Origin of the sequence: Celeribacter sp., from assembly GCF_048266405.1 — a bacterium.
GTDB lineage: Bacteria > Pseudomonadota > Alphaproteobacteria > Rhodobacterales > Rhodobacteraceae > Celeribacter.
On record NZ_JBLWZO010000013.1, the window covers coordinates 1 to 57671 of the forward strand.

The 57671-nt window shown below is 54.0% G+C and carries 50 protein-coding genes; 32 read left to right on the plus strand and 18 right to left on the minus strand.

Features of this window, described 5'->3' with window-relative positions; all coding sequences use genetic code 11:
• The 14 genes from ACN0TS_RS16165 to ACN0TS_RS16230 all read left to right on the plus strand — a co-directional run.
• Positions 1 to 441: helix-turn-helix transcriptional regulator (locus tag ACN0TS_RS16165; RefSeq protein WP_417260401.1), on the plus strand; the 441-nt coding region annotated here is incomplete at its 5' end.
• A gap of 437 nt (positions 442 to 878) precedes the next feature.
• Positions 879 to 1286: a hypothetical protein gene (locus ACN0TS_RS16170; protein ID WP_417260402.1), complete on the plus strand. Its 408-nt coding sequence runs from the start codon at positions 879 to 881 to the stop codon at positions 1284 to 1286.
• Positions 1287 to 1345: 59 nt separating this feature from the next.
• Positions 1346 to 1702, plus strand: coding sequence for a hypothetical protein (locus tag ACN0TS_RS16175; protein WP_211274840.1), 357 nt, complete (start codon positions 1346 to 1348; stop codon positions 1700 to 1702).
• Positions 1703 to 2383: 681 nt separating this feature from the next.
• Entirely contained in the window at positions 2384 to 2515 is a 132-nt protein-coding gene (locus tag ACN0TS_RS16180) for a hypothetical protein (protein WP_281251311.1), read from the plus strand.
• Positions 2516 to 2722: 207 nt separating this feature from the next.
• On the plus strand, positions 2723 to 11287 hold the full coding sequence (locus ACN0TS_RS16185; RefSeq protein ID WP_417260403.1) for a GH36-type glycosyl hydrolase domain-containing protein: 8565 nt from the start codon (positions 2723 to 2725) through the stop codon (positions 11285 to 11287).
• A 419-nt stretch (positions 11288 to 11706) separates the two neighbouring features.
• The gene (locus ACN0TS_RS16190; protein ID WP_417260404.1) at positions 11707 to 12063 is read left to right on the plus strand and encodes a hypothetical protein; all 357 of its coding nucleotides are present in this window, start codon (positions 11707 to 11709) and stop codon (positions 12061 to 12063) included.
• Complete coding sequence (locus ACN0TS_RS16195; RefSeq protein ID WP_007092567.1) at positions 12060 to 12296, plus strand: helix-turn-helix transcriptional regulator; 237 nt, start codon at positions 12060 to 12062, stop codon at positions 12294 to 12296. The genes ACN0TS_RS16190 and ACN0TS_RS16195 overlap by 4 nt, the downstream gene beginning before the upstream one ends.
• Complete coding sequence (locus ACN0TS_RS16200; RefSeq protein WP_417260405.1) at positions 12283 to 13026, plus strand: conjugal transfer protein TraL; 744 nt, start codon at positions 12283 to 12285, stop codon at positions 13024 to 13026. Before ACN0TS_RS16195 ends, ACN0TS_RS16200 begins: the two co-directional genes overlap by 14 nt.
• On the plus strand, positions 13026 to 13466 hold the full coding sequence (locus ACN0TS_RS16205; RefSeq protein WP_062952323.1) for a hypothetical protein: 441 nt from the start codon (positions 13026 to 13028) through the stop codon (positions 13464 to 13466). Before ACN0TS_RS16200 ends, ACN0TS_RS16205 begins: the two co-directional genes overlap by 1 nt.
• A gap of 18 nt (positions 13467 to 13484) precedes the next feature.
• The gene (locus tag ACN0TS_RS16210; RefSeq protein WP_417260406.1) at positions 13485 to 13799 is read left to right on the plus strand and encodes a TrbC/VirB2 family protein; all 315 of its coding nucleotides are present in this window, start codon (positions 13485 to 13487) and stop codon (positions 13797 to 13799) included.
• A complete protein-coding gene (locus ACN0TS_RS16215) occupies positions 13796 to 14095 on the plus strand; it encodes a hypothetical protein (protein WP_417260407.1) in 300 nt (99 codons plus the stop codon). Before ACN0TS_RS16210 ends, ACN0TS_RS16215 begins: the two co-directional genes overlap by 4 nt.
• Complete coding sequence (locus ACN0TS_RS16220) at positions 14092 to 16482, plus strand: VirB4 family type IV secretion system protein (protein WP_417260408.1); 2391 nt, start codon at positions 14092 to 14094, stop codon at positions 16480 to 16482. The genes ACN0TS_RS16215 and ACN0TS_RS16220 overlap by 4 nt, the downstream gene beginning before the upstream one ends.
• A complete protein-coding gene (locus ACN0TS_RS16225; protein WP_417260409.1) occupies positions 16464 to 16649 on the plus strand; it encodes a hypothetical protein in 186 nt (61 codons plus the stop codon). The genes ACN0TS_RS16220 and ACN0TS_RS16225 overlap by 19 nt, the downstream gene beginning before the upstream one ends.
• Positions 16646 to 17497, plus strand: coding sequence for a hypothetical protein (locus ACN0TS_RS16230; RefSeq protein ID WP_417260410.1), 852 nt, complete (start codon positions 16646 to 16648; stop codon positions 17495 to 17497). Before ACN0TS_RS16225 ends, ACN0TS_RS16230 begins: the two co-directional genes overlap by 4 nt.
• A gap of 11 nt (positions 17498 to 17508) precedes the next feature.
• Here ACN0TS_RS16230 and ACN0TS_RS16235 read toward each other — a convergent pair whose 3' ends face one another.
• Positions 17509 to 17928 (minus strand): hypothetical protein, encoded by a 420-nt coding sequence (locus tag ACN0TS_RS16235; protein WP_417260411.1) that lies wholly within the window; start codon positions 17926 to 17928, stop codon positions 17509 to 17511.
• A gap of 12 nt (positions 17929 to 17940) precedes the next feature.
• Entirely contained in the window at positions 17941 to 18420 is a 480-nt protein-coding gene (locus ACN0TS_RS16240; protein ID WP_417260412.1) for a hypothetical protein, read from the minus strand.
• On the opposite strand from ACN0TS_RS16240, the gene ACN0TS_RS16245 reads away from it, so the two are divergent.
• The 16 genes from ACN0TS_RS16245 (at position 18404) to ACN0TS_RS16320 (ending at position 33663) form a co-directional block, all read left to right on the plus strand.
• Complete coding sequence (locus ACN0TS_RS16245) at positions 18404 to 19567, plus strand: hypothetical protein (RefSeq protein ID WP_417260413.1); 1164 nt, start codon at positions 18404 to 18406, stop codon at positions 19565 to 19567. The two genes, ACN0TS_RS16240 and ACN0TS_RS16245, sit on opposite strands and share 17 nt — an antisense overlap.
• The gene (locus tag ACN0TS_RS16250; protein ID WP_417260414.1) at positions 19564 to 19857 is read left to right on the plus strand and encodes a hypothetical protein; all 294 of its coding nucleotides are present in this window, start codon (positions 19564 to 19566) and stop codon (positions 19855 to 19857) included. The genes ACN0TS_RS16245 and ACN0TS_RS16250 overlap by 4 nt, the downstream gene beginning before the upstream one ends.
• Positions 19848 to 20033 carry a hypothetical protein gene (locus ACN0TS_RS16255; protein ID WP_417260415.1) on the plus strand — a complete coding sequence of 62 codons (186 nt, stop codon included), beginning with the start codon at positions 19848 to 19850 and terminating at the stop codon, positions 20031 to 20033. Before ACN0TS_RS16250 ends, ACN0TS_RS16255 begins: the two co-directional genes overlap by 10 nt.
• Positions 20021 to 20749 (plus strand): type IV secretion system protein, encoded by a 729-nt coding sequence (locus tag ACN0TS_RS16260; RefSeq protein ID WP_417260416.1) that lies wholly within the window; start codon positions 20021 to 20023, stop codon positions 20747 to 20749. Before ACN0TS_RS16255 ends, ACN0TS_RS16260 begins: the two co-directional genes overlap by 13 nt.
• Positions 20746 to 21828 carry a TrbG/VirB9 family P-type conjugative transfer protein gene (locus ACN0TS_RS16265; RefSeq protein ID WP_417260417.1) on the plus strand — a complete coding sequence of 361 codons (1083 nt, stop codon included), beginning with the start codon at positions 20746 to 20748 and terminating at the stop codon, positions 21826 to 21828. Before ACN0TS_RS16260 ends, ACN0TS_RS16265 begins: the two co-directional genes overlap by 4 nt.
• Positions 21825 to 22916: a TrbI/VirB10 family protein gene (locus tag ACN0TS_RS16270; RefSeq protein ID WP_417260418.1), complete on the plus strand. Its 1092-nt coding sequence runs from the start codon at positions 21825 to 21827 to the stop codon at positions 22914 to 22916. Before ACN0TS_RS16265 ends, ACN0TS_RS16270 begins: the two co-directional genes overlap by 4 nt.
• Before the next feature lie 4 nt (positions 22917 to 22920).
• The gene (locus ACN0TS_RS16275) at positions 22921 to 25113 is read left to right on the plus strand and encodes a hypothetical protein (protein WP_417260419.1); all 2193 of its coding nucleotides are present in this window, start codon (positions 22921 to 22923) and stop codon (positions 25111 to 25113) included.
• Positions 25113 to 26069 carry an ATPase, T2SS/T4P/T4SS family gene (locus ACN0TS_RS16280; protein ID WP_417260420.1) on the plus strand — a complete coding sequence of 319 codons (957 nt, stop codon included), beginning with the start codon at positions 25113 to 25115 and terminating at the stop codon, positions 26067 to 26069. The genes ACN0TS_RS16275 and ACN0TS_RS16280 overlap by 1 nt, the downstream gene beginning before the upstream one ends.
• The gene (locus ACN0TS_RS16285; protein ID WP_417260421.1) at positions 26066 to 27859 is read left to right on the plus strand and encodes a type IV secretory system conjugative DNA transfer family protein; all 1794 of its coding nucleotides are present in this window, start codon (positions 26066 to 26068) and stop codon (positions 27857 to 27859) included. The genes ACN0TS_RS16280 and ACN0TS_RS16285 overlap by 4 nt, the downstream gene beginning before the upstream one ends.
• Positions 27856 to 28104 carry a hypothetical protein gene (locus ACN0TS_RS16290; RefSeq protein WP_417260422.1) on the plus strand — a complete coding sequence of 83 codons (249 nt, stop codon included), beginning with the start codon at positions 27856 to 27858 and terminating at the stop codon, positions 28102 to 28104. The genes ACN0TS_RS16285 and ACN0TS_RS16290 overlap by 4 nt, the downstream gene beginning before the upstream one ends.
• Positions 28097 to 30256: a zincin-like metallopeptidase domain-containing protein gene (locus ACN0TS_RS16295; protein WP_417260423.1), complete on the plus strand. Its 2160-nt coding sequence runs from the start codon at positions 28097 to 28099 to the stop codon at positions 30254 to 30256. Before ACN0TS_RS16290 ends, ACN0TS_RS16295 begins: the two co-directional genes overlap by 8 nt.
• A gap of 75 nt (positions 30257 to 30331) precedes the next feature.
• Positions 30332 to 30622, plus strand: a complete 291-nt coding sequence (locus tag ACN0TS_RS16300; RefSeq protein WP_417260424.1) for a hypothetical protein — start codon at positions 30332 to 30334, stop codon at positions 30620 to 30622.
• A complete protein-coding gene (locus ACN0TS_RS16305; RefSeq protein ID WP_417260425.1) occupies positions 30609 to 31595 on the plus strand; it encodes a hypothetical protein in 987 nt (328 codons plus the stop codon). Before ACN0TS_RS16300 ends, ACN0TS_RS16305 begins: the two co-directional genes overlap by 14 nt.
• A gap of 11 nt (positions 31596 to 31606) precedes the next feature.
• Positions 31607 to 31981 carry a plasmid mobilization protein gene (locus ACN0TS_RS16310; protein WP_417260426.1) on the plus strand — a complete coding sequence of 125 codons (375 nt, stop codon included), beginning with the start codon at positions 31607 to 31609 and terminating at the stop codon, positions 31979 to 31981.
• The gene (traI, locus tag ACN0TS_RS16315) at positions 31978 to 33108 is read left to right on the plus strand and encodes a TraI/MobA(P) family conjugative relaxase (protein ID WP_417260427.1); all 1131 of its coding nucleotides are present in this window, start codon (positions 31978 to 31980) and stop codon (positions 33106 to 33108) included. Before ACN0TS_RS16310 ends, traI begins: the two co-directional genes overlap by 4 nt.
• Positions 33109 to 33288: 180 nt before the next feature.
• Positions 33289 to 33663 (plus strand): hypothetical protein, encoded by a 375-nt coding sequence (locus ACN0TS_RS16320; protein ID WP_417260428.1) that lies wholly within the window; start codon positions 33289 to 33291, stop codon positions 33661 to 33663.
• A gap of 121 nt (positions 33664 to 33784) precedes the next feature.
• Here ACN0TS_RS16320 and ACN0TS_RS16325 read toward each other — a convergent pair whose 3' ends face one another.
• From ACN0TS_RS16325 to ACN0TS_RS16360, 8 genes are all read right to left on the minus strand, one after another.
• On the minus strand, positions 33785 to 34501 hold the full coding sequence (locus ACN0TS_RS16325; RefSeq protein WP_417260429.1) for a hypothetical protein: 717 nt from the start codon (positions 34499 to 34501) through the stop codon (positions 33785 to 33787).
• Positions 34456 to 37590, minus strand: coding sequence for an HsdM family class I SAM-dependent methyltransferase (locus tag ACN0TS_RS16330; RefSeq protein ID WP_417260430.1), 3135 nt, complete (start codon positions 37588 to 37590; stop codon positions 34456 to 34458). The genes ACN0TS_RS16325 and ACN0TS_RS16330 overlap by 46 nt, the downstream gene beginning before the upstream one ends.
• Positions 37587 to 37883, minus strand: a complete 297-nt coding sequence (locus ACN0TS_RS16335) for a hypothetical protein (protein ID WP_417260431.1) — start codon at positions 37881 to 37883, stop codon at positions 37587 to 37589. The genes ACN0TS_RS16330 and ACN0TS_RS16335 overlap by 4 nt, the downstream gene beginning before the upstream one ends.
• Before the next feature lie 330 nt (positions 37884 to 38213).
• Positions 38214 to 39056: a hypothetical protein gene (locus tag ACN0TS_RS16340; RefSeq protein WP_417260432.1), complete on the minus strand. Its 843-nt coding sequence runs from the start codon at positions 39054 to 39056 to the stop codon at positions 38214 to 38216.
• Positions 39057 to 40610, minus strand: a complete 1554-nt coding sequence (locus ACN0TS_RS16345; protein ID WP_417260433.1) for an ATP-dependent nuclease — start codon at positions 40608 to 40610, stop codon at positions 39057 to 39059.
• 99 nt (positions 40611 to 40709) lie between these two features.
• Positions 40710 to 43928: a type I restriction endonuclease subunit R gene (locus ACN0TS_RS16350; RefSeq protein WP_417260434.1), complete on the minus strand. Its 3219-nt coding sequence runs from the start codon at positions 43926 to 43928 to the stop codon at positions 40710 to 40712.
• 3 nt (positions 43929 to 43931) lie between these two features.
• Positions 43932 to 45158 carry a restriction endonuclease subunit S gene (locus ACN0TS_RS16355; protein ID WP_417260435.1) on the minus strand — a complete coding sequence of 409 codons (1227 nt, stop codon included), beginning with the start codon at positions 45156 to 45158 and terminating at the stop codon, positions 43932 to 43934.
• A complete protein-coding gene (locus ACN0TS_RS16360) occupies positions 45155 to 47161 on the minus strand; it encodes an N-6 DNA methylase (protein ID WP_417260436.1) in 2007 nt (668 codons plus the stop codon). The genes ACN0TS_RS16355 and ACN0TS_RS16360 overlap by 4 nt, the downstream gene beginning before the upstream one ends.
• 510 nt (positions 47162 to 47671) lie before the next feature.
• Between ACN0TS_RS16360 and ACN0TS_RS16365 the strand changes: the two genes are divergently transcribed.
• On the plus strand, positions 47672 to 49288 hold the full coding sequence (locus ACN0TS_RS16365) for a recombinase family protein (RefSeq protein WP_417260437.1): 1617 nt from the start codon (positions 47672 to 47674) through the stop codon (positions 49286 to 49288).
• A 153-nt stretch (positions 49289 to 49441) separates the two neighbouring features.
• Here the strand turns inward: ACN0TS_RS16365 and ACN0TS_RS16370 are convergent, their stop codons facing one another.
• The 5 genes from ACN0TS_RS16370 to ACN0TS_RS16390 form a co-directional block, all read right to left on the minus strand.
• Complete coding sequence (locus ACN0TS_RS16370; RefSeq protein ID WP_417260438.1) at positions 49442 to 50620, minus strand: hypothetical protein; 1179 nt, start codon at positions 50618 to 50620, stop codon at positions 49442 to 49444.
• Positions 50617 to 50982 carry a hypothetical protein gene (locus ACN0TS_RS16375; RefSeq protein ID WP_417260439.1) on the minus strand — a complete coding sequence of 122 codons (366 nt, stop codon included), beginning with the start codon at positions 50980 to 50982 and terminating at the stop codon, positions 50617 to 50619. The genes ACN0TS_RS16370 and ACN0TS_RS16375 overlap by 4 nt, the downstream gene beginning before the upstream one ends.
• A gap of 290 nt (positions 50983 to 51272) precedes the next feature.
• Positions 51273 to 51365, minus strand: a complete 93-nt coding sequence (locus ACN0TS_RS16380; RefSeq protein WP_417260440.1) for a DUF4172 domain-containing protein — start codon at positions 51363 to 51365, stop codon at positions 51273 to 51275.
• Between the two features lie 384 nt (positions 51366 to 51749).
• The gene (locus ACN0TS_RS16385) at positions 51750 to 52745 is read right to left on the minus strand and encodes an aldo/keto reductase (protein ID WP_417260441.1); all 996 of its coding nucleotides are present in this window, start codon (positions 52743 to 52745) and stop codon (positions 51750 to 51752) included.
• Between the two features lie 66 nt (positions 52746 to 52811).
• Positions 52812 to 54221 (minus strand): MFS transporter, encoded by a 1410-nt coding sequence (locus ACN0TS_RS16390; RefSeq protein WP_417260442.1) that lies wholly within the window; start codon positions 54219 to 54221, stop codon positions 52812 to 52814.
• Positions 54222 to 54417: 196 nt separating this feature from the next.
• Between ACN0TS_RS16390 and ACN0TS_RS16395 the strand changes: the two genes are divergently transcribed.
• Positions 54418 to 55311, plus strand: a complete 894-nt coding sequence (locus ACN0TS_RS16395) for a LysR family transcriptional regulator (RefSeq protein WP_417260443.1) — start codon at positions 54418 to 54420, stop codon at positions 55309 to 55311.
• Here ACN0TS_RS16395 and ACN0TS_RS16400 read toward each other — a convergent pair.
• The 3 genes from ACN0TS_RS16400 to ACN0TS_RS16410 form a co-directional block, all read right to left on the minus strand.
• Positions 55276 to 55986 (minus strand): DUF4405 domain-containing protein, encoded by a 711-nt coding sequence (locus ACN0TS_RS16400; RefSeq protein ID WP_417260444.1) that lies wholly within the window; start codon positions 55984 to 55986, stop codon positions 55276 to 55278. The two genes, ACN0TS_RS16395 and ACN0TS_RS16400, sit on opposite strands and share 36 nt — an antisense overlap.
• An 18-nt stretch (positions 55987 to 56004) precedes the next feature.
• Complete coding sequence (locus ACN0TS_RS16405) at positions 56005 to 56490, minus strand: cytochrome P460 family protein (RefSeq protein ID WP_417260445.1); 486 nt, start codon at positions 56488 to 56490, stop codon at positions 56005 to 56007.
• Positions 56491 to 56553: 63 nt separating this feature from the next.
• Positions 56554 to 57648 (minus strand): alpha/beta hydrolase, encoded by a 1095-nt coding sequence (locus ACN0TS_RS16410; protein WP_417260446.1) that lies wholly within the window; start codon positions 57646 to 57648, stop codon positions 56554 to 56556.
• Positions 57649 to 57671 lie beyond the last annotated feature (23 nt).

Sequence of the window (57671 nt, forward strand, 5' to 3'; positions counted from 1 at the left end):
CTTGATAATACCTTTCTTTTTGATAGTCTGCGTGACCTGATGCTGGTCAATGTCTTGATGCAACTTCCCAATTCCTTTTCCGACCTTCTGCAACATCAAACAGTATCCGGCGCAATTCCTTATTATGTTAAACGCGCCCGTGATTATGTTCACGAACATGCTGATACTTCGATCACCCTGCAAAAACTTGTCAGCCATGCCGGGTGCAGTTATCGGACACTGCAGGTCGGTTTCAATGAAGCCTATAGCATGTCGCCAATGGCCTATCTGAAGTCGGTGCGACTGGCACGGGCTCACCTCGACCTTATGAATGCAGGCCCGGATGGTACAGTTTCCGAAATTGCGGCAAAATGGGGTTTCATTCATATGGGCCGCTTTTCCCATGCCTATGCAAAGCGCTTTAGTGTTTTACCTTCTGAAACCTTGCGCCGCAGCCTCTGACAGATCCACGTGCCTTATCCCCAAACGCAACGGTTATCCATAAAGACGAGCTGATAACCAATATGTTTAAATATCCTGCAATGATGCAGTCTGCGCGCGGTCTAACGCCCGCACTCAACCTTCAGACTAAAATTGCTTCACTGGAGCAATTTCTTGCAAAAAACGAGGCACGATTGGAAGCAATGTCTTCGGCAGGCCGCCAAATCGAGCGCGAACTTAGGCTAAGCTTCGTCGGGCCCGACAAGAGGAAATTACTGCCGAGATTATTAAATTGGGCACCGGAATAACATCCGAAAATCATAAGAAAAAATATGATTTCTGTTCATTTTCGCCCATTTCATCTATGGTAACAACCATGTGCTTCATTTAACCAGCCTAACAGTACATTGGATTAGTCAATCTGGCTGAACCACACCTAGCTGGTTAAGGATATTGCCTTGGCATATGTTCCAACACCACTTGGCCTAGACACCAAATATGATCAATTCCTGCAAACACTGGTCGGCAACGATCAAACAGGAACCCGCGTTACGGTGCTTTCGATGCTTGCAAGGCTTGGCGTCGACCCATGGCAAGAAGCATCTGATCTGGCAGCTCTCCCCAAAGGTTCTGCTTGGCAACGGTTAGACGCGCTGATGGCACGCTTCACCGATGTCCCTTCTTTGATTACCGAACGCGCTGACGTTACAACACGCCTCATTGCATTTTTGCCGCACGGCACCCTATACGACAATACCAAAACGACCGGCAATCGAACGCCAAAAGCATTCGACACACGCATTTATTTCATTGTCGCAATCGCAGTTTTTATTGTGCAAGTAAGCATTCTGATATTCAGAGACTAGAATGCGCTTCACACAATAACTCGTAAATTGTGTGCGACATCCTGCCGGAAGGGCTTTTGATGACCGATACAGACAACCTATGGGTACTGGAAAAAAAATTCTGGACAGAAGGTGCGGACGGTGTTCACCATTTGACCGCAAAAGGAGCACTTGCTGTTCTTCCATATCCCGCCGGAATTCTTGTTGATGAAGCCATTTGGCGTGATAATGCCGTCGCACAAAGATGGCGAACGGTTGCATTCACCGAACCTGTCATAACCCTCAAAGGCGATGTCGCTGTTCTTGCTTATCACGTGTCGGCAGAACGGGCCGAGGTGCCAATTTACGAAGCGCTCTGTACCTCCACCTATTTACGTGACGAAGACGAATGGTTCCGGCTGTCGCATCAACAAACACCGACTGCAGAACAAGACTGAAAGCAGCACGGAACACTCTTTTCGGCCTAACCGGATGAACTTCAACATCATAAAAATCTGCACAGTCAAACTGGTCGCTCCGTCGTAGCAACAGCTATTTTTAAGGACAAAATATTCAAAAATGGGGACCTAAATCCCCTTGCAAGCGACAATTCGCTGTTAAGTCGATTTTTATGATAATTTTTCTCTTTCCGATTGAGTTCGTGACGCTTATAAATTGAATGGATCAGAGGTACGAAAAGCAGTTGTTATGCATGCAATTCATATACCCTGAGATTGATCGAATAAAAAATCCTCACATTTGCGGCATAACACAATCAGATCCCCTTTTCTGACCTGTCCATAGCTCGACCTCCACGCGATCTCGACCTTCAGAGTCCTCCCGGCATAGCTCCCTGATCGCAAAGTCAGCCAATCGGCCATTATTGCCGAACGTAAAGCCCGAAACATAGCCATCCCACTTGTGAAATGGCCACAGAACCGGGTTGCCATATACCTACCTAAAAAAAATCCGACACCTAATGTCGATCAACTCTGCTCCACACATTCTTCGGAACTCTTCGTCATGTGCATTACCAGCGCCTGCGTGCGTATCGGAACCGATAACTCGCGGCCATAACTTTTGCCGAACATCAACGTTTGGCGACAATTTCACAGCTTCAAACATCTCAGGAGAACGACATGGCAAAAGGCAACAACCGCCGCGGCAGAGAAGAAAAGAAACCGAAGCAGAAAAAGACTGCGCCCGCGCCGATCCTGTCACTCAACAAGGGCCTGACCATCGCGAAAAAACCGAAGGCCAAAAAAACCTAACCCGGATTCCAGATACGGATCTTTCAAACCGAAATGAGAAGCACAGCGAACGCCCCAAGGCCCATACAGGGCAGATCGTTGTCCATCCCGTAGCTATAAACTGTAGCGCGAATATTTTCGCATTCATCGTTCTGTATGCGGGATATTTCATTCTATGGCGCGTATTTAGCCAATTATTGCCCTGGAGGCTTCTTAATGAGCGGCCGATTGCCTAGATGGTTACCGCTCCGCCGTGGCGACACAGCCCCTTGGAATGACATTAATCCCGTACGGGCCGAGCTTTTCGGGCTGGAACGGCTGGAACAGCATGCGAGTAGTCTTGCACGGGAACAGAAAGTCTCTGCATCTCCACCGCATGTTGCCTCGCTTCAGCAACGACTGGAAGACAATGCAATCGCCTTGCTGGCCACCCGCAGAGCCTGCAGCCTTGAACTTACCGCAGGTCACCCGATTGTACCTGCGGCTCAGTGGTTTCTGGACAATTACCACCAGGTGGACGCTCAAATTCGCGAATGCCGCACTGATCTGCCCCCCAGCTACTATCGGATACTACCAAAACTCGCCGAAGGACCATTTCGCGGCTATCCAAGGGTATTCGGACTGGTCTGGGCTTATGTCGCACATACTGACAGCCATCTAGACGGGCCAGCACTATCACGGTATTTGCGCGCATATCAACGGGTCCAGCCTCTTACCATCGGCGAACTCTGGGCCGTGCCGATTACGCTTCGCCTCGTCCTTCTGGAAAATCTCCGGCGTCTGGCTGATCAGATCGCCTTCGGGCATCAACATCGCCACGACGCTGACCTGTTGGCCGACCGAATTCTGGGCATCGACAGCGTGCAGCCCGTCCAGCTTACCGACGTCGATGCTTGCCCTAATGGCGACCTCCTGCCTGAAGTCTTTGCCGCACAATTGGCCAAACGACTGCGCGACTGCGATCCGCTTACCACACCAGCCATTGCATGGCTCGAAAAACGGCTAGCGACGCAGGGCACCAAAGTCGATCTGGTGGTACAACATGCCCAGGAACGACAAGGGGCATCCAACGTTACTGTGCGCAACGTCATCACCAGCCTGCGCACAATTTCCGAGATGGACTGGCAGGATCTGTTCGAAGGCGTCAGCCTTGTCGATGCAAAACTACGGGAACATCCCGGATTTGCCGACATGGATTTCGCAAGCCGCAATCTCTACCGCACGGCCATCGAGGATCTTTCCCGCCACAGCGACAACAGCGAAACCAAGGTAGCAGAGCAGGTGCTGGCGGCTGCAAAGGCAGCACCGGGGACGGCCGATACACGACTTGCCGATACGGAAACTTTGCGCCGCAGCGATCCCGGCTGGCATCTGCTAGCCGAGGGCCGAACAGCCTTTAACCGCCAGATTGGCTATCGGCAAACGGGATGGCATCGGATAGGTTTCCGCCCCGGGCTCTCCGGTTATATCTGCAGTCTCATCGGTGTCACCCTTGGACTGCTTGCGATCGGCCTCTGGGCGCTAGGCATTCTGGCTGGACCGAACACAACCGGACCATCACTGGCCCTGTGGGCCCTGTGGGCCCTTTGGACCTTTGCCGCCCTGATCCCGGCCAGCGCCATTGCACAGCTTCTGGTCGACCGGCTGGTCGGCTGGACCGTACCCGCAGCAGCGCTGCCGGGACTTTCGCTTGACGGCGGGATTCCGGCGACGCTCCGCACACTTGTGGTCGTACCGACCCTTCTGACCAATTCCCGCGATGACATGCAGGAGCAGGTCGAGGGGCTGGAAATGCATTTTCTCTCCGGCGCGCAGGGAGATATTACCTTCGCGCTTCTAACCGACGGGCTGGACGCACCGCAACAGGACATGCCGGAAGATGCTGCACTTCTGGCACTTATCACCGAGCGGATGCTTGAATTGAACCAACGCTACGGTCCGGGGCCCTCTGGTGTTCGCTTTTTGCACCTGCACCGCCAGCGCCGCTATAATCCGGTCGAGATGATCTGGATGGGGTGGGAGCGCAAGCGCGGCAAGCTGCACGAGTTGAACCGCCTGCTGCGCGGCGCCACAGACACCGATTACCGTGGGCCCGATGGCAGCACTCCCGTCGTGCCCTCTGGCGTACGCTATGTGCTGACGCTGGATTCCGACACACGGATGCCGCGCGACACAGCTCTGCGACTGATCGGCAAGATGGCCCACCCGCTGAACCGGCCAGTGATTGACCCCGATCTGCGTCGGGTAAGTGCGGGCCACGCAATTCTGCAACCGCGGGTCACCCCGTCCCTGCCTGCAGGCCGAACCGGTACGGCCTTTTTGCGCGCCACATCCGGGCCAGGCGGGATGGACCCCTATGCCGCCGCCGCGTCGGACATCTATCAGGACCTCTTCGGCGAGGGTTCCTTCACCGGCAAGGGCATCTATGATCTCGACGCTTTTGAAACGGTAATGACCGGACGCGTACCCGAAAACACCTTGCTGAGTCACGATCTGCTTGAGGGAATCTTCGCGCGGGCGGGGCTGGCCTCGGACGTGGAACTGGTCGAGGCTTTCCCTGATCGGCAGGACCTTGCCGCTCGACGCGTGCACCGATGGTGCCGGGGCGACTGGCAACTTCTGCCCTGGCTCGGCCCGAACGGCGGGCTGAGTACGCTGGGACGGGTCAAGGTACTCGACACTCTACGGCGCTCGCTGCTGGCACCTGCGACCCTGGCGATGCTGATCTTGGGCTGGCTGTTTCCCGGTCTGGCTGCTGCGTTGGCGACGGCGCTGGCTCTGGTAGTCCTGATGCTTCCTGCGTTCCTTCATGCGGCGATCTCCGCCGTACCGCACCGCACAGGTCTGCACCTTCGAACGCATCTGCGCCTAATGCGCGAGGATCTGGCGCTAGCACTTCTGCAAATGGGGCTTGCTGCGGCATTTCTGGCCGACGCCGCATGGCGATCACTAGACGCCATCACCCGTACGCTCTGGCGACTGGGGATATCCCGACGACACCTGCTGGAATGGACCACGGCCGCCTCCGCCGCCGCCGCGCCGCGCCCCGACCTACGCGGTTTTGCCCGTGCCATGGTGCCCGGTACTGCTCTGGGACTAACAGCAGCCGGGCTGGTCGGCATGGCTGCTCCTACCGCGCTACCTCTGATCCTGGCTTTTGCCGGGGTCTGGCTTGCTGCCCCATTCATAGCCTTCCGCGTCAGTCAGCCGCCCAAAGCTCAGCCAGATGCTGCGCTGACCTCGCAGGATGCGCAGACCTTGCGCCTGATCGCCCGCCGGACATGGTGCTATTTCGAAACCTTCGTCACCGCCGAGGACAGCAACTTACCACCTGACAACTTTCAGGAAGAACCGAGCCCAACAGTTGCTCACCGGACCTCCCCCACCAATATCGGGCTCTATCTTCTCGCGACGGCCACGGCTCGGGATTTCGGCTGGATTGGGCGCCGGCAGGCCGCCGAACGGATTGCAGCGACCCTTACCACGATGGAGGCGTTACCGCGTCTCAACGGGCATTTCTACAATTGGTATGACACGCGGGACGGCCGGGTTCTCGACCCGCCCTATATCTCATCAGTGGACAGTGGTAATCTGGCGGGTCATCTGATCGCGCTGGCAAATACCTGCGACGAGTGGGCTGAAGTCCCCGCACCCGACCTGCAGCGCAGGGCACACGGAATGATCGATCTTCTGGATCTGGCAGAGATTGACGCCGCCAAGTCCCAAACCCCAACGGATCCATCCCTGACCGCAACAATCGCGGAGCTACGCAAAGGCCTGAAGCAGGCAAAGATCGACTGGCACGATCTGCAACGCCTTGCCGCCAAGGTCGAAAGCCCCGCCTGGGCCGGTAGCCTGGCAAACGGAATTGGCCCCTCGTGGATGTCCTTGCTGCGCGACGGTCTGGTCAAGGCGATCGTCGACGCCACCGTAACCGAAATCGAATGTGCAGAACTGACCGGACATCTGCGCCAACTTGGGAGAACCGCGCGCCAACTGGCCATAGATATGGATTTCACGTTCCTTTTGGATCCCGAGCGCAAGCTGCTCTCGATCGGCTATTCGGTCCACGAAAACACCCTTGATCCATCCTGCTATGACCTTCTGGCCTCCGAGGCTCGTCTGGCCAGCCTCTTCGCCATTGCCAAGCAGGACGTGCCTTTGCGCCACTGGTTCCGGTTGGGCCGCGCCGCGACGGCGATCCCCGGCGGCACAGCGCTGGTTTCCTGGGCCGGATCAATGTTCGAATATCTAATGCCCGAACTGGTGATGCGCGAACCCGAGGGCGGCCAACTCGGCCGCACCTGCCGTTTGGTCGTCGCACGTCAGATCGCCTATGGTCGAGCGCAAGGCGTACCCTGGGGCATCTCTGAATCCGGCTTCAACGCGCGAGATGTCGAATTCACCTACCAGTATTCGACATTCGGCGTACCGGGGCTCGGGCTGAAGCGCGGCCTTGCCGGCGATCTGGTGATCGCCCCCTATGCAACCGGGCTTGCGACGATGCTCGACCCGGGTGCCGCGCGACGCAATTACGACGCGTTGGAGGCCTTAGGCGGGCTTGGCGTCTACGGATTCTACGAGGCGCTGGACTTCACACCCGAACGGGTATTGCCGGGACAACGCGTTTCAGTGGTGCAAAGCTATATGGCGCATCATCAGGGTATGACCATCGTCGCCATCGCCAATGCGCTCAGTGACGGGCTGATGCGCCGAAGGTTCCACCGCGAACCAATGATCCATGCCAGTGAATTGCTACTGCACGAACGCCTGCCCCGCGACATCGCCCGCGCTCTGCCCCCCCTTGAGGAGCCCTCAGCGCCACGTACCCTCCCTTCGGACGCAGAGCGCGGTCGCCGGATCGAAGGCTGCCCGAGCGGACCGCCAGTCAGCCATCTGATGTCGAACGGACGTTACGCGGTGATGCTGACAGCAACCGGGGGTGGTTACAGCCGCTGGGGCGACATCGCCCTGACCCGCTGGCGTGAAGATGCCACGCGCGACAATCAGGGCGCCTTTCTGCATCTGCGCAACCTTTCGGAAGGGACAGAGCAGAGCTTTGGCCCCTGTGGCCCTGACACGAAAAATACCCAGCAAGATGTACAATTCTTCGAGGACCACACGACATTCACCGCCCGGACCGGCCAGCTCGACACGGTACTAGACATCCTCGTCTCGGGCGAGGCGGATGCCGAGGTGCGCCGCCTGTCGGTTACCAACTCTGGACGTAAAGCCTGCGAGATGGAGGTCAGTTCCTATGTTGAACTGACGCTCGCCACACCCGCCTCCGAAGCAGCACATCCCGCCTTTTCGCAGATGTTCGTACAGACAGAATTCCTTCCCGAATACGGCGCACTAATTGCCTGGCGGCGTCGGCGCAACCCGAAAGAGCCCGAGATCTGGGCCGCGCAGTTCACCATCGTCGAAGGCGAGACGACTGCCCCCCTGCAATATGACAGCGATCGAGCCACTGCGCTTGGTCGTGACCACGCACAAGTGGAACCGTACGCCACAAGTGACCCTGCCCCACTGGCGGGGCATACAGGCACCGTGCTTGATCCCGTTTTCGCTTTACGCAACCGGCTGCGTATCGCACCGGGGCGCACCGCACGTGTGATGATCTGGATGGTGGCCGCCGACAGCCGCGAGGCACTGATCGATCTGATTGATCGTCACCATGATCGCAATGCCTATGACCGTGCTCGCACGCTGGCCTGGACACGGGCCCAGGTACAATTGCGTCACCTCGGCATCTCGCCGAGCGAAGCTGCCGATTTTCAACGCCTTGCCGCCCCGATCCTCTATCACGACGCCCGTTTTCGTCCCCCCGCCGAGGTGCTTGCACAAGGCGCGGGACGTCAATCAGGACTCTGGCCTCTGGCAATATCGGGTGATCTGCCGATTGTATTACTGCGTATTGACGACCCAGCTGATATCGGACAAGTTCGTAGCTTGCTTCAGGCACATGAATATTGGCGCAACAAACAGCTCACCGTCGATCTGGTCATCCTGAATGAACACCCGGCGTCCTATGTCCAAGACCTGCAGATAGCGATTGATACCGCCCTTCGCCGTAGCCAATCACGGCCAGGCAGTGGCGAACACATGGCACACGGATCGGCGTTCGCGCTACGCGCTGATCTGATTTCGCCCGAGGCACGTGCGCAGCTTCTGTCCGCCGCAAGGGTAGTTTTGCTGGCACGGCGTGGTGACATCAGTGGCCAACTTGGTACATTACTCCATGATCCTGAACTCGTCTTTACAGCGGTCACAGCTCCGAATACACGCCCAATCCGTCTCAATGCAACAATCCCCCAAGCCAGTGGAGAGGGGCTCGAGTTCTTTAACGGCACAGGCGGTTTTGACCTGAACGGACGGGAATATGTAATCCAGCTTGGTCCGAACGACACAACCCCCGCGCCCTGGATCAATGTCATCGCAAATCCCGGCTTTGGCTTTCAGGTTTCGGCAAGCGGCAGTGGCTTCACCTGGTCCGAAAACAGCAGAGACAACCAATTAACACCATGGTCCAACGATGCCGTAGTCGACCCGTCCGGCGAGGCTTTTTACATCCGCGACGACACGAGCGGCGTATTGATCTCGCCGACAGCACGCCCGCTTTCTGCAACCGGGAACAGGCAGGATCGTGAGGGCGGGCTGCATGTCGTGCGCCACGGTTTTGGCTATAGCCGGTTCACCCATCAGGCCGACAACATCGCCTGTGACATGGTGCAATTTGTTCCGCGTGATGCACCGGTCCGAATATCTATATTGCGCCTGAGCAATACCGGAACAAAACCACGTCAGCTTAGCGTTGCGGCCTATAGCGAACCAGTCATGGGTGTCTCGCGCGCAGCCTCGGCCCCCTTCCTTATAACGTCTCGCGATAATGAGACGGGTGCACTTCTGGTGCGCAACCCTTGGAACACCGCCTTTCCAGGCCGTGTCATGTTTGCCGACCTCTTCTCCCCTGACAGCAACACCGAAAGCTGGACAGGCGACCGCACAGAGTTTCTCGGATCAGGCGGCAGCCCGGCCGCGCCCGCAGGCCTGCGCCATCACGTGACACTGTCGGGCAGGCTTGGTGCCGGGCTTGATCCCTGTCTGGCTCTGATGAAAACTGTGACATTGGCCCCCGGCGAAAGCGTGGAGTTTATACATCTGCTTGGACAATGCTCCGACGCGACAGCAGCTGTTGCGCTCGTGAAAGAGATGCGCTCTACCGATCCGCACGCAGCGTTGGCAAAGGTTCAGGGGTATTGGCAAGAAACCCTGGGGGATCTTCAAATCGAGACGCCAGACCGCGCCATGGACATCATGGTCAACGGCTGGCTGCCGTATCAAACACTTTCCTGCCGGATCGAGGCCCGCGCTGCCTTCTATCAGGCAAGCGGTGCATATGGTTTCCGCGACCAATTACAAGACAATATGGCCTTAACCCTGACCCAACCTGCGCGCACCCGTGCACATTTGCTACGCGCCGCCGCGCGTCAATTCCCCGAAGGAGACGTTCAACATTGGTGGCTCCCCCATTCCGGCCAAGGAGTGCGCACCCGTATTTCGGATGACTGTGTCTGGCTCGGGCACGCAGTTGCCACCTATGTCACTGCCACAGGTGACACGGCAGTACTGGACGAAAAAATCAGTTTCCTCGACGGGCATAGCCTTCACGAGGACGAACATGATGCTTTCTTCCTGCCCGATGATGCGGGCCATGGTGCCTCGTTGTTTGATCACTGCGCGCTGGGGCTGGATCGTGCCTTGAGGCTAACCGGTCAACATGGCCTGCCGCTAATTGGCACTGGCGACTGGAATGACGGCATGAACCGCGTGGGTGCCGAAGGACAAGGCGAAAGCGTTTGGCTCGGCTGGTTGCTGTTGCAAACGCTGCTGGCTTTTGCATCGCTGGCCGAACCACGCAATGGCGCCATTGCACATCGTTGGCGCGAACAGGCCGAGAAACTGCGCCAGTCCATCGAAGCCAATGCCTGGGATGGTGCATGGTACAAACGCGCAACCTTTGACGATGGCACATGGCTGGGCACAGCTGCGTCCCCTGCCTGCGCCATAGACTCTATCGTGCAAAGCTGGTCGGTGCTATCGGGGCAGGCCGATCCCGCGCGTGCCAAACAAGCGATGGAAGCGTTCGACCAATATCTTGTCCGCCATAACGACGGTCTGTCGCTGCTTTTCGACCCGGCTTTCGGAACAGGTCCGGTACCCGAGGCGCATGACCCAGGTTATATTGCTGGATATCCGCCAGGCTTGCGCGAGAACGGCGGGCAATACAGCCATGCTGCCATGTGGGCAATTCTCGCCTGGGCCCGACTGGGCGATGGTGACCACGCAGCCGAGTTGTTTGCTCTGCTCAACCCGATCAACCATGCACGCACACCGAAGGCAACTCAGCGCTACAAGACCGAACCCTATGTTGTGGCTGCCGATGTCTATTCCGTCGCCCCTCATGTTGGACGCGGCGGCTGGAGCTGGTACACCGGCTCTGCCGCCTGGATGCACCGCGCCGCGATTGAGGGTATCCTTGGCATAACTCGTGAGGGCAACCGCCTGCGTATCGCCCCTAACATCCCAAAAGACTGGCCGGGCTTTTCCGCCCGACTGAAGGTGGCCGATACTGTATGCAACATTCACGTAGAGCAAACAGACATAGCTATAACTCGGCTTGACGGAGAAGTCATCGCCGCCGCGCCACGGGTCTATCTGCCGCTTGACGGCGTCCCGCACGATCTGTTTCTTGCTCTCAACCGTGACCAAGCAAAAACGCCTGCCAAATGATAAGACCCCGTCTGAAACATACGAACTTAGTCATCGTCTTCGTAGAGCATGAACTCAGCGTAACACGATCAATAGCTTCATTTACTTAAATACAGGCATTCTCAAGCGTCCACGGCTTAGAGCACAGCCGCTGCCATTCCCTTGCTAAAATCAAACATTGATCATCGACGGCCGGAAGGACGGTTGCACCGGCGCCACAAACAGCATTCACCTGTTCTCTTTCATCCGTTTAGCTTCCAAATAAAAAAACACCTCAGCTGATTTCTCAGCTAAGGCGTTGATATTATTGGTTGCGGGGGCATACCTGATTGCCCAATTCTTTTCCCCGAGAAACATCAGTTTTGGTGCCTTCGGTAGAGAATTGAGACCATACATTTCCGATCCTTGTCAAGTCGTTAACGACGCGATGGGGGTCTATAATGCCAGCCGAATGGGGTCAGGCAAAAATCGAAATTCTCGCTCTGCAGGATGAAATCCTTGCAGAAATCGAGAAGGGTATTTCCGCCCGCCAAATCTTTGACAATTTATCCGCCGCCAAGCGGATCACCATTTCACGCCGGTCGTTTTATCGCCGCGTGAAACTGCTTCGTGCTGAGCGCTCTGCGCCCAAGACCACGGCAAGAACACAGCTTCAGTCCAGCCAAGTCAGCAATCCGGCACGGCGACCAAACAACACTCCAATCTCAAGCACATTGCCAACGCTCAAAGCCGAAGAACAGGCCGAGTTTAATCGCCTATGGGATGCACCCTCCGATGATGGAGAGGACACCCAATGAGCGCTTGGCAATCTGACTATCTCACCCTCCATACCCGGCTGCGGCAAGCGCGCCAGTCCAAACGTCTCACTCAAGCAGGTGCAGGCGAGCGCATTGGCGTGTGCGAACGCACCTATCGCGATTTTGAAGCAGGCCGAACCGATCTGCCTGCCGCCCATGTCTTTCGCCTCGCCCATGTGCTGGGCATCAAAATTATCATTTCAGATGGAGTTATCGCCGATGGCGTTGATTAATCTCACCCTTCAGGGCAAGGGCGGGGTCGGCAAGTCGTTTGTCGCCAGCCTTCTCGCGCAGCATTACCTCAAACGTGACACCCCGCTTCATTGCTATGACACAGATCCGGTAAACCAGACTTTTGCCGGATACAAAGCTTTCCCGGTCGAGACCATTCGCCTTGGCGAACGTCCCGACGAGATCAACCCACGCTATTTCGATGCGCTGATCGAACAGATCATGACCGGCCCGGAAGACGGCGTTGTCGTGATTGATAACGGGGCCAGCACCTTCTTGCCGCTGCTTGGCTATATGGTCGAAGCGCAGGCGCTGCAGATGCTCGCCGATGCCGGTCATGAAGTTCGCCTCCATACGGTGCTGACAGGCGGCCAGGCGCTTAACGACACCATGCAAGGTCTGCATCAGGTGTTGCAGAGTGTTCCTGATATTCCCGTCGTCGTTTGGCTCAATGAGTATTTCGGGCGGATCGAACGCAAGAATGCATCCGGCGAGATCGAGAGCTTCGAGCAGTCCGGGCTTTACAAGAAAAACAAGAACCGCATTCACGCGCTGGTTCGTCTGCCCGAGGTTCGCAAAGAAACCTTTGGCCATGACATCGAACAGATGATGCGTGCCCGCCTGACCTTTGATGAAGCAGGCAGCCACGCAGACTTTCCCTTGATGTCGCGCCAACGCCTGATGATGACCTGGCGCAGCATTGGATCCGCCATGGAACAGGCGGTGCTGTAATGGCCAGTGTTCTTGATGAGGCTCCCCCGCCGCCCCTGACCATGGACAGCATCGAAGAGCTGCGCACGCATTTGTGGAAAGTTCATCAGGTCACCGTCGAGGACGGTGATCCGGTGCTGATGATCTACACCATCCACAAGGTCGTGCTCGACGAGCATCGTCGCCTGATTGATCAGCATAACCGGACCTTGTCCGGGATCATCCAGGCACAGGCAGAAACTTTTACCAATGATGTCACCGCCGCCATCGAGGACTTCAAGAATGAAGCTCTGACAGATGCCGTGCGCGAACGTCTGTCGGCCATGCAGGAAGCTGCCCGTCTTGCCGATACGGCACAGGACCGCTTTCGCAAGATGGTCAAGCTGATCTCCATCCTCACCGCCCTCAATCTGGTCGCCGTCGTCTTCACGCTGGGCGTCCTCACCGTTTTGACGATTTGACGACAAGGAAAACACACCATGGATAAACGTAACCTTCTCAAAATTGTCGCCATCGCAGGCCTCGCCACACTGGCCATGACCGAACCGGCCTTTGCTCAAAGTACTGCCGGTGGGAACTGGTGGGATCCGGTTGTTTCCTTCCTCGAACTGCTGGCCGAAGGCTTTGGCAAGATCTTTGCCATCGCACTGGGTCTTGGTCTTGTCGTTTACGGCGGCTGGGCGGCCTTTACCGGTCGGCTTGATCCGCAACGCGGCATCATGATGGTGATTGGCGGCATTCTGGTCACCGCAGGACCGGCCATTGCTTCGGGTCTTCTGGGGGTTCTCAAATGAAAGCTGCCAGTGCTGTTCTTATCCAGGCCCAGCGCCAAATGACCCTAATCGGCCTGCCCGTCAGTTTGCTTCTCGTCGCAGGGCTTGCCGGTGTGCTGGGTTTTGTTCTCCCGGTCGTGTTCGACTTTCCGGTTTTGGTTATTCCAGGCGGTCTTCTCGGATTTATCGTCGCATGGATCTATCTTGTCAAACATCAGCAGATCAATCCGAACCATGACCGCGAGTTGCTGGTTGCCCCAATGTTCTGGGGCAGCCGCAAGGGTGCGCGCCTCCTGACCACAGGAGGGCGCAAATGATCTGGACCGATGTGATCACGACGGGCCTTGTGAGCGGGATGGCTGGCGGCTTGGTCGTTCCAGCAGGCCGCCGCCTGTTGCTGGGCGACATTACCCAAGACTGGCTCCAAGACGAATTGGAACTCGACGGGATCGATCCTGTTGATGGCGTCACCGTCCGTGGCAAGGATGAATCGCTTTCGCGTGTTTGGCACCTGCAGGGCACAAGCTATGACGCAAGGATTGAGACCGAGCAGCAGAGCTTGTTGCTAGGCCGTCAATCGCTTCTGCAGGAGCTTGGCAAACGCAACATCGCTGTCCGCCTGTTTGCGATTAAACGCCGACGCGAGATTGCCGCAGATGCCACATGGCCAAACACTGTGCTGGATGAGATCGGCAGGGCTGAAGCTCAGCAATATAAATCAAGCTATTTCATCGACTGGTATCTGATGGCAACAACACAGGCCATGCAGCCCTTGCTGGATGCCGAAGAGAAGATCCCGGCCATTCTTTCCGAATACCGCCCGGAGTTGCTTGCCCGTTCTAACGACGATCAACCCTGTCTTCTGACCGGGTTCCTCAATGGGTTGGTCAGTGGCGAATATCGCCGCGATCTTCCGGCGATCAGCCGCAATCTGTCGGCCAACCTGCCTGCTTCCGACCTTCACTGCAACAAGGTGAATGGCGCCATCACCACTCAGGTTCCGGCACAGCAGTTTCAGAAAGTCATCACGGTTACCCTGTGGCCAGAAACAGTGTCTGGTCATCTGATCGGCGAGATCCTTGCCCTGCAGGGTGATATCGAGATTTGCCAGATCTGTGATCCATGGGGCAGTGATCAGGCGATGCTGGTCAACAAGCGCCGTATGGCAGGTGAGTCAAACTCGTGGTTTGGAAATCCGGCAGCTGCGGCAGAAGTCTCGACCCTGCTCGATCTTTTGGCCGAAGGCAAAACAGCCCTCTTTGCCACCCAGTTCCAGATCATTCCGCGTGCTGCAACCGAAGATAAACTCAACACCCTGATCCGCGAGATCACAGAGATTCTTGGCAACAAACGGATCGGCTATGCGGTGCAAACACGCGGCGCACCGGTTTGCTGGTTTAACCGTTTGCCTGTCGTCTCCAAACGCAAGATCAGATTGCCGGGCAGTCAGTTTATGGCCCCGCTTGATCTGCGCGATCAGAACATCGCGGCCCTTTGGGCTTTACCGCATTCAGCCACCGGCCTGTTGGCCAGCCAGTTTGGCCCGGCACCCGTGCGCTGGTTCAAAACCCCGACAGGCCAATCCTATGCGTTTCAGTTTCAGGTCGTGAACAAGCCCTTCTCGCTGGGCAACTTCCTTGTCTTTGCTCCGTCGGGTGTCGGTAAATCCACCCTGATCATGCATCTGATGGGTGGGCTGGCAAAGTTCGACAATATCCGCTCCTACATCTTTGATTCCAAGGAAGGCACGCGCTTCATGGTCGAAGCCATGGGCGGCCTTTATCAGGCCTATGATGGATTGTCGCTTAACCCGCTGGATGTCGGAGACGATAGCCCAAAGAACCGTGAACGTGTCTATGCGATCCTCAAATCTCTGGCCGGGATTGATCTGGAAGACGGAGACATTGATGCGCTGAACCATGCCGTCGATCTTGCGTTTCAGATTGAACCGCCACACCGCACGCTCAATGCAATCTATCCCTTTGCCTTTGCCCGCCGTTCAACACTCCGGCGTGCCTTTGCGCAGTGGGTTTCTGACGACAAGGGAAACACCGGACTTCGCAGCCATATCTTCAATGCCCCCCATGACAGCCTCGGCGGGTTACTGAACCAATCACACATGGTTGGGATCAATATGAACGAGGCGCTGGCCGATCCAGCGCTGGGTGCGCCTGTGGTTGGCCATATATCTGAGGCGATCAGTAAATCGGTTGCCGGGCGCAATGGTGGCTTTGTCATCTTCATTGATGAAGCCGCCAAACTTCTTTCCAACCCCGGCTTCCGGGATCTCGGGGCTGAGATGTACCGCGAATACCGCAAGCTTGGTGGTGCGGTCGGCATGGCGTTTCAGGATCCGGCAGGTCTTGGCAAAACCGGGGCGGCGGAAGCCATCATCGAGAACACCGCGACGATGATTTTCTTCCCGAACTCCAAGGTGACGGAAGAAAGCCTCAAGCCGTTCAATCTCAATGAAGAACAAAAGCTGTTTGTCCAGGGCCGTACCCGTTCGCGCAAAAAGAATGATCGGCGGGTTCTGATTATCAAGCGCGATGAAGCCAGCGGCTTTGAGGAAAGTGCCATTCTTGATGTCGATCTGACACCGCTTGGTGATGCCGTCCGTTTCTATCGTTCTGGCCCGGATGCCAACAACGATCTGGCCACCATCCAAACCAAATGGGGGGATGCATGGCAGAGCCATCTGTAACCCGTACCAATCACCCGGACATGATGAAAGTGCCTTTGGCCTCTATCACCGTTGCCAGTCTCATTGGTGTCATCGGCCTGATTGGCATGTTGAACTGGCCAATCACCACCAGCGCGATCCTGATCCTTTTACTTGTCGCCATTCTCCGTGCAGGAGGTGCGTCATGAACAGGCGTCTGCGTTCAGTAGCTCTGGCCTTCGGGATTGTTCTGGCAACACCTGCCATTGCCTATGCCACCTATCCGGTGATCGATGTGTCGGCCATCGCCAAACTGGGCGAGCAGCTGAGCAAAATGCAAAAGCAGATCGATCAGCTTAAAGAACATACCGAATGGCTGACCAAACTCAGTGCCCAGGCACAGGGCACGATTGATGCTATCGGCGCAATGGGTCAGATCACCCTGCCGATCCTCAACATGCAAAAACTCACCAGCCGGATCATGCGCGACATTCAGTGTCTGACACCGGATCTGTCGGGTCTGATGCCGGGCCTCAATCTTGATGATCTTGATTTCTTCAGCATCTGCGAAGGGCGCAGCATTTACCGTAAATCGCTTTGGTTCGATCCGAACGATCCTTCGACCTGGACGTTTCCGGAGGGCAGCGAATTTGAAGGAACCAATAGTGGCTCTGGTTCAGGCAGCGGTGTCTGGTCGGATCCGGATCACCCGGTCAACAAGGCCAAATGGCAAGCACAACAACAAGCCCGTGCGATGGTCGAAGCCCGGCGCGAAGAGCTGACCAAAGATGCTGTCACCACGGGGCTCGCACAGAGCGACCTGATCGTTCAAAGCACAGAGGAAATCCAGCAGGCCATTGAAGAGCTTGAAGCCGCCACCAATGGTGCGGCGGATATGAAGCGGCTTTTGATGGCGCTTGCCAAATGGATGGCAATGTCAAACCGCCAGCAGGTTCAACAACAGCAGCTTACGGCGCAACTGGTCAAGATCCAGTCGACGATGTTGTTGCAATACCTGCCGCCCCAGCAACGTGATGGTGGGGAGGAAGCGGAATGATCGTCAAGAAATTACAAATCCCCGCCCATATACCAGGGATAGTGTCCAAACGTCTTTTTGATCTTTCGTGCCCGCTTTATGCGTATTGGGTCTCCATCGAAAAGTATCGCCTCGGTAGCGCGGGAACCCGTTATTGGACCATCATTTTTCTGGTCAGTATCTGCATTGTTTTTCTTAAATTTTGGGGCTCCTGTGTTCTCAGGATTTTTATCCTTACCGCTCCTAAGTTTTCCGAAGACGCCGAGCAAAAGAAATACGAGAAATATGGCCGGAACAAAGGGGTAGAGATACCCGATGTAAGTACCTCCAACAAAAATCGATATTGCAATAAATATCCGCAGGGGAGTCTTTTTGTTCCATGCGTCCGCCATCCCAACACTGAGAAAAAGCAACCCGGTGATGCAGACGATGTAAAGGACGAATTCAAGCATCGTATTCACTCTCTACTGTTTTGCTTCGGAAAGTATGGCGTTGTCGCGTCTGATGTCATTCTCTGTGCGCCAATCAGGAAGATCGCGGCACGAGTGCGTGAAAACGTTTCGCTGTTCCATCGTCCAGCAAGACCCACCCGATTTCCAATCGTTCCAGGCGAACGCTTTGTCCTTGTTGGTAACGGCGCGATAGACGTGCTTCCAGACTTGATAGACCCGGTCCAAGTCATGCCCGCGTTTAATCAGATCGCCTTCCGGATGACTTGCCAAACGCTGCAGCACTTCATCTCGCGAGCCAGAGAAAAGCGCTTTGTTAGCTTCATATACCGGCATCACGAGATCCCATTCAGCGACCGCTTCTGCGCGGTCGTAACTCTCCCAAAGAGATACCGCGTAACTCCAGTCCAGATAGTCAGATTTCTGGGCATAAATTTGCGCGTTTGCGGTTCCCCAAAAAATCAAAAGGAAAGCGGCAATGAATGAAGATGACATCACCTGCATGACCTGCGACGTGGTGACGGAGTATGTCGATCTGGCAAACAGCTTCACCCAAAACCTGAGCAGTGTGCTGCTCGACCCCATGTGGTTCATCTATCTCTCCGTCGTTAGTCTGTGGATCGTCATTCATGGCGGCAAGATGATCATGGGAAAGGGCGATCTGATTGGATTCGCTCATGAATTCGCGTTCATCACTATAGCCGGTCTGCTGCTCGGCGGGCAAGGGCCCACTCTCGTAAATTCCATCTATCAGATGGCTTTATCAACGATGGGTAGTGCTGCCGGAGTGGTGCTGTCTGCCGGAATGGAAGGTGGCATCGCAAGCGCCAAAATCCCAAGCGAAGCATCATCGCTGGGTGGCATGGCCCAACTGGTTTATGTCGCCGAACGCGGCTTAATGGTTGTCTTGCGGATTGCCTTTGAGATTTGGGCGTCAATCTCGCTGGGCAACCTTATGGCCGGTGTATACGGCGTGCTGCTGGCCCTGCCCTATATCATCCTGATCATTGTCTATTTCAGCCAGGTCGTTGTTAGCATCTTCCGCGTGATGATGTTTTCAGCCCTCTCCCCGATCCTGATGCTCGCCCTCGGGTTTGGCTGGGGACGCGGGATGGCGATTACCGGTGTTCGTACCGTCTTCGCCGCCTTCATGGTGTTGTTTGGTTCAACACTGGCTTTGGCATTGTGCCTCTATGGTGCGGCCTCGCTTGATATCCAGAACACCGAAAACGTTCGTGAGATCACATCCATCGATAATCCCGGTCTGTGGGTCGCCATTGTTCTTGGCTGGATGGGCACGGCCTTTATGGCCGAGGCAACCGGCATGGCCAACTCGATTGCCGGATCTCAGCTGACCAATCAGGCGGCTGCGGTCATTACCGCAGGCATGACCGCAACCGGTCTTACTGTTCTGAACCACGCCAAACAGTTCGCACCTTCTGGCCTTAAGGCTGCGGGGAATACTCTTGCTGCAGGCGCAAAAGGGTTTGGAATGGGACAAGCTGCTGCGGGCGACCCCGCTGGCGCATTGAATGCGGCCAAAGGTCAATTTGGTCGGTTCGGTTCAGCCTTTGATGCCCATCGTCAAAGCGTCATGGAACGCCTTAAAACCCCGACCTTTGATCGGGGGGACAAGTCATGAGTCGCCTCAAACAGTTCCTGCGTGATGCCCTGCGGATCATCCTCGCCTTCCCCCTAGTCGCGCTCTGGCTGCTCATTCTGACCGGCATGATTTCGCCGGAAAGCCTGATTGTCTTTGTCATGGCGCTTCGAGAAGTCGATGCCGCCCAGCTTGCCGGTCTGATGCGCAGTGCCGTCCATATTTGGATCGCACTTTCCATCGTCCTTGCCCTTGCCCGACTTGCATTCGGGCTTGGTGCCTCTTCCCCCCAAACCGCTACCAATCAGAAAGGATCGCAGCCATGCGCCTGATCCAACCACGTCTCATTCCCATGCTTTGCCTTGTCGTTCTTCTGTCGGGCTGTGTCACCGCTTCAAAGGATCGCGAGATCCCCAAAGACGGAACCGGCACCGATGAAATGAAACTCAGCCCGTGCGTTTGCGATCCCGTCGAATTCAACGGCGAGGGTTTCTCATGGCTTGGTTAGGACGTATCGGCAAGCGCGATCACGAGCGCACGTCGATCTCGGCTCCGGTATCCCCTCATGCGCAGACGGTCGCAGCAGATCCTTACAGCTTTCAGGCAAGCCATCGCCGGTTGGCCTGGATGCTGCGGCTGTCTGCCGGAACCAACATCGTGCTGGGGGCCGGGGTTGTCGTTTTAGCGCAAACCATTTCCCATCTCGTACCGCTCAAGGAAACCGAGATTGCCCTGGTTCGGACCTATGGCCCGGATGAGCGCACCTATGTCGTTGAACCGATCAGCAAGAAAGTTGGTGGCTTTGAGGTTTTCCTTGAAGCCCAGGCAAAGCGCTTTGTCCTGATCACCAACGAGATCGATCCGGTCACACAGGAAGAACGCCAGCGCGAAGCATCGCGGTTATCCGATGCCCGCTTCTGGGAACGTTTTAAACGCGAACGGATCGATAGCGGCCTGATCACCGAGGCCCTTGAAAAAGGCATCGAACGCGAAGTGCGGATCGTCTCCATCGATCCCATCGCCACCCTGTCATCGGACCATAAATACGCAGTCGATTTTATCCAGATCGATCACCGTCGCGGCAAAGAGATCTCGCGCAAAGCCTTGCGCGCTTACCTGACGCTGGCCACCCGCCAGCAGAACGTCTCCGAAGCCGACAAATACACAAATCCCTTTGGCGTCACCGTGCTCGACATGGTGCTGAGAGAAAGAGGTGCGTCATGAAACGCCTGAGTAATCTTGTTTTCCATCTTGTTCTGGGCAGCCTGATTTTGGCTGTCCTCGTGCTTGGCTATCAACGCGCCAATGCGCAAACAGCAGCCCGCCCACCAATGCCCGGTCAATCGCAGCAACCGTTTTCTGATTCGTCTGCCTCACCACAACACTCCGCCCCGGCCATGCCCGTACCTGACAGCGTGGTCGATCAGGCACGCGATCAGAATGAAGGCTATTTCTCGGCCATGCGCCGACCGCGCACAAGCGGGCAAGTTCAGGATGTCTGGGATCGGGCCGAACCTGATGATGCGGTCTATGCAACGGATCTCTGCAGTGACTGCACGTATAAAATCCGCACCCGTGAATTCATGGTCACAGTTGTTGAACTGCCACGCGGCGAGATCATCGAAGCTGTTGATTTGGGGGATGATGGCGGGTTCTCGGTCAAACCGCGTGGGGAGCGCCGTCTTGCTGTTCGTCCAAGTGGCTATGGCTACGACACCTCACTGGTCGTCTATGGCAAGTCCGGTGCAGTCTATCCGTTCTATCTGCGGGCCGAGAGTTTCAATTCGGTCAATGTGCCCGATCTCGTTGTCCGCATCGAAGGATCGGTGCAAATCGATAGCGATCCGGCTGTCCCCGGCTTTACTGGTGTTTTGGACGACACAGGAAAACCGGCCCTTCCGGCGATGTCTGTTCCGAGGCAAGGCAATAAGTCTGCTGCTATCGACAGTGCGATTGCCGGACTGAGTGAGACCAATCCCGGCACGCCTGACGGTGACTTTGTTGCCCAATCCCCGTTCGATCCAAATGCGCTGCGCGGCTGGGGTGAGTATGACCTCTGGGGCGATGAAACGCTCCGCCCCGAAACCGTTTTTCGCGATGATCATTTTACGTATATCCGCTTTGGCAAACGCTGGAAGGATGTCGAACTGCCGACCGCCTATGTCGTGGTCGATGGCATTGATGAGTTGGTCAATACCCGCGTTCAGGGCGAGACCTACATCATCGAAAGCACGCGTCCGCTGATCACGCTCAAAAGCGGTCAAAGCTTCCTCTGTGTTGAATATACCGGGGACGCAGCATGAGTGCGTTTTGTGATATTGCCCTGGTGCTTGGTTTGACCTTTGGTGGCGTGTGTGCGGAACCGGTGGTCAATGAACCACCAACCCTGCCTGCCGATGATCCATCGGTCTGGGCACTTCCGGCACCGCCACCACCAGCGCCTGCAACGCCTGCCCCGGCAATGCCACCGATCATCATCAAGGAGGCAAAGCCTGCCCCCGAACCGACACTGGCACCCGAACCCGCGCCGGAACCTGAACCCGTTCCTGAACCGCCTGCGCCAGATCCATACCGCACGGCCTTGGAGGCCGCCTGGCAACAGCGCGTTTCCCTGTCGTCAGGCTGGGGGGCTCCGGCGTGGCAGTCTGGCGATATGGCAAGATTGTCGGGCAAAGCCTCCCTGCCCGGCATGACGGCACCTGCGGCAATGGATCCGCTAGATCTGCCGGTCGGTGAAAACGACAAGGCTGATTATGAAGGTCCACGTCGCACCTCGACGCTGCCGGTCGATAACAGCCGGATCATTACGGCAGATCGCTACATCACCGTCATTCTCGAAACCGGGATCAACAGCCAGGTTGGCGGTGACGCAACCGGCACCGTGATCGTGCAGTCGGCGCGTGATGTTTATGGCTATCACGGGCGCAATGTCCTGATCCCCAAAGGATCCCGGCTGATTTGTAATTATGATCCACCCAAGGATATGGGCAGCTCACGCCTGTCGATTTCTTGTGAACGCATTCTGATTGCCGGACATCGTGCCGAGATCCGCCAGCTTGCCTCCCCCATCGGTGACATTCAGGGCCGACAAGGGGCTGCTGGCGAGGTGGATCGCCGTTTCTGGGAGCGCTATGGCACCGCTTTCATGCTGACCGGCATTTCGACGGCTGTGCGCTATGCCGCGGCCTCAACAAAATCCGAAGACAGCGACGGCGAAGTCGCAACGGCGGCTTCTGAAAAAGCCGCTGAAGAGCTCTCGACCCGCTTTGGTGAGATCAGCGCCAGCGTGCTCGAAGAAACCCTTTCCCTGCAACCCATCATCACCATTCCCCAAGGCACACGCCTTCAAATCCGTCCGGCAACGGACTGGTACATCGCAAATGTGGAGTAATAGCATGAACAAACAAACGCTTTGGTGTTTGCTCCTGTCATCCTGTCTGGTGTCTCCGGCACTGGCACAGATGCAAGAAACACCAAACCCATCATCCGAAACGAATTCTGAACCCGGCATCGAGGAGATGGTGCGCAAGGTCAACATCGTGACCCGTGCGATAACCCGCACCGCCGTCTCGCAAAATGAACCGATGGCCATTGATCTTGGTCTGGTCGATGTGCCCGGTGCACCGCCCAAACTGACCGAAGGTGTGACGGCAAAAGCCTATGCCCGTTATGTCAATTACGAAGACAGCCTGATTGCCCAACTGGTCCTGACCGGGGTTGAGAAAGACGGCAGATCCGAGCCACTTGATTCAAACGATTTTGTCGCGCAGTTCAATATGGACAGCCCGGAGCTTGATCCGGCTTCGCCGGTCACCATTGAAGGCAATCAGGAAACCCTGATTGCGGCCCTTCAGCGCTTGAATGCGGTCGAAGACGACGACGACAAGGAAGAAAAAGAAACCGAGACGTCAGAGGCCGATACCGGGGCGTCAAACACTGTCGGATCAAACGCCTCAAAGAATGCCGATGCGGCAGGTTATTCCTCGCCTGCCGCTTTGGATGTTGCGGAAGATACCAGCGCGCCAACCGTGCGTGTGACGACAGAAGGCTGCAACATCCGGGTGGATCTGGCCCAGCTCGTTGCTGTCCAGCAAAGCCGTGTCGAAACCACCGAAGACGGCAATGTTAGCGCGGGCACCTGTGAAGATGGCGCAGATCGCTATCCGCTGGATCGCAGCTATTCAGTTTGCGGCGATACCGTCGATATGGAAACCCGTCAGGCAGTCGCGCAATACCTGCTTTATTACACCGATGGCGGCGGCAACCGACAGGAAGTTACCGACTGCCTGAAGGACGAAGACAAGGTCTTTGATATTACCGAGAAGGCCTCTGCCTGCTCGGTCTATCTTGATTACAACGAGATGATGGCGGTCCCACAGGCCTCACTCGCCTATGACAATGCCAGCAACAACGAAGTTCAGGTACGCAGTTGCGAACCGTCTGAAGAAATTGAACCTGTTCCGCTGGTATCTGTCACCGATGGCTGTTCAATCCGGCATGATTTTGCCGCTGGTTTGTCCTTGCAAACCGGTCGTCATATCTATGAGCTGAACGGCACCACCTGGCAGGCAGATGCCTGCTCGGACAATGGCACCGAATATCCCCACGAAACGGTTTACAAGAACGCTGCCGGGCAGGAAGTCTGCGCACCGATCATTAATCAGGCGGCTGGCACGGTAACCCGTCAAAGCCGCAAACAGATTGTGGTCAACGGGGTTGAGCAATTCATCACCGAATGCAAACCCGATACGGCCAATATTGCGATCCAGTCGACGATTGATGGCTGCGATAATCCATCGCTTTGGAACCATGATCTGGCGGCTGGTGCCAGCTATGGCCGTGAGCGGTTTTACTACCAGCTTGATGGCGTTCCGCAATATGTCACCGAATGCCAGGATAGCGAGATTGCCTATCCGCATCAGGTCGAAACCACCGGCTGGCAACCCCATGATGACCAGCTATTCGCCTATCGTCTGACCACGGTCTATATCGAAGGCACGCCCAAAGGCCGCTTTAACATCAAAACCAGTGAGGTTTTGCCGGGTGAGCCCCAGACCGCCTATATCTATTCCGGCGAAGCCCCTGCAACGAACGGCGAGCATTTTTATGAAGACTGCACGCGCTTTGATGCGCGGGATTTGGTCCAGTCCTATGAACGTCCGGATGGCTCAACTCACAAGGTCATTGTTGGCGATGCCACACCATTAAACCTTGGGGACAAATGCACTCCGAATGTCGCGTGGAGCACGATCACCACCCGAACCTATAGTTCGAATGGTCAAAGCTCTGGCGGTCCATGCGGCACAAGTTCGTATTCGACAACCGTCGGGAGTAACGATAGCCCCTGGTCTGATACCCGCAACATGAACTGCACCTGGTCACGTGCCTCTGCGACCAAAGCGATTATCCGTGAAGACGGTGTGGCTATCGGGGATCCTGATACCCGGCTTTGCGAAACGCCCCCGAACACCTATCCGTATGTTGTCGGCTACTTTAGCTACCGTGCCCTCGCACAATACAATTACACCTTTCCAGCACATACCAACGCGGCAAAAACCAATTGCATGGCTGCGTGGGGATGGTGGTGATGAACGCCCTTTCCCCCAATCCCCTATTTGAGAAGATCCTCGGGCCTCTGGCCAGCTATTACGGCGATCTCTCCACCGTCGAAATCCGTATGAACCGCCCACACCGCGTCGTTACCGAACGACGCGGGGAAGGCAAGCGTGAGATCGAGGATCCAGCCCTTACGCTAGCTGCCATCGAACGGATCGCCATCAGCCTCGCCAACCAGCGCGGTCTGAAGTTCAATCCCGATGACAGTCCAAAGCTCTCCTGCGTCCTGCCGGGCAATCATCGCTGCGAGATCCTCGTCGGTGCATCGGTGCGCAGCCACCTCAGCCTTGCCATCCGCTGCAAGCATCCTTTCACCCCGACCTGGGAACAGGCCGGGGTGACACCAACCATCCGCGACTATCTGATCGATAAGGTGGCGGGGGATGCCAACATGATCATTAGCGGGGCGACCAACACCGGCAAGACCACCCTGCTCAACATGCTTTTGGCCACCGTCGATCCGGCGCGGCGTGTGCTGGCCATAGAGGACACACCAGAACTTCATATCGAGCAGTTCTGGGATGGCAATGGCCTGATTGCAGCCCGTGAGGCCGGGACCGGCAGTGGCATGGTCGGCTGGCGCGAGATCTATGATCATCTGATGCGCATCACGCCCGACCATATCCTGTTTGGCGAGATCAGCACCCAGAACGCCTTTGCTGCCTTAGCGGCCCTGAACTCCGGCGTGACCGGCTTTATGTGCACCATCCATGCCGAAAGCCCGTGGCAGGCCATTCACCGCAAGTTCGATCAAAACATCGCCTGGGCGGGAGAGACCATGCCACGTGTGCCGGAGTTTCTCGCCGAGCTGGTTGATGTTGTCGTTCAGATCAAACGCAACGCCGATGGCTGGCGACGGATTACCGACATCTGGGAACCACGCAATGATCGCTATGTGCTGAAAGACAGCAAGGAGGTGTTGTCATGACAGCACTCTATCGTCTGACACTGCCGGTCATTCTGGTTGCCATGATCACCGCCATTCTCTGGCAATGGCATCTGGCTGTTGGCTTTGACGCGCTTGATCTGCGTTGGTGGCAATGGTCGCTGAGTGCAGCCACCCACCCAGCTGGCCTTCCCGATGAAATGCTCTATCCCGCTCTTTGGATCGGCATCACTGGGCTGCTTTCAATGTTTGGCGTACTGGCACTGGCATCTCGTGCCAATAACAGCACGGTCAGAGGCAACCGCAAAGGCGATGAACTGCATGGCTCCGCCCGCTGGGCCAAGCTGCGTGATCTCAAGAAAGCCCGGCTGTTTCGCAAAGACGGTGTGGTTGTCGGTGGCTGGCCAACTTGGTTTGGCCGGATCCGTGAATTGCGCCATGACGGGCCAGAGCATGTTCTGGTCTGGGCCCCAACCCGCACCGGCAAAGGGGTGAGCCTGATCCTCTCGACCCTGCTCAGTTGGCGTGAAAGCATTCTTTGTCTTGATATCAAAGGGGAGAACTTCGCCAAGACCGGTGGTTGGCTTGCCAGTATCGGGCACAAAGTCTTGCGTTTTGAGCCATCCGCGACCAATGGGTCGGCCCGCTTCAATCCGTTGGCCGAAGTCCGCGTCGATACCGAACAGGACATCGCCGACTGCCAAAACATCGCAGCCATGATCATCGATCCCGATGGCCAGGGCATGAAGGATTATTGGCGACAGGAAGGCTATGGCTGGCTTTCGGTCGTCTTGCTTCATGTCATCTATCGCGTGCGGCGTGATGAAAACCGCGCGGCCTGTTTTGATGATGTGAATACCTTTCTCTCAGGCATTACCGGCGACGGCGAAGCAGAAGAAAGCGACGATAATTTTGAGCATATTCTTGCCGACATGGCCGCCTTTGATCACGGCAAAGCTCATGTAAATAAGGAAGTCCGGCGCGGGGCCAACAGCATGATGATCAAGGCCCCCCAAGAACGCTCCGGCGTACATTCCACGGCCAAAACCCAGTTGACCGTCTTTGCCGATCCGATCATTGCGCGCAATACCGCCACCAGCGATTTTCGTCTGCATGATCTGATGAATGGCGATGTGCCAATGGCATTATTCCTTGTCGTTTCACCTGCGGACAAGGACCGCCTGCGGCCTTTGCTGCGCATCATCCTTAATCTCTTTATGCGGCGCATGACCGAACGCATGGAGTTTGGATCGGGCCAGACACTGGCCGGATATAAACACCGCCTGCTTTTGATGCTCGATGAGTTCACCGCCATCGGCAAACTGGAGATCTTTGAGGAATCGCTCGCCTTCATGGCGGGCTATGGCCTCAAAGCCATGATCATCGTCCAGAACACCGAACAGTTGTTCAAGCATTACGGTCGCGATGAGTCGATCATGGCCAATTGCAAGATCCGCATTGCCTTCACGCCGAACAAACTCGAAACCGCCAAGCTGCTCTCGGACATGACCGGCAAGGCAACCATTGTGCAAAAGCGACGCTCGCACTCCGGGCGCATGGGTGATCTCGGATCGGTCTCAGACAATCTCGCCGAAACCTCCCGCCCGTTGCTTACCCCTGATGAATGCATGCGCCTGCAGATCATTGATACCGAGGGCCGCAAACCGGTCCCCGGCGATGCTCTGATCTTTGTTGCCGGTCTGCCGCCCATCCTTGGCCGTCAAAAGCTCTACTTCCTTGATCGCGAACTGTCGCGCCGTTCGCAAATGACGCCCCCCCAAATGGCGATCTCTTCCACACCCTCTGCATCTCACAAAGGACCCAAATCATGACAACACCCAATACACCTGACAAAGGCACGCCTGCGTCTGCAGCCCTCAATGACCAGGACTATCTCGCTCTGGCCTCTTCGATGATTAATACCGAAAGCCTGAACGGCCCGGTGCCGGTTGATCCGGACATTGCCGATGCCATGGGAGCTTTCACCGAAGACGCGCTGTCTTCCGATGACGCGCTCGACAGTCACTTTGACGGCATCGATCCGACTGCTGATGCGGAGGGCGCGAACCATGGCTGAGAAGAAGAAAAGCTATCGCGATCAGGTGGTCGAAGAACTGCTTGGCCATATCGAAGCAGGCACCGCCCCCGGGCAAAAGCCGTGGGAACCGGGAAAGGTCCGCATGGCCCCGTTCAATCCTGTTTCCGGCAAGGACTATCGCGGCATCAATGCGCTCTGGCTTGAAATGCGCGGGCGTTCCGATCCGCGCTGGATGACCTACCGCCAGGCGGCGGCTCAGGACGCCCAGGTCCGCAAGGGTGAGAAAGGCACCATGATCGAATATTGGAAATGGTCCGAGCGCGAGAAGGTGCTCGATGACACTGGCAAGCCGGTTCTCGACGACAAGGGTGTCGCCAAAACCCGAGACGTGCGCCTTGATCGGCCAAGGGTGTTTCATGCTGTCGTGTTTAACGCCGATCAGATCGATGGCCTTGCCTCTTATATCGCGCCCGAGCCGACCTTCAGCCCGGTTGAACGGGCTGAGCTGATCCTCAAACAGGGCAATGTCCCGATCTTCCATGATCAGAATGACCGAGCTTTTTACCGGTCTTCATCTGATGACATCCACATGCCCCACCAAGCCGCGTTTAAAGGCCAGTATGAATATTACGCCACGGCTTTGCATGAGCTTGGCCATGCTACCGGCCATGGATCGCGTATGGCGCGTGAGTTTGGGCCGTTTGGCTCGGAGGTTTATGTCAAGGAAGAACTGCGGGCCGAAATCGCCAGCTACATGCTGACCACCGAGCTTGGTCTTGGCCATTATCCGGAACGCCACGCCGCCTATGTCGGCTCCTGGATGAAAGCCATCAAGGAAGATCGCAATGCGCTGTTTGCCGCTGCGCGGGATGCAGAGAACATCCGCACCTGGATCATGGAGCCGGATCTGCGCCAAAGCCTGATCCCGGTTAAAGCCAAAGAACAAGCCAAGACCATTGCCCAAACCCCGGCTGTTGAACGACAGAAGGAAAATGCCATGAAAGCCGAGATGTCACAGGCTCCGAACCAGGACGCCAACACTGACCGCAAACGCATCTATCTCAATGTGCCGTTCAGTGAAAAGGATGAAGCCAAGGCGCTCGGGGCAAAATGGGATCGCCGCGCCAAAGCCTGGTATGCGCGCGATGATATGGAGCTCGAACCGTTTAAACGCTGGCAGGAGACCAAAGCCAAAGCCCCGGAACCGAAGATCAATCCTGAAGACGAATTTGCCCAGGCGCTGAAGGAAAACGGCCTGATCCTCGATGGACCTCCGACCATGGATGGCAAATGGCACCGAGTTGCGGTTGATGGGGATCGCAAAGGCCAGAAAAGCGGGTCCTATCGCGGGTTCCTTGAAGGTCTCCCGGCAGGCAACATCACCAATTACAAATCGGGACAGGACCCGGTCAAATGGGTGGCGACCGGCACCAAGATCGATCCAAAGGAGCTTGAACAGTCCAGAGCCGAAGCCGCTGCCCGCAAGGCGGCCCAGGAACAGGAATTGCGTGCGCAATATCGTGCCGTTGCCAAACGGGCCTATGGGATCTTCCAGAACGCCGAACCAGCTCCGACCAATCATGCTTACCTGCAAAACAAACAAGTGCCCGCAGGGGATCTGCGCATTGATCAGTCAGGTAACCTTCTGATGCCGATGGCCAATGACAAGGGCTTTATCGAGAACATCCAGACCATCCATCCCGATGGCACCAAGATGTTCCTCAAGGACGGCAAGAAGCGCGGTCTGATGCATGTGATCGATGGTAATCCCAAAGGTCCGATGATCGTGACTGAAGGCTACTCCACCGGTCAAAGTCTGCATATGGCCAGCGGGTTGACTGTCGTCGTTGCACTTGATTCCGGAAATCTCGCCCCCGTTGCTGAGGCTCTTCACAAGCAGCATCCGGATCGCGCCCTAGTGATTGCCGCTGATGACGATCATGCCAAGCATGTTAACGCCGGGATCAAGGGTGCTGAACGGGCATCTGAACTGACCGGTGCGAAGATCCTGCGTCCAGATCTGAATGACGCGGAAAAAACCAAAGGCCTGACTGACTTTAACGACATTCATCGGGAACGCGGGATTGAGGCGCTGAAACGCCTTGTCACCGAACAGCTCGGCCTGACCAAGCCGAAAGCCAAAACCAGAACACGGGGACGCGAGCATCAGGCTGCCAGCTTGGCAGTCTGACCCCCGAAAGCCGGTGGCACAATGAATGCCACCGGCACCTCTTTCCTATTTGCCATTTTACCCGGAGAACACCTCATGACCGAAAAGCATGTGAAGGATATTTTTGAAAAGCGCGCCACAATTAAAGGGGCTCAGGACCTTGATTGCAACGCTTGTGGCCCGGCAGTTGTCTTCGCCCTGCAGGTAGGCGAGCATACCTTCTCGCTTGATCTGCCCACCCTGCTGAAATGCCTCTACCTTGCCGAGCAAAAGGCATCTGTCCCCAAGCTGGGGGCTGCATGGTGGAACAGTGTCATAAACCATTATAATATCGGTTCTTCCATCCGTGAGACCGTCGCCGGGAGATCAGATAATGCACGTTTATAAATTGCAGGCAGGTACGATTGGGGAGAAAGACATCGAGCGGACGGCCTTTGAACGCGACACCAGAAAACTTGAGCCTTGGTATCAAGTAGCGGGTAACAAGCAACGTGAGTATGCCGTATGCCCGGCCTGTGACAATCCGATCCAGATCATTGGTCTTTATGAAGAACTTCCTCACACCGACCGTCCTTACGGACGCCACTCGGAGAGGAGAATCCCAGGCTTTGAGTTCGAAGAAGGCATTTTTGACTGGTGCCCCTACATCAGAAAGAACAAGAGTAAAGGCAGCGGCGAGAAACGTGGAGAGGGCGGAATTAGCCTTCAGATACTTGCTATCGTTCTCACTCAGTTTGACCGTGTGATTTACGTCATCCGTAAAGAGACCGGCATTTGGATTTCACCAAAAATTGCTGTCACCATGCTGGAAAACTGGATTGAAGCAGAAGGCTACCGCTTCCACGATGCGACCCTGCGCAACATTCCTTGGATGTTTGCCTATCGCTCCAAAGGACTCTCGATCTTCGGTCAGAAAATCAGTAACGGACAGGACAAACTGCGCCAAGCGATCACCGAGCGCATTCCCCATGCCCGTTTTGATGAAAAAGGGCGGATCGCAAAAGGTGATCAATTTTACCAAGTGACCTGGTGCTTTGTTGATTACCGCTTCAAGACCGAAGACGACAGCCTGATCGAGATGATCGAGTTTGAAGTCTGTGATGGAGATCGCAACGTGGTCTTCGCCAAGACCATCACTTTTGATCCACGGTATTTTGCGAACCTGATCAATTACAGCAATCCCGACAAACGAGAGCCGCATCTCATCGCAAAGGCCAAAGAGGTCTATGACCGTAAGTTCGGTGCCGATTTTACGCGTGGCATCGTCAATCTGGTTGGTGGTTTTGATGCCACCCTTCCCGAGAGTATCCAGACCGAAATGATGCCAGGCGGTTCTCCCGCAGGATCTTCCGGGCAATAGCGGAACAAGAAATGGCCACCGAACGTCACGTCATCAAGACCTATCTCAACGACGAAGAGAAAGAGCGTATCGATCAGCTTGCGCATCAAATGCGTCTGTCACGCTCGGAATTGCTCAAGCGGCTATTGATGAACACCAAGCTGCCGAGTGCCGCTGACTTTGCGGCATGGCAGGGCATTCGTGATCTTCTCAAGGTCAATGCCGATCAGGCGCGATTGGGCAACCTGTTTAAACTCGCTCTCGATGAGCCGCTCTCGGCAGATCTGCTCAAGAAGTTTGACGGCCTGGTCCGTGATATTGAAACAACCCGAGCAGACCTGAAGGCTGCCATTGGCGATATCCGCGACCAGCTTCAACCGGGCATTCGCAAACAGGACAAATCATGATCGCGACCAAAATCGGCAAAAAGTCCGGGGTGCCGGATAACTACACCCGTCTGGGCGAATACATCGCTGCAGCCGAGGAAAAAGGTGAGAAGCTTCATCAGTTCTGGATCCGCAATTGCGATGCCGGCACAAATATCGAGGATCTCGATCTTGCCCTTCTGGAAATCGAAGCGGTTCGGCGGCAAAAGCCCGATATTGCAGATAAAACCTATCATCTTGTCGTTTCTTTCCGCCCTGGCGAGCAGGACAAACTGACCAAGGATGACCTAATGGCGATTGAGGCCGAATATGCCAAGGCACTTGGCTACGAAGATCATCAGCGGGTGGTTGGAACACACATCAATACCGATAATTTCCACATGCATATCGCCTTTAACAAAGTGCATCCGGAAACACTTAAGGTCATCACACCGCATCGCGATTTTAAGCTCCTCGCCAAGGTCTCGCGCGAGATGGAGAAGAAATACGGTCTCGCCATTGATCCCGGCATGACCGATGGCAAAGAGCGCGACCCAAACAAGCTTTCGCCTGCAGCGCGGGATTATGAAGCCCATACTTGGCAGGAGTCATTCCAACGGCATGTTCTAAAGCACCGTGAGGAAATACTGGAAGGTTTGGGAAAAGCCAAAAACTGGAAGGAAGCGCATGAGGTTCTGTCCGGATATGACATTAGCCTAAAGCTGCGCGGTAATGGTATGGTCCTGATGAGCCCGGATGATCAGGCGATAAAGGCAAGCCAATTGGATCGATCTTGTAGCAAGAAGAAGCTCGAAGAACGGTTCGGGGTGTTTGAGGCGCAGCAAGCCAAACCACGCAAAAAAGGTGAACATCTAACCAGAACGAAACGACACTACAGGCCCCGACCGCTTGTTCGGCATCGCAACACCCCTGCCCTTTGGCGTCGTTACCTTGACGAGCGCAAACCCCTGCCCCGGCAGCTCAGCCTGACGGCCCGGGCCTTACGAAACTGGAAGATGTTTCTGCTAACGGAAGCATACCAGGATCCGCTGGCCATGGTGTTGGTCATAGCGCACCACGAGATGCTGTACATCCTCTCATCCAAACCTGCCGCAGCCCGTGTGAACTCTCAAGAACGAAGAAATATCCACACAGGCTTGTCAAGATAAGCGATTGCACAGGGCTTGGCGAAGGCTTCGGAGAGTGGCCGTTTCTCGCTCCTGCCGAGTAATCACTCAGGGACTGATATCTCCTTAGAGGGCGTAAAGTCTATCCCGCGCCTGCGGGGAAACAGCCCCTGAGCTGGCCCCTTTGTAAAAATCAATAATTTACAAGAATGATTAACTTACGTGCGCTACGCGACTGCAGCGGAGATCGCCGCCAAATACGCAATCCGGACCGAATGGGCCCAGAAGACGCAGTTCGATGCTGTGATCATCGATCAGTTTCTCCGCTGGGCCAACGGACTGCAACTGAAGGTGACGCGCCTGTTCGTGCCGGTCTATTTTGCAACTCCGGGGACAAGCAAGACGGCGAAGGCGCTCATCAGGTCGACCGAGAAGATCAACTTGGCCCGCAATGCCGTCGTCCATCGAGGCTCCTTTAGCAAAACCAAGGAGGCCGATGAAATCATCACTGAGACGAAAGCGTTTATTAATATGATCGTCGGCCTATCGATTGAGGGCTTTGACATCGAGGATAAGACGCGCCCAATCTCGGAGTAGCTTAGCGACATAGCCGCCAAAGGCCCTATAAAACCGCCGGTCACCGCACACCACTGGGCGATACGGATTTCTTCCGGCAATGGCTATATGGAGTACCGGGAAAGCACTCATGGCAAGACGATTAGGAAACGCTGGTTCTTGTTAAACCGGGATACTCTAGGATGAGGTGGTAGCAAGAAAAGGCGGCGGGATAAGCCTTACCGGCGGGCACTGTCCTCGAATGGTTGGAAACGCGGTTTTTTCTCGCCACCTGCCCAGGTACCGGATCGAGTGTGCAAGCGAGCTTTTGCGCAATCGTTACGAATGCATCGTCTGCATCGCCGTTCAGTAAATAGCCTAACATTGCGCCAGAGTTAGAGAATGGAGCGTAACGGCATGTCAGAAATTGGTTGGTGACGTCGGACACATAGCTTGCGACGGCATTCGGGGTTTTGAGAACCTTGGCTTCGATCGGCCACATAATTCGCTCGTTGCCCCTAAGAACGAAGGCAAGATCATATTCGGGCGGTTGTGCAGGTGGAGGCATCATTGTCTCGCGCTCGAAGGGACCATGCTGAATGTAGAAGGGCTCAAATCCTGACATCGAAGACCGCACGCGCGGTTCGAGCAACTGGGTAATACTCCTCTCCAAGTCACGCGAGTCAATCTGAGGCTTGTCAGCCTGCATACATGCATATGCAGTCCAGATGAAACCTAACAGTGCTTCCGTCGGATTCTGCATCCACGACTTGGCTTGGACGATGAAGTTTGGGTCCACGATTTTTGCCGATCGGATATCATCAACCTCCTTTATCAATGCAACGAGCCTTCCGGTGTTGTTTCGGTGGTCTGGGTCCATTGGAAGAGATCCAGCGCGACTTCGTCGCCATCCTGCAGAGCGGTACTTCGCGTCCAAAAACGCTTCTGGTCTGGCTTGACAACGAAAACTGTCGGCACCCCGTCTTCGACATCGTAGATGCGCACCACTCGTTGATTAAAAATGCCCCCTTGCGAGCGCATGCGCATGTCGAGCCGACGGAACTCATTGAGAAGTTCGTCAGAGTCCACTTTCTTAACACCGATGCTGTTAATCGACGGCCCCCCAAGCTCGAATGCGACTAGCCGGTAAGGGATGTACTCTTCTTCAACTTGGAAAATGGTTGCAGAAATTGATTTTTGCTCGCCAAAGCCTGCTTTCAAAACTCGGGTGAAAATCTCACAATAGGCCCGTAGATGTTCATCAGGATCTGCCCCCGCCGATAGTGTGGACTGGCGGCCAATGGACTGCTCGTTTCCGATGAAATCGCCCAAGGTATAGTCGATCATATCCTCGACCAGTATCCGCTCGGGCTCATTGAGCTGAAACAAGTCGAAGCTCAGTCGATCAATCGTCTCCGGCGTATCGAGTGTGTAGGTCCATTGCGCGTCGCTGTCCGGCACCGGCAGGCCGAGTAATTCTCCCTTGGATGGTTTGGGACGGTAAAGAAAACGACCGCTTGTTAGGAGTAGGACATAGACCGCGACCTTGCTGTTGAATACCAAACACGCGGCATTAAGCAATGCCTCTGAATCGCAGTGGATCGAATAATAGCTTTCGTTGCAAAGTATCCCTTCGCCATGCGCGCTTCGTGTCAGACGTGCGTTAAAGCGTCCTGAAGGCTTGGTCCAACTTTGCTTGACGATCAACTGCGGCGCGGCGAAGGAGGCAACGCTCGTAGATGCCCGCGAGTGAATCGGCGTATTTCCTATCTTTGGAAAATCGGCGACATCTAAATAGCGGGATGCGCCATCGGGAAAAGAAGTGTCGTTGAAGATGCGCCATTCGCTGAGAGCGGGGACGACTTTGGTGCGATCTCCGAACTTGATGCCTTGTTGACTCAGCATATCCGCCCTGCTTGAGAGCGAAGGGTAAGCTCGCAGCCGTTTGAGCAGAGTAATGTCGCGTTTGCTGCCCCACATTAGCTGCGTCCAAATCAATTGATTGCCGATAGCCTCAGCCACTGTTAGAGCACGCCGGTCATTGGGCTCGATCACAACTGTAAATTCGTCGACGAATGGTTTCAAATATCGCGGGCTGATATAGTCTATTGTGTCCTCAGCGGTAGGTGCCGCCTTGGTCAAAACAATTACACAAACCGGCGCCGCCGATGTTTTGGTGGTATGTGTCTTCCGCTTGAAGACCCTGAAGCGAAGTGCCGATAGATTATAAATGGTCTCCACCCGGTGAGAGCCCAGCAGCTTTTTTCGGAATTCGATTGCAGTCGGACTAATGTTGAACAGCAGGCTATTCGCCGACTGGATCAATGCGACCCGTCCGTCGCCCTTTGCTAGCTCGGCTGCCTTGACAACAAACAGGCCACCAATGTCATTGTTGGTGACCGGCCATTTGCGGCGCTCATCCGTAGCCCATTCGCGTGCGCCGTCAGTGATCACGCCGTCGCCCCACGGCGCGTTGCCAATGATCAAGTCGTAGGAATTCTCATCGCTCTCACAACTGAATCCCTTGTGGGCCTCGTTGAAGAAATCCGACTGGATCAGACGCACGTCGCGCATCGACGGGAAACTGACCTGTGTCCAGTAGTGCCGCGGCTCAATCTCGTCGCACATCGCGAGGTATAGACTAAAGCACGCGACACGCACTGCGTGCGGATCGATATCGACGCCAAAGATATTGCGCTCGAGGAGGCGCCGTAACACTTCGGCACGCACCGGCTGATCCGGATTCGCAGCTTTCCAGCGATGCACCAGCCGCTGGAAAGCCTTCACAAGGAAAATGCCGGAGCCGCAGGATGGATCGAGGATCTTCAAATCCCATGCCGCGCCATGCCAGGGCAGCACGCGATCGAGTACGAAGTCGACCATATGCGGCGGGGTATAAAAGATCCCATCCTGCGACGCACGTTTGGTTACGAAGGTCTCGTAAATACTGCTAATAAACTCTAGCGGGATCACGTCGAAGGCGTACTGCGGCCACAGACAGGCTTGTCTCGAGTGCATGTCGAGATCACCGCGTATAAACTCTGCGAGCAATTCAAGATGGTCCCGCGAAACGATGCTGCGTTCCTTGTTCCATCCGATGGCGCGAGCCTCAGCGGTATCCCCCTTGCCAGGAAAGAGGTCGCCATTAAACTTAGTGTTTAGCCAGTCGAACAACCTGTAGGTATCTTCGTAATTTGCAAGGACACTGCTGAACGACGAATGGCGCTCTTCGAGAACCTGATCTTTGTGAAGGCGGTGTAACTTGGCCTCAGTCAGTGCCGGATTGCCGTCTTGGTCTTTGCGATCGAAGAGGAACTGGACGAAGATAACCCTAGCAAGGAGATCGTGGCATACATCGTCATCGACCAACCCGCGCGCGGCAAGCTCGTCGCGGATATAGCGCATATTGCCGAGCAGCATCTGATCGGCGCGACCGTCTCGGTCGAACCGCCCCTTATGCATGGCGAAGAAATGACCGGAGATCAGGTTAACCCAGTGAAGCGCGCGCGCCGCACGTCTCTGCAAATCTGTCCCTTGATCTCCTGCAATTTCGCCGGCCGTGAGAGCCGTGACAAGATAGTCAGCGATTGGCCGATCCGGATCCGGCGCTTCGCAACAGCTCCATACCCGCAGCGTCGTTGGTTCAATAGTGATGAGCGTGGGCGAGTGCGAGAAGTTCCACGATAGACGCTGAAGCTCGCGCAGAGCATCGGCGCTTGGGCTTTGATCGAACTCAACGACAATCGCGAGAGGCGGCTCGGAAGTCACAGCGTCGGGATCCGCCATCAATACGCCAAGACGTGCATAGCGAAAATCGCGGGAAGATCCAAGGGAGCGCCCGATCTTGTCATGGACCAGCGACGCATAGACAGACGCCCCGGAACCCCGAGGATGGGTCACTTGCTTCGGCTCGGGCCATCCGAGCATCGCGTGCGCCATATCAAGCGTGATGGAGACGGATTGAGTCATGGCAGCAAATCAAGGCGACCTTGCTTGTCGCCTCCGAACTTGCCTGCAGCAGAAGCTCCCCGGGGCTTCTTTGCGCTTTTGGTCAAATTGAGACGCGAGAAGATTGGGTCGATTGGGATGCGGTTAGCCCGTAGCTCAGAGAGCAACGCGGCGATCACGGCCAAATGCGTCGGGACTTCACCGCGTTTCGCATTGTTCGATACAGAATTGGGACGCATGCCGACCAAATCGGCAAACTTGCGCACGCTCAAACCAGCCTTGCCGAGTTCCGATATAAACTCCTCATATGACAAGACTGCCTCACATTAATTGCACACATTTTAATTATCCGTAACACATTAAAATATGAGCGTCGAGGCTCAATGCTCCTGTTATGACCGAACTCTCTCAGCGTCAAGGATCATCGCGCGGTAAGCCAAGGTAATAAGATATGAACAGCCCCTAGATTTGTAGACACCTTGCCCCCTAAAAATGAGGACAAGGAGAAGATTATGAGCACCTCCCGATTTACCGAAGATTTCAAGATTGACGCGATCAAGCAGATTACCGAGCAGGGAGAAAGAGGCAAAAAACCTCTGGCTTCCCCGCAGGCATTAACAGATCTCATAAAGTCTATGAATCGTTCAGAATCTGTCAAACCCCACAGTACAAAACCAGTCAGATTCCGCGAGTGCTTCATACGTAGCCGTCTGCCAAGAATTAATACGATTCGCCCTGCGCGATTCCCCTTGAAACTCAAGCTCTGCTCGCACAGCACCGGCCCCACCAGAGTTGAAATGCCGCTGTAAATTTTTCCTAATATCAGTAATCTCGCGCGCGGCTTGGCTTGAATAAAGATTAGCGAGCTCCAACAGATCAAACTGGTGCACTATTCTAGCATTGAGGGTTTCATCCCACTCGCCTACTTCTAAGACATGAAAGATAAGTGCGGCAGGTGTCTGCTGGACAACATGCGCTCCGAGCCATTGTATTTCAGTCACATCATCAAAGTATGGATGTAGGACCGTATCGTTTTCGCTTGTTGGCTCGGCGTGCCACTTCAACTTATTGCAGTCAATACATGAGCCAACAAGGTTGATCGGCGTTACAGCAAATATTGGGTACAGTGTTTTTGGAAGAACATGATCCAGAGTAGAGACATTCCTATGATCACAAAATGGGCAGCGATCGCCCTCGGGCAAAAGCATGATCTGATCATAAATAGGGCGGCCCGGCTGACCTTTCTTTGCCATGCGCCCTTCATAAGTCTTAACCATCTCGCTACCTGGAACTAATCCTATAGGATCAATTTTTGGTATCAGGCACAGTTCGCTGTTCTCAGCTTTAGCTACGTAATCGTCGGCTGCTGTCTCTATGTTTGGGCGTATCGCTGTCAAACGGCGCCGGTTCTCAGGGTTTCTGACGCGGCTAATGCAAGTCGTAAATGTTTCGCCCGCATCAAAGTCAGGTTGTTCTACACGCCACATCTATTCGCCCTCGCCAGCATTTCGTGATGCAATCATGCTGCTAATTAGAGCACGCCCCTCAGCGCCAACTTGATTTTCAAACTTCTCTGTCACTTCTCTGATCTGCTGTTCGTCGTCCACGGAGTCAGCCAATAATCTGTGGAATCCAGAACGCGTAACTTCTAGGCCAAAAATTTCACTCGTTAGGAGACCAACATTTTCGGCAAAGGTCTCTATTCCAGGGCGGCTTGCTTCCGCTGCGTGACCATGTCTAACAATTTTCCAGACACACGATCGCGGAACTTCTTGAAGCACCACCGGGGAGTGTGTCGCAATGATTGCCACACCGTTTCGATTGATAAGCAGATCTGACAGGGCTCGAATAAAAGCAGCTAACAAAGGTGGGTGAAGGTGAGCTTCAGGTTCATCCATTAGAACAAGCGTTTTCTCCTCCACATGTTCAACAAGCTTGGTGATGGTAAGAAGCACAATTTTGTGACCTGAGCTTAAGCGTCGATATAGTTTGCCTGACGCCCGCCCGAAATCTTCTTTATCTACATCAGCAAGGCTGGCGACTTCGGCTTCGGCGAATAGTGGGTCTGCCTCAAGTGTCGTTAGCGCTTTGCGCCACCGTTCCGCCCGAACTCCACTCGTACAAAGTTTTGCGCTAGCCGAAAAATTCTTCGCAAGTTCTTCAGGATCACGGGTAGTCATAATCCATTCATTTTTATTATCTTTTATTCTTTTTCTCAGGCCGACATTAGTATACCTCACGCCCTCTGTAGCATTACGACGTTGGCGCAGAATTTTAAAGTCATCGAAAGCGCTAAATGAAATTGATAGAATGTTTGAGAATGGGCTTTCATGCGTTTCTTCAAATGTACTTAACTGACTGATAAACTGGCCATTCACATCTTGGCTACTATCTGGAGAGACTAGGGCCCGCGTCATTGCGTTTAGAAGGTATGTTTTCCCGACACCATTTCGTCCTATCAAAACGTGGATGTTCGTAGGGGGTAGTGATTCTGGTGTAACTTCGAAATCCAAACGAATTGACTCCACGCTCTCGTGCAAAGGAGTTGGACCTACATAACTAAAATTGTAGTCAGTCAGTTCGACACCGCCGCCAATAATGCGGCGAAATTGGCCTTCAATTGTTTTCCTGTTGACGGAACGTAGTAGCGATACACCCGTCACGTTTTCTTCAAGGGCTTGAATATAAAGCTCTTTGTCGGCAGATATGTCGTTGAGCGCTGCCAGGAACTCAGCGGCTGTTTTCTTTCCTAAGGACATTACCGCTGTATAATAATCGGCGTCCTGACCCAATGAAAAAAAGCGTTCATCCAGCTCGTTGAACACATCAGGTAGCTCTGGTCGGGCTTGTTTCTTACCCATATCGAACTGCCCGATTTTCACCGCCCCTATTTCGTGCTTTTCACCGTCAGCATCAAAAAAGGTTGCGCTGTATAGTGTTGAGTATTCAAACCAATCATTCCAATTGTCTGTCCAAAGGTATCCGATGGACGCACCCTCACTAGGTACATGGCTATTATTTGGAATGACATGAAATCTCATGGCAGCCTGCGTAATATGTTGTTGAAATCAAACCTCGAAAGACTTCGATGGCTTATAGCTGGACCCCGAAAACAATAAAAATTATCGATGTCTATCCAATTAGATCGCTGCATAATCCCCACCTTTTTCTACGGTAGAGGAACGTTGCCTTTCAAAAAAACTAAACAACACATCGGTTTTGATGCCGAGGTCTGCTTCGTCATATTGCTCCACCGGCAACCCCGTCCGATCATCATAGAGAAAATCATAGATCGACTGGCGGAAGCGGTCACGGGTTGAGACCTTAGAGAAGATGTCCTGCACGTCCCGCATCTGCTTTTCGAGCTCTTTCAAAAGCGACACAGCGACAGACTTGATCTTCTTGATTTCGGCCTTTGAAAGGTCGGGCTTAAGCAGCATATCGAAAACCGCGAGCTGCTCCTCGCTCTCAAGACCTTCTTTGACGTGGCGCTGTTGCTCCTCACTCATCTCGGCTGTGAGCTTCATAAGAGCTTCAAACGTCGCCTCAATGGTGTTTTTATCTTTTTCCTTGTTGTAGTCGCGAACGATCTCGTCAAAGCGTTCCTGAAAATCAACACGCAGCGGATTTTGCATCAGCATCTTACGCAGCCGATCTTCAACAACCGTTTTCATATCCTGAACATCTGAACGCTTGCTCTCACTCTTCGCGAACTCTTTGCGCAGCAGATCGAAATTGATCTTCGAGATATCGAAGACCTTGTCATCCGATTCTGTGTCGGCCTTGACGTCGATTGCCTCACTGACAATCGCATTCAGCTTCTGGATGATTTCCGAGGTATCGGCTTTGTCCCGATCTTCCTGCAATGTCTTGTAGAGGAAATTGATTGCCTCGCAGTCGCTGCGATAGTCCTGCACGCCCTTGAAGGTCAGGCAAGCTTTGTATTTTCGAAAGACAGAACGAGCGGAAATTTCGAACTTCTTGCGGCTCTCATCGTCCACATTCACCGCTTCTTTCGCATCGACCAGCGCCTTGTTCTTGGCGAAGCCGGTTGCGGTCTTAAGTGTTGCGAGTTCGAAGCCATTGTCATGGAGATGCTGGCGGACAAATTCTATGGTCTCAGACAGCTCATCCAGCAGCTCTTCCTCTGGATGGAGCGGATCGGTTTCCGGCCCTTCGCCGTCAAATCCAACTTCTCCCGTGTGGCCAGCGAAGGTCGCCAGTGCCTTTCTAAGGTTCTTGAGGATACCGCAATAGTCGACGATCAAACCGTTATTCTTGCCCTCTTTGACACGGTTCGCGCGCGCGATGGCTTGCATCAGCGTATGCGCCTGAAGGGGCTTGTCGAGGTAAAGCGTCGAGAGTGATGGCACATCAAAACCGGTCAGCCACATGGCGCACACGATCACCACACGAAACGGATTCTCTTCTCGCTTGAAGGCGGTTTCAACGTCCAACCGCTTCCCGTCTTCCAGCAAGAAGCCGTCCTTGATCAGCTTACGATGCGGGCCAATATCGAGATCCCACTTGCGGAACCTATCCACTTCGCCCTGTTCATCACTGACAACAACGGCGATTTCGGTTTCCCGCATCCACGCGATCTGGCGCTCCCGAACTGCCTGGTCCTGGTCGTCACGGGCGTCTTTCTGCTCAGCTTCCAGCGCAGCAATCCGCGCGTCCCAGGCTTCCTTGATAAAGCCATGCATACGGACGGCGGTGATCTTATCAATCGCCACAAACATCGCTTTACCCGTTTCCCAATTGGTCGAGTAATGCGTCGCGAAGTCCTCCGCGATATGGCGTAGGCGTTTCTCTGCCGTGATGACGTGGTATTCGCGCTTCAATTCATTTTCGAGCTTGGCCGCGACATCGGCATCTTCAATCTCCGCTTCTTCAATCGCTGCGGAAAGCTTCTCGTTCAATCCCTCCGCTGATAGGCCGAGCTTGTCCCCCCGCGCATCGTAATAAAGCGGCAGGGTGGCGTTATCTTCAATCGCCCGTTGGAAGTCGTAGGTCGAGACATAGCCGCCAAAGACACGCTGGGTTATTTCATCGCTGGTGAAGAGCGGTGTCCCGGTAAACCCGATATAGCTGGCGTTCGGCAATGCATCGCGCATGTTCATCGCGAGCGTCCCGTACTGGGTACGGTGCGCCTCATCAGTCATGACAATGATATTGTCGCGAGCCGAGTACTCGTGTCCGTCTTCGATTTCCTGATTGAACTTCTGCACGAGCGAAAAGACAAAGGCCTTTTGCTCACCCAAAAGCTTTTTAAGCTCCGCTCCGTTATCGGCGCGGCAAGGGTCCTTGTCGTTGTTGACCAGTCCAACCCCGGCAAAGGTCTTGTAAATCTGGTTGTCCAGATCTGTTCGGTCGGTCAGCACAAGGAAGGTGAAATCACCTCCGAGTTTTCGGCGTACCTTCTGCGCAAAAAGCGCCATAGAATAGGACTTACCCGAGCCTTGCGTGTGCCAGAACACGCCGAGCTTCCCGTCGCGCTCTTTGCGATTGATCACAGACTGTAACGCACGGTTGACGCCAAGATATTGATGGTTCCGAGCAACGATCTTGGCGAGCTTGCCGGTGCTTTCATCGAACAAGATGAAGTTCTCGAAAATGTCGAGGAAGTTTGCCCGCGTGCAGATCCCCTTGATCAGGGTCTCCATCTGCACCACGCCCTTGTCGCCCTCGGCCAGACGTTTCCAATCACTGAAATGCTCGTACTTGGCAGAGATGGAGCCCATTTTGGCTTCCACCCCGTTTCCAAGCACCACAAAGGCGTTGAAGTGAAAAAGCTGCGGGATCGTGTCCATATAATCGCGGAAATTGTCGTCATAGGCACGGCGCAGCGATTTGTCGGGGCGTTTCAGCTCCACGAACATCAAGGGCAGGCCGTTAACGAAACCAATGATATCAGGTCGGCGACGGTGCCCGTTGGGACCGCTCACCCACATCTCGCGGACGCAAAGAAAATTGTTGTTGTCGGGGTTGGTGTAATCAAACACCTTCAGGCGGCTTTTCTTGATCTCGCCGTTCTTTTTGTAACTCGCCAATACGCCATCGCGGATCAGCTCATACTTCTCGCGGTTGGTCTGAACGACGGATTGGAAAGCGAGTGTGTCGGTGACTTGGCGCAATGCGCTTTGATAGGCCTCATCGGGCAATCCCGGATTGAGGCGAACCAATGCTTCGCCCAGATGACGGGTGAGAACGACATCCCGATCAGATTTGCGCCCCAACGTTCCTTCGAGCCCGAAGGTCTCAGTATTGAAAGCAAACACACTGTCCCAGCCAAGTTCCTGCTCCAGGTACTCCGCCAGTGTTTGTTGTGCCAATCTGTCTTCGGTGTAATCGTTCACTAGCTAGACTTCCAACCTCCCATCCATCAAACGGGGGAGAAGAAGGTCGCGAGCCTGAGCAAGAGCTTCCATCTGCTTTTTTAAGCGACGAACCTGATCCAAGATAGGACGGACTCTCTCGTCAAAATCCACAAGCAACTCGTTAGTTGGGATTGTGGCAGGGAGCGCTCTGAATTTGCTTTTGCTAATTTCCGCGTATGTGGAACCGCCAGCATGCGCCCGAATTTCTTCAACGCGATGTATCAGATTAAATAGTAAATAGTACCGCAGTACTTCCTCATGGGGAATTATATTGATGAAGCCTTGATTAGTACAGACCTCACGATCAATGATTCCAAAAAAACCAACTGACGCGCGACTCGTCATTAAAATTGTGTAAGCGGGCACAAGCTTGGCTGAAGACTTTTTCAAGCCCGCTTGACTGATCTTTTTCTCTCCATCCAATAATGCGAGACAGTTATTTCTAGTGATATCAGTTGGAGTAATCCAAGTAACATCAGCGTCAGCCCAATATTCTGGGACTTTGGTGGATGGTGTGCCGCCACCGATAGTATCGCAAACGTCCGCAAAGATTTTTTGTTCCCACCCCTCCGGTACGCCATCGATGATTTTGACGTGTTCGTGGCCGGGGAAGCGGAAATGGACGAACCATTCGCGATACAAAAGCCGCGCCGCTTCCTCCAACAACGCAATCCGCCGCCGGTTATTTTCAATCAGATCGTCATATGCGGTCAGAGTAGCCGCAATCTTCTTCTGTTCATCAACAGAAGGCAGAGAGACATTAACGCGATAGATTCGCTCAGGAGCTGTATGGCGGACCTTTGTACCAGTCGCACTTCCGTTGACCTGCCCCCGAACACCTCGTGTGTTAAATAAGTAATAGAGAAATTTCCTATCCGCTTTTGTTTCATCGATCTGATTTATGAGACCGATACGCTGATTGTGCAGATAACGTGCACCTTCGGGAATAACAGCCGAGCTTCCCAACAACCCTGGGCCTTGCTCAGTCATGGCGATGACGACATCACCTTCATTTAATATGTATCCGTTTGGGATTTCACCGCTATAGGAACGGTCTTTTCCCATACGAGATCGAAAGCCGCCACTTTCGAAGAAATTACCAGGTGTCAGGACAACGTATGGTCCTTCATCCTCAAAATGTGCACTCTTAAATGCAAAGCCATGCTTCACACGTAAGACGTCTCCCAGAGTGCATTCAGCCCAACTCATATAACCAACTCTTCGAAGTTCTTTTTGATGGTAGCCGCTAGCTCAACCGCCTCAGTATTCAACCCTTCAATTTCGATGTGAATGTCGCTGAGCGCTTCCTCGAAATCGAACTCTTCGTCCTCTTCCTCCGGTGCGACGCCAACATACCGCCCCGGTGTCAAGCTCCAGTCATTGGCTTTCAGCTCATCGCGGCTGACGAGCTTGACCAGCCCTTCCACATCGCAGAGCTCTGCATCAGGAAAACGCGTTTGCAGCCATTCGGCCTGGGTGTGAAAGTACCGCGCCATCTTCAGGTGCTCGGTCACCTCATGACGCGCGACATCAAGCTCATTCAGGCGCTTTTTACCCTCCGCCGGTTTGGTGCCATCTTGCACTTCCTGCTCATGCACGCGGGTAGCCAGCTTGTAGAAATGGTCAATTTCCTTGGCCAAGGCCTTGGCCTGATCTGCCAAAGGCTCGAATGCAGTGGCTGAATCTTTCAGTCCCGCATTATCCTGCGCGACATCATCCCAATGCTCCGCCTTGACTGTTTTCGCCTTCTCGGCCAGCAGGTCTATGTCGGCTTCGATGGTTTCGGCCAGCGCATCGAGTTCGTCGTTCTTATGCGCGGTGGTGACCGCATCAATCGCCTTGACGAGGCCTGAAAAATCGCAGGCCTGCATTTGGGTGTAGGCTGTTTCCAGATAGCTTTCGACAAGTCCAAGGAAACGATCCGTCTGGCCGCGATAAAGCCAAACGATGGCGGTTATGTTCTGCTGCTGCTCCGGCGTGAAATCGAAAATCTTGCGCGTCACCTTGCGGTAGATATTCCGCGCATCGATCATCAGCACCTTGTCTTTGAGGTGTTCCGGCTTGCCCTTGTCAAAGAACCACAGCTCACACGGCACGGCACGCGTATAGAAGAAATTGCCGCGAATGGCGACCATCACATCGACATCGCCGGTTTTGATCAGCGCTTCACGAACCTTGGCTTCACCGCCTCCGGCAGAAGACGCCTGCGAGGACATTACAACGCCGGAGCGCCCGGTCGGTGACAGATATGAATGGAAGAACGACATCCAGACATAGTTGCCGTTGGAAACCTTGCCGCCCTTGTTCACACCCGGCAGGCCAAATTCCAGACGCGGATCATTCTTGATTTTTTCGGCGTCGATTTCATCCACGTTGAATGGTGGATTGGCCATCACGAAGTCGGCCTTACCGACCATGTCGTGCGGGTCTTCGTAATAGGAAATCGCCTTTTGAATATCGCCTTCCAGGCCATGAACAGCGAGGTTCATTTTCGCCAGTCGAATGGTCGTCGGGTTTTTCTCCATCCCGTAAAAGGTCACGCGGTCGCTTGGGTTCGCCTCCATCTTTTCAATGAAATGCGCCGACTGCACGAACATCCCGCCCGACCCACAAGCCGGATCGATGATTTTGCCGTGATCAGGCTCGATCACATTGACGAGGGTTTGAACAATGGAAACCGGCGTGAAAAACTCGCCGCCGTCATGGGCCTTCTGATCGGCAAACTGGGTCAGGAAGTACTCATAGATTTTGCCGAATACATCGCCGTCCGCTTTATCAAGCGCTGGGTCGCTGAAGGTCCGTAGAAGCTGGCCGAGATCTTCATCTCCCAGTTCCTGGTATTCCGCTTTCGGCAAAGCTCCGTCTAGGGAAACATAGTCGGCCTCAATGCTTTCCATTGCCGCAATAATCGCACCAGCTCTGTCGCCACCGTCAGGGATAGCGACAAGCTGATCAAATTGAGCGTCAGGCCTCAGGAAAATCGAACCGCGCTGCGAGAAGTCTTCTTTCGTCAGTGGCCGGGTGACACCACCACGGGACGGGAGCGTGGCTTTTATCTCATCTTGGACACGAAGGAACCGGCTATAGGCGTGGCGCAGAAAAATTAACCCCATAACGGGCAGAAAATATTCGTTGCTCGCGAAGTTCGAGTTTGCACGAAGATGGTCTGCTACAGACCAAAGCCGCTTTTCGATTTCACCGATATGTTCCATTTAGACCTTTGTATTTTCTTTCTCGGTCAAGGCTATCCGCCTAACGACCACCATTTATAAGTGACTTGCAGCGCAACCAGATCGACCAGTTCATGTCTGACAGCCCACGCCTGAGCACCAAGAAATCATTCTAATTCAGTTGCTCAATACTCTCAGCGAAACCTTACATGCAACAGATCTAGTGGCACATCTGGCATTATCGTTTTTCTTTTCCGTTGAGCATGGCACCGCCATGCGAATAAGCAGGAAGCCCGTTTGGGCTGTTTGGTGGGCCCACCAAACCTATCCTGCCCCCAGCACGACAGGGTAAAGTTGTGCAATCTTAGGCACAGAGTGGCACAAACTGGCAATCTCCGTCAATCTCTGGCAATCTTTGGCACTTTCTGACAATGCATTGTAACTGTTATATTTTTATAAATACCTACCCTTAAGAGAACATGCGTTTTTTGCCTTGCACATGAGTCATTCCGACAGGTAATCAATCTGATCCAACCTTCGAGGACACAATCAGTGCATGTAGCAATCTACGCCCGCCACTCCACCGATAAACAGGGAACAAGCACCCAGGACCAGATCCGGCGCTGTCAGGAATTTTGCCAAGGCAAAAGCTACAGCATTGCAGAGATCTATCGTGACGAGGCGATTTCAGGATCCCACATCGTAAACCGCCCAGGTCTTAGCGCACTGCTAATCGGGGCTTTCAATGGGAGGTTCGACCTTGTTGTCGCAGAGGACTTGAGCCGCATCAGCCGCGATCAAGCTGACACAGCCAACTTCTTTAAGAGAATGCTGTTTCTGGGCGTGCCCGTTGAGACAGTCAGTGAAGGCCTTATCAACGAATTGCATATCGGCCTCAAAAGCACGATGAATGCGCTCTACCTCAAAGACCTTGCCGACAAAACACACAGAGGCGTCATTGCCGCTGTTCTTCGCGGCGGCGTCCCCGGCGGCAAGCTCTATGGCTACGATTTGGTCCATGCGCTAGATGAATTCGGCGAACCCATACGCGGCAAACGAACGATTAACCAGGAACAAGCGGCCATTATCCGCGAGATTTTTGAATATTATGCTGAAGGCCGGAAACTGAAGCATATATGCGATGATTTGAACCGGCGCGGTATTGATTCTCCCAAAGGCGGCAAATGGGCTCCGTCCAGCCTGGTTGGCTCGTTTGTCCGCCAGACGGGCATGTTACGCCAAACGCTTTATAACGGCGTCGTCACCTTCAACAAAATGCAATACCGCAAACACCCCGAGAGTGGTCGACGTGTATCAATCATCCGCCCGGAAAAAGAATGGATATCAGTCCCGATCCCGGAACTGGCCATTATCGATGAAGAAGTGTTTGCCAAGGTGCAAAAAGCCCTCGATGAGCGCTCCAGCAAACACATGCAAAGAAAGCTCGGACCCAAGGTCATAACCGAAGCGGAAAAACGGGAAATCTCAATCCGGCGCTCAAAAGAATGGCGGCGCAGTCAGGCAATCACGCCCAAAAGGGCCAATGCTGTCTTTAGTGGTAAGCTTTACTGTGGCAAGCATGGCCACAAGATCGTGGCAACCTATGCAAAGCACTATTCCTGCCCGGTAAAAGGCTGTCCGAACCGCAGCCTGAATTATGATCAGATATTGGCAATGGTCCTGGAAGCCATCAGCACGCTTGACCAGGCTACCATCCGCCAGCATTTCGACAGCGGAGAAATGGCCAGAACCAGAAAGCATCACGAACAGGAAATCGACCGACTGAAAAGGGAACTGGAAACACTACGCGCCAGCGTCAACAAGGTTATTGACGCTCTTGGACCGGATGCACGCTCTCACGAAATCCGTGCTTTTTTTGACGACAAGTCAGAGCAGATCCACAGAACCAAGCTCGATATCTCCCGTCATCAGCGTGAGCTGGGGGAAACAACCATCCCTAAAAGTCTGGATCGCATTATTCAAAAACACAACAATTTAGTGCCCAGACTGCGCGTATGGTCAAGAGATCCAGAAGCAGTTGTTCCATTACGGCACATCATCGAGAAACTGACGATCGAAACCATCTGGGACGACGAAAACCAAATTTGGCATCGCGAGTGCAAAGCCGCCTTTGATTTTACGGCACTAATCGCAGCAGCAAAAAGTTAATTCTCTGGATTGCTATGCCACAGATAAATAACCGGCATAATTTTGCCGGTTATTTATCTACTTGATGCTCGTTATTTGGAAAACATGGTGATGTCATTTCATCGACGCGAAGGCACGAACCATTCCGCAAAACCTACTGCCTTCGACGTTCATCTATCCCATTACCAGCGACGTCCAGTCTGGAAAGCAACCGCGTTCCAAAAGTGCTTTGATCACCCTTGAGACAAGTGTATCCGCTGCATCGAGGTCTACTTTCGCAACACTCGAGAGTTTGCCCAAATGAACCGCTTGCGAGCGAGCATGATAGAGGGCCTTCATCTCATCGAAAATGCTTCGCCGTTCATTGGAAGTGCTGCCGATCAGCCATCCAGCTCTGGTGCTTATTTTATAGGTGATCTCAGTATTACTGGAACTGTGGTCATGCATCAGAAGAATTTCAGCCGCAATACCAAGTTCAAGCGATCTGTCAATTGGGCTGTCTGCCAAACGCGACCGTCCCAATCTATTGATTGCGCGAATCATAATCTCTTTGTCGGGAAATGATACGATACCAGAATAGGCGTTCTGTATATCAGTACCTTTTACAACAGAGCATTCAAATCCTTCAATGTCTGACGATGCAGGAGGCTCAACGAATAAACCAAGATACTTTGGAACCTGCAAAGAACTATGAATTTCCACGGGGCCTGAACTTGCGACCACGCAGGCTAAACGCACATTCTCCCGAACCGATTGACGAGCATTCAAATCTGGAGAAGCATGATGGCCTTCCATCTCGCCTGGAGGATTAGGGTGGAAGGCTGGAGCCGCAAAATAATCCTGTTTTAACAAGCTCGTGCCAAAAAACGAGAACAACTTTGGAAAGTGGCTATAGAATAATGCCCGGTCAATTGTTTCTGTCGGCATTGCTTCGATGCAAACGCCCTTATCAAGCATCGTGGTCTCGTCAATCTGAACACCAAGTACAGGCGATGTTTCAATATAGACAGCGCTATTTCGGTCGGCTTCGTCCACAAATGAATTAACAATATTTTCTGGCGATAACTTCTTAACGAGACAGGTAACTGCCCAATCGCCTAAGCGGCTCATAGCGTCGAAATTGTCGCCATTACACCGTAGTGTTTGCGCATGTTTGTATGTAGCGAATGGCTCGACCATACTTAGAGCAGCTGCTAGACGACTTTTGGTTTCGTCACGCCACATCGCAAAATCTTTGGTTCGATGAATGTTTCCTAATTCATTGGCTGCCTGCTTAAGCAATGAAATTGCTTCGCTATAAAGCTCGCCAGTATCAATGCCAATCTCGTTATTTGGAAAAGTGGGATCTGTCATTGTCCACCCTTACCAAGCCATTCAGAAAGAGCCGAGGGGTTAATGTCAGGGTTCTTCATCCGGCCTTCCTCAATCAAGATAGAGATTGGTTTTCCAAGCCTGTCCTGAATTGTTTCCGCTGATACGGGACGATCATCAATAATGTCCCGCTCAGCATCTAATTGATCCGCGATAAAGTCCGTGTCGCCGTCAAAGCGGGTTAAAGCCGTCCATTCGCGCACAGCCTCTTCAGTGCTGTCGAAAATGGCCCCACCTAAAGTTACCGGGACGTCGTGAACACGGTCGAAAAAAACGAACTGAATACCCATCGGTGTTTGTTGCGTCATGTGGGTCTCGTTATCTGGAAAATTCTGATCTGTCATTTTGTGGCCCCAGTGGGACTGATAGAAGGGTGAAACACCCCAAGCTTGAGATTGTGGCTCATCCGAATGAAGTCACGTGTGGATTGACGCATAAATCCAGAAACTAACAATACAGTTACCAGTGCAATCTCGAAGTTTGCGACATATTTTCCTAGATGGCATCGAAGTATAAATTCAGAATTTACTCGCCCTCAATCGCAAAAGAAGCAACAATGTTCTCAGTAAGTGCTTTGGTGGTTAACGCTCGGGTGCCGTTCAGCGAGTTGACCAATCCGGCCACGTATCCCTGTTTATGATAAACAGAAGGTAAGCAAGCTTGGAGTCTGCTGCCTATCCCAAGTGAAGTTGGGCCAGTCGCTGTGCTGCCAGTTCCATTTGCCCATCACAAGACTCCCTCGTGAGCCGATTAATCACCATATTCGGCTCATATAATGACGTGAATAAATTTCACGGAAGAGGCAAAACCTACAACAACTCGCGATTTTGGCAAAAAATAACCCCCCAAGAGGCGCATCACTGAGCTCCTAAGAACTGCAGGCTAAGCGTGGGGGGTGTTGTTAGTCACAATAGTACTGCAGCCTGATATCTCTATGCAACAAATCTCGCTCATTAACCAAGAACAGTGAGGTTTCTTAGAAACAACAAGAAATTAATCAGCCAACTTTTGCGCCATCTGTCACTACAGCCAACAAATACGTTTCACCAAAAGCGGGAAATAAATAGCACTAATCAAGGCTTACTGAACTGCATTTGGACAAAGATGTTCTTCAAAGCCCTGACATTTTTAGTACCGCTTCAGGTAAACGTTCCCCAACAATCTCGATGCTCGCGAGTTCTTGCGCAATCTCGTCAATGTCGGCATCGCTTAGTTCCAGATCAATAGCACCCAGGTTTTCATCAAGACGGTGGGCTTTAGTGGTGCCAGGAATAGGCACAATCCAGGGTTTTTGCGCCATCAGCCAGGCAAGGGCGATCTGAGCAGGAGTTGCGTTCTTGCGCGAGGCAATGACTTTGACCAGTTCCACCAGTTTCATATTGGCCAGGCGGGCCTCAACGCTAAAGCGCGGGACAAGATTGCGGAAATCGTCTTCGGCAAATTTTGTGCTGGCGTCGATCTGTCCGGTCAGAAAACCGGCGCCCAGCGGGCTAAAGGGAACAAAGCCGATATCGAGCTCTTCAAGCACCGGTAACAGTTCGGTTTCAGGCCCCCGCCAGAACAGGGAATATTCACTTTGAACCGCCGCAACCGGCTGTACGGCATGCGCCCGGCGAATGGTGTTGATACCCGCCTCGGACAGACCGAAATGCTTGACCTTGCCTTCGGCAATCAGGTCACGCACCGTCCCTGCAACGTCTTCGATCGGGACATCAGGATCGACACGGTGCTGATAGAGTAAATCAATCCGATCAGTTTTCAGGCGTTTAAGAGCCGCCTCGGTTACCGCCCGAATATGTTCGGGACGACTGTTGGTTCCGCCACTGTTGCGTTCTCCGGTTTCAAGATTGATATCGAAGCCGAACTTGGTCGCAATTACGACCTGATCACGGATAGGGACAAGTGCCTCGCCCAGAAGGAGTTCATTGGCAAAAGGCCCATAAGCCTCAGCCGTATCAAACAGCGTAACGCCCTTGTCATGCGCGTAGCGGATCAGCTTAACCATTTCGGTCGTGTCAGACGCAGGACCATACAGTCCGCTCATGCTCATGCAACCAAGCCCAAGTGCCGAAACTTCGAGTTCCTTGCCTAGTTTGCGATATTTCATGTTCATCTCCGATTTTGATGTTCGAAAGAGTGTCAGTTGTGGTTCATTTCGTGAGGGGCATGGAATTCAGGCCGATGTTTTGATCGACCGACTACCTTCAGGGGAACGGATGATCAAAAGAGAGACAACGAGCAAGGCCGCACCCAGCATGACCGTCCCGGCCGTCATCGCATTGGTCACCCGATGGGTCAGAAGGGCGATACCGGCGAAGGCATCGGCGTTAAAGCTTGCTGCTGCAACCAGCACACCCAGTCCAAGCGAGCTGCCCAGTTGATGAGCTACATTGACTAGCCCAGAGGCAGCGCCAGCATCCTCGGTGGCAACATTTGAAATACCCGAAGTCGTCAGCGGACCAAGCGCGCCACCCTGTCCGATACCGATCAGCAACATCGGTAAGGCCAAACCACCAAGATAGGTTGTCGACGATGTCAGTTGAGTCAGCCAGCCGACGCCGAGCATGCCAAGCAGGATACTGCCGGCAAGAACCGGTCCCTGACCAATTTTGCGCATCAACCGGGGCGCCATCAGTGCAGAAACAAAATTGACGACCATTGCTGGTAAAAATGCCAGCCCTGTCATGGCCGGGCTGTAATGGCCTACTGACTGCATGAACTGGGTGGCAAAGAAAAAGAAGCCTACATTCGCGCCAAGAAACAACATGCGTGCGAGATAAGCACCACTGCGTTCCCGACTGGCAAATAGCCGAAGTGGCATGATCGGTTGACGCGCCCGCCATTCGGCAAAGACAAAGGCAATCAACAAGACAATACCTGCCAGAAGCGAGATGTCCGTCACATCGTTCTGCCAGCCGGTTTCCGCCGCATTTACAAACCCGAAAACCAGTGCCGTCATCGCTGCCATAGAAAGAATGGCTCCGGCGATATCAAATGTTCCCGAGCGGCGTTCTGTTTCCTCGACATTTTTACGTGTTGCGATGATCAGGGCAGCCGCAATCGGCAAATTGATGAAAAATCCGACCCGCCAAGACAGCCATTCGGCAAGGATGCCGCCCAACACCAAACCGATACTTGCCGAAATACCGGCAGCCGATGCGTAATAGGAAATTGCACGGGTTCTTTCTGGTCCTGCCGGGAAGTTGGTTTGCAAAAGAGCAAGCGTTGACGGGGCGAGAATGGCCGATCCAATCCCCTGAATAGCGCGTGCAGAAATCAGCCAAACGGGCGCCTGCGCAAAACCGATCAGTACAGAGGAAATGGCAAAAATCCCAAGTCCAATAATGAACATGCGCCGACGTCCCAAAATGTCGCCTGCTCGTGCCCCCAGCAAGAGGAAGCCCCCGAAGGTCAAGGTATAGGCGCTTGAAACCCATGACAGGCCGGCGTCCGTGAACCCTAGGTCGGTATGGATTTTCGGCAACCCGGTAATCACAATCGAGATATCAAGAACGATCATGACGTAACTAACAAGAATGATCGCCAGGATCGCCGAGCGACGTGTTGAACTATCTTTGGTCATTGGCTCTCTCAACGAGAAGGCAGACACTCTATTCGTTCCCATAACCACGGCTGACACAGGTGAAGGACCAGCCAAGTTGAAGGTCAAAGAGACGTGTTCGCACGGAATGAAATGATTTGATCGAGTTTTATCACGTGCATAAGTTTGCGATTAGACGCTATAATCGGTATGCGGTAATAAGCAGGTCTAATTAATCATGCGTGAGAATTTCAACGATTTGTCTGCCTTTGTCGTGGTAGCCCGTGAACGGAGCTTTACCCGTGCAGCAGCGCAGCTTCGGGTATCGCAATCGGCACTCAGTCAAACGATCAAGGGACTTGAAGAGCGCCTTGGGATTCGGCTTCTGACCCGAACGACACGAAGCGTCTCGACCACGGATGCCGGGCAAAGATTGCTTCAGACCGTCGCGCCGCGCTTTGAAGAGATCGAGACCGAGCTGGCTGCATTAAGTGCCTTGCGTGAAAAGCCTGCCGGAACGATCCGCCTGAGTGCCGGTGAACATGCCGCCATGACCGTTCTGCAACCTGCCTTGAAAAGATTTCTGCCGGAATATCCCGATATCCACATCGAAATCATCGTCGATCACGGACTGATTGATATAGCCGCCGAAGGGTACGACGCGGGTGTGCGGCTTGGCGAACAGGTGGCCAAGGACATGATAGCAGTCCGCATCGGACCCGATATGCGTATGGCGGTAGTCGGTACACCGGAATATTTTGCGAGACATCCCATCCCCAAAACGCCACAGGACCTAATGAACCACAATTGCATCAATATGCGATTGCCGACTTATGGCGGCATTTTTCCATGGGATCTGGAAACCGATGATCAGGAAATCCGGGTGCGTGCCGAAGGACAGCTTGTTTTTAACAATATCACCCTTCGACTGAGTTCTGTTCTTGACGGGCTTGGCATTGCCTATATGCCCGAAGATCAAGTTCTTCGTCACATCGAGGAAGGCCGGTTGATCCGCGTGCTTGAAGACTGGTGCCCGCCTTTTCCCGGCTATCATTTGTATTATCCCAGTCGCAAACAGTCTTCGCCAGTGCTGGCGTTACTTGTTGATGTTCTGCGGTATAGGACGCGCTGAGCGGTTGTTGCGCTTTGAGGTCTGAAACAGAACCAGCGCATAATGGGTAGCGAAGATATAAAACCCCATGATCGCAATCGTGTGGACAAAGAAGCCAATGACGGATTCTTCGAAATTCCACCAGTCGAGCGTCATGGTCATGGACAGGCGATAGCCCATATCAAGAGCCGATGACGAGACCATAGCTCCATACAGGGCAACCCCCGCAGCCATTAAACGCATTGCAAATGTTACCTCGCGACCGGGTTTCGAAACACCAAACAGATTACGTACGATGCCCATGATCATTTGCCAGCGAAAGCCAAGGTGAATGGCAACAATCACCAATCCCCAATAGCCCGCCAGAACATGGATTTGGCGTACCGTAAAGCCGTCATAAAACCCAAAGGACAGAGTTTTGGAAATGATGATGCTGGTGCCAAGCAGAACCAGCATCACCAGTGCAAGCACAAAGGTCAGCACAACATTTAAAAGACTGCGCGGTTCCTTTCTGGTTTTGGGTAAAGTCCTATACCAGCGGCGATTGATGATGTTGTGGGCGATGACCAGAACGAACATGGCAGTGCCGACAAATTCATGTATGGCATTGCCAAGCCACCAGTAAGCCAGCCCGATGAGAAACAACCCGGCAGCAACAATGTCCATCGACAGTCGAGACAGGATTTTTGCGTTCACGATGTGCTCCGTGGGTGATCAGTCTATCGGGGTTCCGTCAAAATGCGGAATGCGATAGCCGGTATAAAGATATTCACTGCGTTCCTGACTGCTGTGGCAGCGTTGGCAACGCGCTGTGTTTTCATCCATGTTGATGGACCGATCTCCCCAATACCATTGGTACTGCCAGTCACCGGTGCGGCGATCCTCGTCATAGTCAAGGCCCCAACCTTCGCCCTTTTGCATTATGAAATAGCGATAAATTTCACCATTTCGATAGTCTTCGAGAACAAAATGAGTGCCAAACGGGACAGGTTCGCCCGCCTTGATCGCGGCAATGGCTTCGGGGGTGGTTTTGATATGTTCGGTCACCTCGCCACGGCGCACCGTGGTGTAATGGATCAGATCATCCAGATTTTCGGGAAAGGTTACCCGTGTTTCCTCGGCAAAGGCGGTAGTTGCGATCAGAGCAAGAACACCCGAGACACCGATGACTTTCTTCAAGGCGGAATTGAATTTTAACATTGCTGTTTCTTTTCGACAAATTGGGACTGAAGACCGCAAGGGCCGAGTGGCCGGAACCGGTGTCTACTTTCCTGCGACGGTCAGCGTGCGTTCGAAGAAGGGGATAAGTTCGCCCATTGCCGCCCCGACATATTCGGGAACCCAATAGGTTTCGATATGCGACGCACCGTCGATTTTGAACAGCTTCTTATCCGTTGTTCCTGTGGCTTTGGCGAAGGCATCTTCGGTCATGTAAAGCGTGTCTGCATCACTGCCAGCAATCATCAAAAGCGGCATATCAATCAGTTCAATCTGATCGGTCGCATCCCAGCGCATCAAATCGAGCAGGCTGCTCATGGTGTAACGGAAGGTCGAATTGGGATGTGCGTGTGTACGCCAATAATATTGGAATCCCTCGCGATACAGCTCGAACGGCAAAGCCGCGATCTGTTCATCGGTCAGATTGGCGTCACCCGCATAAAGAATCTCGCCGCCTGCAGCTTCCTGCGCGCGGGCATCGGATGCCTGCTTCAGGCGCTGCTGAATGGTATCGAGTTGAGAGTCTTCAAACCCGTTCCGGCGGACACGCCCGGAATTGAACATGCTGATGGTTGCCAGCGATTTGAAACGCTTGTCGGTCTTGGCAACGGACAAAGAATAGCCGCCGCCGCCGCAAATGCCGAGCAATCCAAGGCGGGCGGCATCAACACCGGGATAGCTTGAAATATAATCGGCCATGCCGTGGATGTCTTCGATCCGGTTAACCGGCTTATCCACGCTGCGCGGCATGCCGCCACTTCCACCCTGATAGGCTGCATCAGCCGCGATAGCGATGTACCCCTGTTCGGCAAGATGCTGGGCATAAAGACCAGCAACCTGTTCCTTTACGCCACCGTTGGGATGCGCCACAACAATAGCCGGATATTTCTGGTTCGGGTCAAAATTGGCCGGGGTATAGACATTGGCGACGATATCAAGGCCATTCAGCTTATATGTGACTGGATTGATATTGACCATGCCCGGTTCATTTTTGGTGATGGCCCCGTCATAAGCGAGTGTGAAGGGGTTTTGCTGATAGTCGGCAGCCATGGCAGGAATTCCTAGTGTTGAAGCGAGTAAAACGAGCACAGACGCACCGAGAATTTTGCGTCTTGTCTGGTTGATGCGTTCATTGATCATTATCGGCTTCTTTCGCGTCTTTG

Coding starts and splice junctions, on each gene's coding strand:
- ACN0TS_RS16295 (WP_417260423.1), top strand. CDS start 28,097: ATGGCTGAGAAGAAGAAAAGCTATCGCGATCAGGTGGTCGAAGAACTG.
- ACN0TS_RS16395 (WP_417260443.1), top strand. CDS start 54,418: ATGCGTGAGAATTTCAACGATTTGTCTGCCTTTGTCGTGGTAGCCCGT.
- ACN0TS_RS16215 (WP_417260407.1), top strand. CDS start 13,796: ATGAAAGCTGCCAGTGCTGTTCTTATCCAGGCCCAGCGCCAAATGACC.
- ACN0TS_RS16305 (WP_417260425.1), top strand. CDS start 30,609: ATGCACGTTTATAAATTGCAGGCAGGTACGATTGGGGAGAAAGACATC.
- ACN0TS_RS16265 (WP_417260417.1), top strand. CDS start 20,746: ATGAAACGCCTGAGTAATCTTGTTTTCCATCTTGTTCTGGGCAGCCTG.
- ACN0TS_RS16355 (WP_417260435.1), bottom strand. CDS start 45,158: ATGAGTTGGGCTGAATGCACTCTGGGAGACGTCTTACGTGTGAAGCAT.
- ACN0TS_RS16360 (WP_417260436.1), bottom strand. CDS start 47,161: ATGGAACATATCGGTGAAATCGAAAAGCGGCTTTGGTCTGTAGCAGAC.
- ACN0TS_RS16345 (WP_417260433.1), bottom strand. CDS start 40,610: ATGAGATTTCATGTCATTCCAAATAATAGCCATGTACCTAGTGAGGGT.
- ACN0TS_RS16175 (WP_211274840.1), top strand. CDS start 1,346: ATGACCGATACAGACAACCTATGGGTACTGGAAAAAAAATTCTGGACA.
- ACN0TS_RS16290 (WP_417260422.1), top strand. CDS start 27,856: ATGACAACACCCAATACACCTGACAAAGGCACGCCTGCGTCTGCAGCC.
- traI (WP_417260427.1), top strand. CDS start 31,978: ATGATCGCGACCAAAATCGGCAAAAAGTCCGGGGTGCCGGATAACTAC.
- ACN0TS_RS16310 (WP_417260426.1), top strand. CDS start 31,607: ATGGCCACCGAACGTCACGTCATCAAGACCTATCTCAACGACGAAGAG.
- ACN0TS_RS16220 (WP_417260408.1), top strand. CDS start 14,092: ATGATCTGGACCGATGTGATCACGACGGGCCTTGTGAGCGGGATGGCT.
- ACN0TS_RS16190 (WP_417260404.1), top strand. CDS start 11,707: ATGCCAGCCGAATGGGGTCAGGCAAAAATCGAAATTCTCGCTCTGCAG.
- ACN0TS_RS16180 (WP_281251311.1), top strand. CDS start 2,384: ATGGCAAAAGGCAACAACCGCCGCGGCAGAGAAGAAAAGAAACCGAAG.
- ACN0TS_RS16225 (WP_417260409.1), top strand. CDS start 16,464: ATGGCAGAGCCATCTGTAACCCGTACCAATCACCCGGACATGATGAAA.
- ACN0TS_RS16385 (WP_417260441.1), bottom strand. CDS start 52,745: ATGAAATATCGCAAACTAGGCAAGGAACTCGAAGTTTCGGCACTTGGG.
- ACN0TS_RS16255 (WP_417260415.1), top strand. CDS start 19,848: ATGCGCCTGATCCAACCACGTCTCATTCCCATGCTTTGCCTTGTCGTT.
- ACN0TS_RS16375 (WP_417260439.1), bottom strand. CDS start 50,982: ATGACAGATCAGAATTTTCCAGATAACGAGACCCACATGACGCAACAA.
- ACN0TS_RS16195 (WP_007092567.1), top strand. CDS start 12,060: ATGAGCGCTTGGCAATCTGACTATCTCACCCTCCATACCCGGCTGCGG.
- ACN0TS_RS16200 (WP_417260405.1), top strand. CDS start 12,283: ATGGCGTTGATTAATCTCACCCTTCAGGGCAAGGGCGGGGTCGGCAAG.
- ACN0TS_RS16410 (WP_417260446.1), bottom strand. CDS start 57,648: ATGATCAATGAACGCATCAACCAGACAAGACGCAAAATTCTCGGTGCG.
- ACN0TS_RS16380 (WP_417260440.1), bottom strand. CDS start 51,365: ATGGGCAAATGGAACTGGCAGCACAGCGACTGGCCCAACTTCACTTGG.
- ACN0TS_RS16275 (WP_417260419.1), top strand. CDS start 22,921: ATGAACAAACAAACGCTTTGGTGTTTGCTCCTGTCATCCTGTCTGGTG.
- ACN0TS_RS16210 (WP_417260406.1), top strand. CDS start 13,485: ATGGATAAACGTAACCTTCTCAAAATTGTCGCCATCGCAGGCCTCGCC.
- ACN0TS_RS16235 (WP_417260411.1), bottom strand. CDS start 17,928: ATGCTTGAATTCGTCCTTTACATCGTCTGCATCACCGGGTTGCTTTTT.
- ACN0TS_RS16300 (WP_417260424.1), top strand. CDS start 30,332: ATGACCGAAAAGCATGTGAAGGATATTTTTGAAAAGCGCGCCACAATT.
- ACN0TS_RS16250 (WP_417260414.1), top strand. CDS start 19,564: ATGAGTCGCCTCAAACAGTTCCTGCGTGATGCCCTGCGGATCATCCTC.
- ACN0TS_RS16285 (WP_417260421.1), top strand. CDS start 26,066: ATGACAGCACTCTATCGTCTGACACTGCCGGTCATTCTGGTTGCCATG.
- ACN0TS_RS16370 (WP_417260438.1), bottom strand. CDS start 50,620: ATGACAGATCCCACTTTTCCAAATAACGAGATTGGCATTGATACTGGC.
- ACN0TS_RS16390 (WP_417260442.1), bottom strand. CDS start 54,221: ATGACCAAAGATAGTTCAACACGTCGCTCGGCGATCCTGGCGATCATT.
- ACN0TS_RS16205 (WP_062952323.1), top strand. CDS start 13,026: ATGGCCAGTGTTCTTGATGAGGCTCCCCCGCCGCCCCTGACCATGGAC.
- ACN0TS_RS16270 (WP_417260418.1), top strand. CDS start 21,825: ATGAGTGCGTTTTGTGATATTGCCCTGGTGCTTGGTTTGACCTTTGGT.
- ACN0TS_RS16325 (WP_417260429.1), bottom strand. CDS start 34,501: ATGGACCCAGACCACCGAAACAACACCGGAAGGCTCGTTGCATTGATA.
- ACN0TS_RS16340 (WP_417260432.1), bottom strand. CDS start 39,056: ATGTGGCGTGTAGAACAACCTGACTTTGATGCGGGCGAAACATTTACG.
- ACN0TS_RS16280 (WP_417260420.1), top strand. CDS start 25,113: ATGAACGCCCTTTCCCCCAATCCCCTATTTGAGAAGATCCTCGGGCCT.
- ACN0TS_RS16245 (WP_417260413.1), top strand. CDS start 18,404: ATGAATGAAGATGACATCACCTGCATGACCTGCGACGTGGTGACGGAG.
- ACN0TS_RS16230 (WP_417260410.1), top strand. CDS start 16,646: ATGAACAGGCGTCTGCGTTCAGTAGCTCTGGCCTTCGGGATTGTTCTG.
- ACN0TS_RS16330 (WP_417260430.1), bottom strand. CDS start 37,590: ATGACTCAATCCGTCTCCATCACGCTTGATATGGCGCACGCGATGCTC.
- ACN0TS_RS16240 (WP_417260412.1), bottom strand. CDS start 18,420: ATGTCATCTTCATTCATTGCCGCTTTCCTTTTGATTTTTTGGGGAACC.
- ACN0TS_RS16260 (WP_417260416.1), top strand. CDS start 20,021: ATGGCTTGGTTAGGACGTATCGGCAAGCGCGATCACGAGCGCACGTCG.
- ACN0TS_RS16405 (WP_417260445.1), bottom strand. CDS start 56,490: ATGTTAAAATTCAATTCCGCCTTGAAGAAAGTCATCGGTGTCTCGGGT.